The following is a 55,910-nucleotide window of genomic DNA, read 5'->3' as shown; positions in this document are numbered from 1 at the left end:
CCTGGTTGCCCAGCAGCCTTACCCGGCGGAACACGGCCTTTTCGGCATCCACATAGGCAGCAATGGCCTGCCCCACGGCACTGCCCGGACCGGCATCGTTGGCAATGGTCAGATCTTCTACCGTTACGCTGCCGCCGCCGAAAAAAGCGGTGTAGCTGCGGAAGGTGTGGGTGGGCCGCCCATCCGGGTGGGGCAGCTTGCCGCCGTCCCCAAAGATCAGGGTGGTGGCATCGGCTCCCGCGCCCCGCAGGGTGAGCGCCCGTTTTTCACAGACCAGCTTTTCCCGGTAGATGCCGGGCCCGATGCAGATCTCTGCTTCCAGCTCGTAGGGCACCGCCAGCACGGCCTCCGAGATGCTGGCAAAATCGCCGCTGCCATCCTGGGAAACGGTGAGTTTTAACATGGGCAGTCCTCCCTTATAAAAGATAAGGCTATTATATGCCCCTTTTGTGAAATTTTCAATGTCCGCAGGGCTCTAACCGGAGCACGGCGGCGGTGATATCATCGGGTCGGCCGGTCTGTTCGGCGCGGGCGCGGGCGGTCTCCACAAGGATCCGGGCCACCTTTTCGGGCGGGTCGCCTGCGGCGGCGGAGAGCTCCAGCTGCTTGGCCACCCAGCCGGGGCCGTCCACCAGCAGACCGTCCGAGACCAGTACGGCATAGTCTCCGGCGGCGAGATGCACCACCCGGCTCTGGCCGTTCACACCGCCCAGAATGCCGATGGGCAGGCTGATATCGCCCACCGGACGGGCGCGGCCCCCGTGCACCAGAAAGCCCGGGGCGGCCCCGGCCTTGAAGATCCGTGCCGTGCCAGTGTAAAGGTCCACGCTGATCAGGTCGAGGGTGGCCCCGCTCTCTTCATCGCTTTTCAGGGCCAGCGCCACATTGACCAGTCGCGCTGCCAGCTCAGCGGTGAAACCGGCTTTCAGCAGGCGGGCAGTGAGCTCGGCGGCAAGGCTGCCATCCACGGCGGCCGGGCGGCCTGTGCCCATGCCGTCACACAGGATCATCTGGGCAGCGGCCGGACTGCAGAACTGCTGGACCGCATCCCCGGAGACAGTGCCCTTTGCCGCCGTGCCTGCAGTTCCGAACACAGCCCGGAGGGCGGGCTTTTCGCAGAAGAGCAGGGTGGTCATCCCTTTGCAGGAGAGCACCTGCGGCGGGTCGAAGTCCCGGCGGCAGATGCGCCCGGTCTCCTGCGCCAGCGCGGCCAGCTCGGGGGAAGAGAAGCGGGTGCGGGGCAGAGTGACCGCCGCCCGTGCCCGGCCCAGGTCGTCCAGCGTGACAGCGCATTCCAGCGGCGGCGTGCCCAGGCTGGCAAAAAACGCCGCCACCCGCCCAGATTTGTAAGGTTCCGGGTTTCCGGGGCGGCCCAGCTGCTCACTGAGCACGCTCAGGGCATCGGCCATGGCGCTGTATTGTTCGGTCAGGGCGGTGCGCATGGCCTCGGCGTGGACATGGGCTTCCTTCCGGCTCCGGTAGAGCGCAAAGGAGCGGTTTGCCGCCGCGCAGAGCGCTGCCGGGTGGATGCATCTGGACAGCTGGCCGGGCAGATCGCTGGCCTGCAGGTGTCCCTGCTGTTCCAGAATGGGCCGCAGGGCGTTCATCCCCTCCAGCGTGGCGGTGTATTCCTGCTTCCAGCAGGTCTCCCGCCGCCCGCAGTTGAAGCACAGGCTGTCGTGGGTGTTGTCGATGACCCAGCGGAAGGTGTCGCACCGGCGGGGAAACGCATCGTACACAGCGTTCACTGTCTCGGCCAGCGAGGAAAGGCTCTCGGCCACTGCTTCCAGCCGGGTGGCGGCAGCAGAAAGCCGGGGCGGCTCCTCGGGCGGCGCGGGGGCTTCCGGCACCGGTGTCAGCCAATGTTTTGGGAAAAAGGCGGGGGCCGCAAAGCCCAGCCCGGCGCTGAGGAGCAGGGGCAGGGCCGTGCCGGAGGCGGGAACACAGAGCACCCCCAGCACACATCCGCCCGCACAGGCGGCAAGGGTCTCAGCCCGCCGCCCGGGGGCCAGCAGGACCGCGGCCGCCGTGCCGCAGCAGAGCCCCACCGCCGCCGGGGCAAGGGAAGGGTCTGCGGCGCAGAGCGCGGCCCCGGTGAAGGCAGCAAAGGCCAGCGCGGGCTTTTCCTGCCCGCGGCAGCAGAGGGCAGCATCCACCATGGCACAGGCCGCTACCCCAAGGCAGAGAGGGCCGAAGCGCAGCCCGCCCAGCGCCGCCGCCACGGCAGAAGCGGCCAGCAGGGTGCCAAAGCCGGGCTTTTCGGGTGGGAAGCGCTGCAGTGCATAGCCGAAGCCGCCCGCCAGCAGGGCATCTGCCCCGCAGAAGAACACCAGCGTGAAGCCTGCCCCGCCGGGCCCCAGCGCAAAGCAGACACCTCCCAGCACCAGCGCCCCGCACCCGGCCAGAAATGCCGGGCGGAGCCTGCCTGGCCAGAGCCATCGGGCGGCCACGGCCGCCCCCACGGCGCAGAGCAGGCAGAGGCTGTCCAGTGAAAACGCCCCGAACCCGTGGAACAGGATGCTCAGCGCAGCTCCGGCTGCGCAGGCGGCAAAGCAGTCCGCAGGCAGGCCCAATGTCAGCCCCAGCCCAAAGGGGAGCAAAGCCCCGTAGAGAACGGCCCAGCCCCCGGCAAGCCCCAGCGCAAAGGCCCCGCCCTGCCGCAGGGCCGGGCGTACCGCCGCCCGGGAGGCCAACGCGGCGGCAACAGGCTGCTTCGGGTGCAGTTTTGTGGTTTCCGGCATGAAAAAATCCCCGCTTTCGGGCGTGTGCCGATAAGACAGTAATTTGAGAAAATTACGAAATCGGCATCTGTCAGACAGGATTGGACAAAACAGGCGACATTCAACTTTGGTTGGATGCCGCCTGTTTTTGTACATCTAAGGGTTGAATTTCGCTTGTTTTCCCCTCTGTGTGGCATTGTTCAAATGCAGGCATATCAGACTTCACCTATCCGTGTGGTCTGGTGTAGAAGCGCAAAAATAGCTACTGTTCAGCGTATGGGATACACGGATTTAAGAAGCGCTACATGGTAAAATCTGTTTGCTCTATAATGAACTTCTTTTCTGAAATCACAACACTTGCTTTGCTGCTATGGAAATAGGTGCAGATATTCACCCTGCTTACTGCTGCCCACGCGAAAGCATATCTCGATATGCAATAATTTGTTGCGTTTTTGGGAATTCTGTGATAAGATTATAAAAGCAAAATGCAAAGAGAGGGCACCATGATGATTTACAGCTACGACAAGTTATGGAAATTGTTGATAGATAGAAAAATCACGAAAACCGAGATGCGGCAACAAACAGGCATTAGTACAAATATGCTCGCAAAAATGGGAAAGCAGATGCCAGTTTCCATGGAAGCCCTTGCAAAGATTTGCAACTATCTCGGATGTGGGCTTGATGATGTTGTGGAAATATTTTCTTCTACCGAAGAAGGTGGTGACAGATAATGGCTGGAAATAGCAATCTACATGATTCTGCAAGGAACAAACAGGATGAGTTCTACACGCAACTTTCGCTGATTGAAAAGGAACTCAAGCATTACCGGAGTTTCTTTGCTGGCAAAACAGTTTTGTGCAACTGCGATGATCCCTACGAGAGTAATTTCTTTAAGTACTTTGCCATGAATTTCAATGCTTTGGGGTTGAAGAAATTGGTAACAACTTGCTATGCAACATCACCCGTGGTTGGAGATGAATTTGAGTACTATGTTGACAATGCTGGACAGCTTGCATTTGTTCCAGACACTGACACAACTCCATTGGTTTGTAGCACTCGGAGACCCTATCGAGTAGAAATCACCGAGGTGACAGACGAAAACCACGATGGGCGGGCAGATCTTGCGGATGTCGAATATCTTATGCGAAACAGAAAAAATACTATGACACTTCTTAATGGTGACGGAGACTTCCGAAGCCCAGAGTGTGTAGAGCTGCTAAGAGAAGCTGACGTGGTGGTAACTAACCCGCCGTTCTCCCTGTTCCGCGAGTATATTGCGTTACTTGAAGAATACAGAAAATACTTTATAATCATTGGAAATATGAATGCTGTCACATATAAAGAGATTTTTCCGATGATTGCTGAAAACAGATTATGGTTGGGGTATAATAGCGGACATTTTTGGTTCAAAGTACCCGATTCTTACGAGATTAAGAAAACCGATTTTAAGATTGATGAGCATGGACAGAAATGGCGGCGAATGGGAAACATTTGCTGGTTCACAAATGTGGATATCGAAAAAAGGCACGAAAATATGCCCCTATTCAGGAGCTACTCGCCAGAATTATATCCTAAATACGATAACTACGACGCTATCAATGTCGACAGGACAGTAGATATTCCCTGTGATTATTATGGTGTCATGGGTGTTCCAATCACGTTCTTGTCGCAATATAACCCTGACCAATTTGAAATCGTGGCGTTCAGAAAAGGAACTGATGGCAAAGATCTTGTTTACTCTTTCCCTGATTGTTCACATTCTGTTAATGTAGAGAGAGAGAGAGAGAGAGAGAGAACGGGGCGGCGGACGGTGCAGCCGTACTTCCGTATCCTCGTCAGACGCAAGCCGACAACTCACACGACGACGTGATTCGTCCGGTTCTGCACGGCAGGAAATTATATCGACGGATCACAATTCGTATGCAACGGCAATCCCAGGGTTGATTAAAAATGCTGAGGGGAAGATCGACGGAAAAATCACTTATGTGCGATTGACTATTCGCAGAAAGTAGAGAGTATGTATGAAAATCAAACTACATGAGATTCCTGTGCGAGAAGTTGTTGCAGGATACAAGGATAGTGCTGAGAACGGTGTTGTGGGCTACGGTGGAAGGCTGAATATCCGCCCAGCTTTTCAGCGGGAATTTATCTACAAAGACAAACAACGTGACGAAGTTATCCGTACCATCACAAAGAATTTTCCTTTGAACGTAATGTACTGGGTCAAAAATGATGATGGCAATTTTGAAGTGCTTGATGGTCAGCAGAGAACAATAAGCATCTGTCAATATGTTCAAGGTGACTTCTCTATCAACCATCTTACATTTTCCAATCTGACGCATACGGAACAACAGCAGATTATGGACTATCCGCTGATGATTTATATTTGCGAGGGTACGGATAAGGAGAAGTTAGACTGGTTCAAAATCATCAACATTGCAGGAGAACAACTGACAACGCAGGAATTACGAAATGCGATTTATACGGGAGAATGGCTGACCGAAGCAAAAAAATATTTTAGCAAAACCATGTGCCCGGCTTATCAAATTGCCGGCGACTATTTGAATGGCTCCGCAATCCGTCAAGACTACCTTGAAACCGCCTTGAAGTGGATTTCTGCCCGTGAAGGTATTGAAATCGAAGATTATATGTCACAGCACCAGCATGACACGAACTGCAATGAACTGTGGCTGTATTTCCAGACTGTTATAAATTGGGTAAAAGCTACATTCCCCAAATATCGCAGCAAGCTGATGAAGGGACTCGAATGGGGTATCTTTTACAATAAATACGGCACAGGTAAATATGATCCCAAAGCACTTGAAGCTCGTATCATTGAACTGATCGAAGACTACCGCAATGGATATATCTCAAATCAAAAGGGCATTTATGAATATCTCTTTGATGGACAGGAACGGCACCTAAATATTCGTGCTTTCTCTCCTGAAATGGCACGGGCAGCTTATGAGCGGCAAAAAGGTATCTGCCCAAAATGCGGAAAGCATTTTGAAATTGAAGAAATGCAAGCTGACCATATCACGCCGTGGAGTAAGGGTGGAAAGACAACTGCGGAAAACTGTCAGATGCTTTGTGCAGACTGTAACCGCCGCAAGAGTAACATATAAAATTTCTCCGTTCAGCTCCGTAGGAGCGCAGCCGATTTCTCTGAAATCGTTCAGGGGTTTGGGGCAATTCCCCAACAAGATTGCACGGGTGTATAAACACGAGCATTGCTTGCCAAGTGCGTTTCGCAGTTGGCAGGTAATGAGAAGTGGGTACCGCCGTGCATTGCTTGCCAGAATGGCAAGCTCCGGTGTGGGTACTCACCGGATTTGCTTGCTATTCTGCAAGGAAATCCCGGTCGTACCACGCCGGATTTCGCAAGTGTACATACACTTGCTGTGCTTGCTATTCTCCGTTTCCCATGTTAGCAAGCGCCATTTTCCAAATGGAAATCGGCGGCAACCGCCGCCTTGTCTGCCAAAAAGCGAAACAGACGGACGGAAGTCAATGGCGGCGCAGCCGTTCATCTTGACCATTGACGGCGTTCGTCCGTTTTGCTACGCAGTAGCACTTGAACGAATATAATCGAAACAAATAAGCGTATTGATTGAGGTGTTAGGAGTATGGATTGTCTAATTCGGAAAGTACAGCAAGGTGATGAATTTGATTTAGCTTATATCCAAACAGAAAGTTGGAAGGCTGCGTTTAAGGATATCCTGTCTGCCGAGATACTGCAAATGTCCACCAACCTAAATCGTGCTACGGCAATGTATAAGCGATTGCTCGATGAGAATATTGGCAATGGATATATTTTAGAGGTGGACTCTCATCCTCATTGTATTGCATGGTGGGATACGGCGCGAGATAACGATATGCCTGATTATGCGGAACTCATCTGCATCCATAGCTTGCAAGACAACTGGAGAAAGGGTTTCGGAACTCAAATGATGAGCAGAGTCATGGGCGACATGAGAGCTGCTGGCTATGATAAGGTTATGCTTTGGGTGTTTGCGAACAACATTCGAGCAAGAAAATTCTATGAGTCGTTTGGTTTTTTCACACATGGAAAAGTTAAACCTTGTCTTGAAACAGAAGAAATTTGCTACGAGAGAAAATTATAACGAGTATTGTTTTAATCGTTATAACCATGAAAGCGAAGGAGGCTTGACGAAGTGAATCCGAAAGAAAAAGACAATGAGATCATCGAACTGACTGACGAAGAACTGGACGAGATTTTTGCCGACGATGATTTTGATAACGGCGAGGAGGACGGTGAAATCCGCTCGTTTTATTTCTCCAATCCTGACCCGTATGCCAAGGTCGAGCCTCGTCCCGATGATGCCCCCAAGCGAGAGTTTTCTTTCGATGAGAAGGGCAACATCGTAGTGAAAAATCCGTCCGCCTTTTGGCTGCCCGACGTCAAAATCGTGGAGGGACACGGCGGCACGGAATACACCGTAACCGGCAGCTACGAGGGTACGGAAACCCTCGACAAGAAGCTCAGACGCATCATGGAACAGAACGCTGCCGATGATAAAAACGGTATCACGGAGGACGCCGATGAGTAACGACGCTTCTCTTGATATAAACCAAAAATCCAATCCTGTTCAGACAGTTGCCCCACCGAAGGAGGACAACAATATGTTAAGGGCAACCGACAAAATCACAGCGCTTTATTGCAGACTGTCCGTAGAGGACACCAAGGAAAAAGGCGGCAAGGATGACCCGTCGAATTCCATTCAGCATCAGCAGATCATGTTAATGGAGTATGCAAAATCTCAGCATTTTCCGAACCCGACCTATTTTATTGACGATGGGTACAGCGGGGTTGAGTTCAACAACCGCCCCGGCTTTCAGCGAATGCTTGCGGAAATTGAAGCCGGTCATGTGGAAGTGGTGATTACGAAAGACCTTTCAAGACTCGGTCGTAATTCTTCGCTGACAGGGCTTTATATCAACTACACGTTTCCTCAGTACGGCGTGCGATATATTGCCATCAACGACCACTTCGACACCATTGACCCCAATAGCACCGACAACGACATTGCAGGCATCAAGAACTGGTTTAACGAGTTTTTTGCCAAAGACACCAGCCGCAAAATCCGTGCCGTCAACAAGGCAAAGGGTGAGCGTGGAGAACGATTGACTACCAACATTCCATACGGTTACAAGCGGAATCCCGATGATCCGAAAGCGTGGATTGTGGATGAAGAGGCGGCACAGGTCGTGAAGCGTATCTTTGCACTTTGCATGGAGGGCAAAGGTCCAAGCCAGATCGCCGCTTTGCTTGAAAAGGAAATGGTGCTGAATCCCACCGCCTACAAACAGCGGGAGGGCAGGAAAACACCGCATCAGGCTCCAGAGAATGAATATCGCTGGCACGAAAGCACCGTTGCTTATATTCTCGAATACATGGAGTACACAGGCTGCACGGTCAATTTCAAGACCTACACCAACTCCATCTGGGACAAAAAGCAGCGGGAAAATCCAATGGAGAATCGCAAGATTTTCTATAACACCCACCCGGCGATCATCTCTCTGGAAGTCTTTGATAAGGTGCAGGAGATCAGGCAGCAGCGGCACCGCAGAACAGCGACGGGAAAGAGCAATATGTTCTCCGGTTTGGTGTTCTGCAACGACTGCAAGCAGAAGCTCTACTACTCCACCACCAGCTATTTTGAAAAGCGGCAGGACTTCTTCATCTGCTCCACCCATCGTGCCAACAAGGACAAGTGCAGCGGACATTATATCCGTGCCGTTGTGCTGGAACAGATCGTCTGGAAGCACATTCAGGAGGTCGTATCGGTAGTCACTCGCTATGAGGCGTATTTCCGTTCTGAAATGGAGCAAAAGCTCCGTATGCAGAGTGAGGAATCGCTGCGGCTGTCTCAGAAGCGGCTGGCACAGGCTGAGAAGCGAATCGGAGAACTTGACCGTCTTTTCATCCGCATTTACGAGGACAATGTAGCCGGACGGCTGGACGATGAGCACTTTGCCATGATGAGCAAGAACTACACCGAGGAACAGAAAGACCTCAAAGCCGAGGTCAAAGGTCTGCAACAGCAAATCCATGAACAGGAACAACAGGCGGAGAATATAGAGCAGTTTGTTCAGCGGGTAAAGAGGAACAGCACCCTCACAGAGCTGACCCCCTATGCCCTCAGAGAGCTTGTCAAGGCGGTCTATGTAGATGCCCCTGACAAGTCCAGCGGCAAGCGCAGGCAGAAGGTACATATCGAGTACGACCTTGTGGGCTACATTCCCGTGGATGAACTGCTAAAAGCGGAACAGGCATGACCGAGATCATGCCTGTTCCACGAAATTTGATTTTACTGTCTTACCAGCAGGGAGCTTCCGGCGGGGATCTTTTGCAATGTTCTGTTTCCCGCGCCCTTTGCATATACTGTAGCGCGGGCGCGCGGCGTTTTATGCCGCAGGACAGTATTCTACTGAAAAACGACTTCAAAACACAGAAATACAGAGCTTTGTAGTATTCTGAAAGAATCTGTCATTTAACAGTGGAACTGTATGCTGTGAAATTTATCTTTCTACAATTTAATTACTGCACGACAATTATCTTCTTGAATGGCGTTAATGACTTTTTTTAAATCCTTTCGAGGAATTTGTGAATTATTATGGCATAAAACACAGCTTCCATTCTGAGCAATCTAAATTTTCGTTGCATTATTATTTGGAACACCCTCCTTCACATGCACGTGCACTGGTTCCAGTGGAGTTCCTTCATTCGCCTAAAAATATACACTATACGCACCAACTTGTAAAACCTTTGGCATAGAATCTCCTTTCATTGTTTCAATATGTTTTGGAACGAATAATTTTCTGGTAGCGGTCGATCTCAGCAGGGGTGAAGCCGCTGACATCCTCCCAGGTATAATCCGGCAGATAGCAGACCGCAGAGTGGAAACAATCCTTCTCGTCGGGCTTTTCGATGTAGACCTTTACACGGTGGTCTGGCTGCATCTCGGAATGCACGATCTCGGTGTTGTCGTCCAGTGTCATAAACGGGTACATCATAAAAACACCTCCGTGGATATGATTGCGAAAAGGGGAAGGAAGATCAGCCGTTCAGCTTCTCAATGGCAGCCTTGACACGGGCAAGGGTCGTCTCGCGGCCCATCATGCAGGCAAGGTCGGTGCCGCCGCCGGGGGTGCGCTGCTTGCCGGAAAGGGCAATGCCCAGCGGGTAGAGCAGCCAGCCGTTCTTTTTGCCCAGCTCTTCGGCCTTGGCCTTGCAGGCGTTGAACACGGTGTCGCGGTCAGAAAAGTCCAGGCTCTCGTCGCTCAGCAGGGGCAGCAGGGCTTCCAGTGCCTCCAGGGCGGTCTCCGGGGTGGTCTTCTGCTTCTTGTTGGCGTACAGGCTCACATCGTAGTCGGGCATTGCGTCAAAGAAGTCCAGCTGCTCGGGGATCTCGCCCAGCACCTCACAGCGGGGCTGCAGGTTGGCGCAGAGCAGCTTCTTGTCGATGGGGGTGTGCACGGCCTGATCGATCCAGGGCTCGGCCTTCTTCTGGAACTCCTCAGGGCTCAGGCGGCGGATATACTCCGCGTTGATGGCCCGCAGCTTGAGGGGGTCGAAGATGGCGGGGGACTTGGAGATGCCGTCCGGGCTCCAGATCTTGATGAGCTCTTCCAGGCTGAAGATCTCCTGCTCGGCGTACTCGCCCTTGGGGCTCCAGCCCAGCAGGCAGATGTAGTTCATCACGGCCTCGCTCAGGTAGCCCTTGGCCACCAGATCCTGATAGCTGGCATCACCGTTGCGCTTAGACAGCTTGTTCTGTGCGTCCTTCATCACGGGCGGGCAGTGGATATAGGTGGGGATCTCCCAGCCAAAGGCCTGATACAGCAGGTTGTACTTGGGGGTGGAGGACAGATACTCGCTGCCGCGGATGACATGGGTGATGCCCATCAGGTGGTCGTCCACAACGTTGGCAAAATTGTAGGTGGGCATTCCGTCGGTCTTGATGAGGATCTGGTCGTCCATCTCGCTGTTCTCGACCTCGATGTGGCCGTAGACCACATCGTCAAAGCCGGTCACGCCCTCCTTGGGGATCTTCTGGCGGATGACGTAGGGCTCACCTGCAGCCAGACGCTGCTTGACCTCCTCCTCGGGCAGGTCGCGGCAGCAGCCGTCGTAGTGGGTCATCTCACCGTTGGCGCGCTGTTCGGCGTGCAGTGCCTCCAGCCGCTCCTCGGTGCAGAAGCAGTAGTAGGCCTTGCCCTCTGCCACCAGCTGCTCAGCATACTGCTTGAACATGCCCATCCGCTCACTCTGAACGTAGGGGCCCACAGGGCCGCCGATGTCCGGGCCCTCGTCCCACAGCAGGCCGGTCTCCCGCAGGGTGTTGTAGATGACATCCACAGCGCCCTCAACGTAACGGCCCTGGTCGGTGTCCTCAATGCGCAGGATGAAGGTGCCGTCCTCGTGCTTGGCCATCAGGTAGGTGTACAGCGCGGTGCGCAGGTTGCCAACGTGCATGTAGCCGGTGGGCGAGGGGGCAAAACGGGTGCGGACTTTATTGCTCGGCATAGAAAAACGCTCCTTTTATATTTACAGGCAAAAAATTGCGGATAGCTACCTTTTAGTTTAATCGCTGTGCGCTGTTTTGTCAACGAATCGGCCGCAGATTTGGCAGAATGGGCGTTTGGAAGCAAAAGAAAAATATTTTTGTCGAAACTGCACGCAATCATTGACGAATGATTGGAAATTTTGTATACTGAGTGGGAGAGATGGCACAATTTTCCTTTAAAGGCTCTGAAGGAGAGATCAGGGCCGGGAGAAAATTGGGAAATGGCTGTCTGAGGTGTAAATGACAAAGGAGAAGAAAAAACTATGAAGAGTACCGGAATCGTCCGCGGTGTTGACGGCCTGGGCCGTATCGTCCTGCCCAAGGAGCTGCGCACCAGCATGAAGCTGGACAACGATGCCAAGCTGGAGATCTTTGTGGAGGGCGATGAGATCATCCTCAAAAAATACCGCCCCACCGGCAGCTGCGATTTTTGCGGCGAGGTGGACGACAACGCAATCCAGTATGCAGGCTACTGCATCTGCACCTCCTGCCGCAAGAAGATCGGCAACATGAAAAAATAAAACGGAGAAGGAGGGCAGCCCATGAGCCAGATGATCGACTTTACCCTGCCGTCCTGCCAGCCGGGGCGGACGCTCCATGCGTTCCGCTGTGTGCCGGAGGGAGAGGTGCGGGCTGTGCTGCAGCTCTCCCACGGGATGGTGGAGTTCATCGACCGCTATAAGCCGCTGGCCGAGAACTTGGCCGCCCGGGGCATCCTTGTCACCGGCAACGACCACCTGGGCCACGGCGGGTCCATCCGCACCAAAGAGGATTATGGCTACTTTGGCGAACCCGACGGAAACCGCGCCGTGCTGGAGGATCTGCACGCTGTGACGACCCTGACAAAGCAGCTGTATCCCGGCGTGCCCTATTTCCTGCTGGGCCACAGCATGGGCTCGTTTTACGCGCGGCAGTACCTCTGTGAGTGGGGCGATGAGCTGGACGGTGCCATCATCATGGGCACCGGCTACCAGCCCAAAGCGCTGGTGCAGCTGGCCAGGACCATCTGCCGGGTGCTGGCCGTGTTCCATGGCTGGCACTACCGCAGCAAACTGGTGGCCAGACTTTCGTTTCTGGGGTACAACAAGGGGTTGGAGGGCCGCACGGCCCACGACTGGCTCAACCGTGACCCGGTGGAGGTGGACCGCTACCGCGCCGACGAGCGCTGTACCTTTATCTTTACCCTGAACGCCTATTACAGCATGTTCAGCGGCATCCTGCGGCTGTACGACCCGGCTCTTCTGGCCCGGGTGCCCAAGGATCTGCCCATGCTGTTCCTGGCAGGCGATGCCGACCCGGTGGGCGAACAGGGCGCAGGTGTGAAGCGGGCGGTCAAGAGCCTGCTGGATGCCGGTGTGAAGAACATCGAGGTCAAGCTGTACCCCAGTGCCCGGCATGAGCTGCTGGTGGAGCTGAACCGCGAAGAGGTCTTTGCTGACATTGGTGACTGGCTGGAACGCCGACTGTAAAAACACGAACACACAAAAACAGAACCGCCGCCCGGAAATTTCGGGCGGCGGTTCTTTGCACACACGATCAAAAAGGAGAAGGGAGGAGAGTTTTTGTCAGAGCATGGGGGACAGGGGGATTACTCGCCGCGGACGGCTGCGAAGCCAGCTTCCAGATCGGCGATGATGTCATCGATGTGCTCGGTACCGATGGACAGGCGGATGGTGTTCTGATAGATCTGCTGCTCGGCCAGCTCCTGATCGTTCAGCTGGCTGTGGGTGGTGGAGGCCGGGTGGATGACCAGGCTCTTTACGTCTGCAACGTTTGCCAGCAGGGAGAAGATCTTCAGGTTGTCAATGAACTTGAAGGCTTCTTCGCGGCCGCCCTTGATGTTGAAGGTGAAGATGGATGCGCCGCCGTTGGGGAAATACTTCTCGTACAGGGCGTGATCCGGGTGATCGGGCAGAGAGGGGTGGTTGACCTTCTCCACCTGAGGATGGTTTGCCAGGAATTCGACCACCTTCTTGGTGTTCTCCACATGGCGCTCGATGCGCAGGCTCAGGGTCTCGGTGCCCTGCAGCAGCAGGAATGCATTGAACGGGGAGATGGTGGCACCGGTATCGCGCAGCAGGATGGCGCGGATGTAGGTGACGAAGGCAGCAGGGCCTGCGGCATCGGCGAAGGAAACACCGTGATAGCTGGGGTTGGGATCAGCGATATTGCCGAACTTGCCGCTGGCCTTCCAGTCAAACTTGCCGCTGTCCACGATGATGCCGCCCAGGGTGGTGCCGTGGCCGCCGATGAACTTGGTGGCGGAGTGGACCACGATGTCTGCGCCGTGCTCGATGGGGCGGATCAGGTACGGGGTGCCGAAGGTGTTGTCGATGACCAGCGGCAGACCGTGCTTGTGGGCAATGGCGGCGATGGCATCAATGTCGGGGATATCGCTGTTGGGGTTGCCCAGTGTCTCCAGATAGACGGCCTTGGTGTTGGGCTGAATGGCGTTCTCCACCTCGGCCAGATCGTGAGCATTGACAAAGGTGGTGGTCACGCCGAACTGGGTCAGGGTGTGCTCCAGCAGGTTGTAGCTGCCGCCGTAGATGGTCTTTTGTGCCACGATGTGGTCACCGGCCTGTGCCAGCGCCTCGATGGTGTAGGTGATGGCGGCAGCGCCGGAAGCGGTGGCCAGAGCAGCCACGCCGCCCTCCAGAGCAGCGATGCGCTTCTCGAACACATCCTGCGTGGAGTTGGTCAGGCGGCCGTAGATGTTGCCCGCATCGGCCAGACCGAAACGGTCAGCGGCGTGCTGGCTGTTGCGGAACACATAGGAAGTGGTCTGGTAGATGGGCACGGCGCGGGAATCGGTTGCGGGATCGGCCTGCTCCTGGCCAACGTGAAGCTGCAGGGTCTCAAATTTATAGTTAGACATGGTAATTAACCTCTCTATCTGTACTTAAAGTATAATTCTGACGCATAAAAAATCCCGGTCACTGACACCATTTCAGTGCACCGGGCAAAAATTCGGGTTTAGCGCTTTGGCAGCTTTACCATCACATTCGCACACACATTCGGTCTGCAGAGGGCAATGCACAGCGCTCGGTCCCATATTCTGCCCGGGTGGTGTACATTCGCCCACAACGGAAGTTTGCGTGGAGCAGGTTTTTCCAGATCAGCGTCATCTTGGTGCCCTCCTTTCAACGATTTTCCCAATCCTCTACGAACCCGGGAAACTTGACTTCAATTTCCCACTAGGTTGGTGGATTTGTTGTCTGGATTATATCCCCATTTACCCAGATTGTCAATAGGTTTATTGCAAAAAAGTCGGAAATTTTCCGCAGGGGTCTATTTTGCGAGGTTTTGAAGATTCCGCCCACCATAAACAATACGAACGAGAGTTACGGTACGGGTGCTTTGATCGATCAGGTAGAACAACAGAAAATTCTCCACGGTAAACCTGTGCATCCCCATGCTCTGCCACGGTTCCCAGTCCACAACAGGGTATCGCCCGGGCAGGGCATCCAGTGAGCGAGCAGCCTTGCGGATGCGGTTGACCAGTTTTTGGGCGGTAGCTGGCTCTTTGAGCGAAAATGCGACATAGGAGTAGAGATCCCGCAGGTCGTCCAACGCCTGCGGTGCGTAGCGGACCGTATAAACGCTACTCATATTCCAAACTCCTGATACAATGCGGCATCGACTTCATCGGCAGAAAAACTTTTGCCATTTTGCAGAGAGGCGACTCCCTTTTGCAGCTCGGTATCCAACTCGGTACGGCTCATGCCGCCCACAGCAGTGGGGGTGGCAGGGGGAAGATGCAGATCGAGCGGGAGCCCCCGGGTCAGGACGATCTGGCGGTAAAGCATCTGGATGGCGCTGGATGGGGTAATGCCCAGTTGAGCAAGGATATCCTCGGCGCTTTCTTTCAGGTTGGTATCAATGCGGGCATAGACGGCGGCGGTGTTAGCCATAACGATCACACTCCTTTTTTACAGTATAACGCAGATTGCTTGCGAATGCAATCAGTTGCAAGCAAAAATAAATGCGGTGTTTTGCGTTGACGGGAAAACGGGGATGCTGTATACTAAGTCTATTCTTTATTCTTGTAAAGGAGGGCGGGCAGATGAGCATTGGGCCAAGTATGCCGCTGCGGCTGGAAAAGCCGGAGGGCATCGACCTTGCACAGGCGGCGCGGTACTTCGGGGCCCGGGGCGGCGCGGACGCGGCCACCCAGGCATTGCTGGAAAAATGCGCCGTGCCGCTGCTGGCGGCAGCCACGCCCCGGGCAGTCTGGCTGGAGGCCGACCCCGACAGCCTGACAGCGGCGGGCATTCTGGCGGGGGAAGATGTGGCAAAGCATCTGGAAGGCTGCACCGCCGCCCTGCTGCTGGCTGTAACGCTTGGCCCCGGTGTGGATGTCCAGATCCGCCGGGCCGGTGTAGGCGATATCGCCGCCGGTGTGGCATCGGATGCGCTGGGCTCTGCGCTGGCCGAACAGGCTGCGGAGGCCGCTGAGGCTGAGCTGCGCCAGTGGGCCGCCCGGCAGGGCAAGTATCTGACGGGGCGCTATTCCCCGGGCTACGGGGACTGGCCCCTTGCCGTGCAGCCGCTGTTGGCGGCAGCGCTGGACACCGCCCGCCGCGCCGGGCTCTGTGTCACGGAAAACAACCTGATGACCCCCCGCAAGAGCATCACGGCCATTCTGGGGGTCAGCGATCACCCGGTCCGGGGTCATCTGGCGGGGTGCGGGCACTGCGTGCTCCGCACCCGGTGCGAATATAGAAAGAGGGGGATCACCTGTGCAAGCGAATGAACTGTTTGACCGGCCCAATACCATCCTGCTGGATGGCGGCATGGGCACCATGCTGCAGGCAGCGGGCCTGAAACTGGGGGCCCGCCCCGAGGAGCTGAATATCACCGACCCGGCGCTCATCGAGAGCATCCATGCCCGGTACGCCGCCGCAGGCAGCCGCATCATCAATGCCAATACCTTTGGCGCTTCCGCCCACAAGCTGGCAGGCAGCGAGTACACGCTGGAGGAGATCATTGCGGCGGGCATTGCCAACTGCAAGCGGGCCTGTGCCCCTTACGGCGCACTGGCCGCACTGGATGTGGGCCCCCTGGGGGAGCTGCTGGAACCCAACGGCACCCTTGCGTTTGAGGATGCCGTGGCAGAGTATGGCCGCATCGTCCGGGCAGGCGTGGCCGCCGGGGCTGACCTCGTGTTCCTTGAGACCTTTACCGATCTGTATGAGCTGAAGGCCGCCCTGCTGGCCGTCAAGGAGAACAGCAGCCTGCCCGTGCTGGCCAGCATGAGCTTTGAAGCAGGCGGCCGCACCTTTACCGGCTGCACGGTCGAGAGCTTTGCCGCCACCGCCCGTGGTTTGGGGGCCGATGCCGTGGGCATCAACTGCTCTCTTGGCCCCAAGGAGATCTTCCCCATGGCAAAGCGGCTGACCGAAGCCCTGCCCGGCAGCTTCCCGGTGTTCGTCAAGCCCAACGCGGGCCTGCCCCGTGCCGATGGCTCTGGCTACGATATCACCCCGCAGCTCTACGCCATGCAGATGAAGCCCTACCGGGAACTGGGCCTGTTTGCTGCAGGCGGCTGCTGCGGCACCACCCCGGAGTTCATCCAGCTGCTGAACGGCGTGTTTGCCGATTGCAGGCCGGGCCGCCCTGACCACCCCATGAAGTCGGTGGTGTGCAGCCCCATGGACTGCGTGGATGTGGACGGCATCACGGTGGTGGGTGAGCGCATCAATCCCACCGGCAAAAAGCGGTTCCAGCAGGCCCTGCGGGAAGGGGATATGAACTATGTGCTGGAACAGGCCGTGAGCCAGACCGAGGCCGGGGCCCAGATCCTGGATGTGAACGTGGGTGCGCCCGGTGTGGATGAGCCTGCCCTGATGGAGCAGGTGGTCAAGGCGCTGCAGAGCGTGGTCAGCCTGCCGTTGCAGCTGGATTCCTCCCATGCCGAGGCGCTGGAACGGGGCCTGCGGGTCTACAACGGCAAGCCCATCGTCAACTCGGTGAACGGCGAGGAGGAAAAGCTGAACACCATCCTGCCCCTGTGCAAAAAGTACGGCGCGGCGGTGGTCGGCCTTGCCATTGACGAGCGGGGCATCCTGCCCAAAGCCGAGGACCGCGTGGCCATTGCCCGCCGCATCCGGGACGCGGCACTGGCGGCAGGCATCCCGCAGGAGGACATCTATATCGACTGCCTGACCCTGACGGCCAGCGCCCAGCAGGAGGATGTGCTTGCCACGGTGCAGGCCCTTCACGCCTGCAAGGAGGAGCTGGGGGTGCGCACCATTCTGGGCGTGTCTAACATCAGCTTCGGCCTGCCCTGCCGCTCCTACCTGAACACCACCTTCCTCACCATGGCCATGTATGCCGGGCTTGACCTTGCCATTATGAACCCCTCCAGCGAGGAGATGATGGCGGCGGTCTATGCTTACAACGTTCTGACCAACCGGGACAAGCAGAGCACGAAGTACATTGAGCGGTATGCCAACCGGGTGCCCGCTTCTGCCGCACTGGTGCAGGCCGTGCAGAATGCCCAGACCGCCCCGGCAGCAGGCGAAACACCGGAGGCCGCCGGCCCCTATGCCCCCTTGATGAAGGCGGTGGAAAAGGGTCTGAAGGGCGAGGCAGCTGCCCGCACCCGGGCGCTGCTGGAGGAAAAGGAGCCGCTGGAGCTGGTGGACGAAGCCCTCATTCCGGCGCTGGATATCGTGGGCGCAAAGTATGAAAAGGGCACCCTCTTCCTGCCGCAGCTGCTGCAGGCGGCCACCGCCGCGCAGGGGGCTTTTGAGGAGATCAAGACCGCCATTGCCCAAAAGGGCGAGGGCAGCGCCAGCAAGGGACGCATCGTCATTGCCACCGTCAAGGGAGATGTCCACGACATCGGCAAGAACATCGTCCGGGTTATCCTGGAGAATTATGGCTTTGAGGTCATCGACCTGGGCCGTGACGTGCCGGTGGAAACGGTCGTGAATACCGTCCGGGAGAAGGATGTGCATCTGGTGGGGCTTTCCGCTCTGATGACCACCACCCTCAAGAGCATGGAGGAGACCATCCGGGCCCTGCACGATGCCAAGCTGGACTGTAAGATCATGGTGGGCGGCGCTGTGCTGACCCCCGAATATGCAAAAAAGATCGGTGCCGACTGGTACGCCAAGGATGCCAAGCAGAGTGCCGATATTGCCAAGGAGTTCTTTGGCGTATAAGTTGGGATATTAAGAGAAAACGACCCTCTCCGCATTGTAATTCCCGGAGAGGGTCGTTTTTTTGCTTACTTCTTGATCCAGTTGTCCACTGCGCTCACCAGAACCCTGCCCCGGCGGCCCAGGAGCTTGGGCAGGAGCATCCGGGCCATGGCCCAGACACCTGCAAAGTTGAACAGGATGATGGCGGCGGTCAGGAGGCCTGTCCACAGGCCGTAGAGCGGAGGCTCGGCCAGCAGGAGCAGGGCCTCGCCCGCCAGCACGCCGAAGTTCACCGCCACCCGGCCCGGGTGGATGGACATACCGATCATGTTGTGGGCATCCAGCGCGCGCAGCACGAACACGATGCCCAGACCGAAGAAGGAAGCCACCGTTGCGCCGATGGGCCCCCACCACTTGATGAAGAAGTAGTTCATAATGCAGTTGCTCACGGCACCGGCCAGCATGGTCCACAGGCTGTGGGTGGACTTTTTGTTGACAACGTATGCGCTGTTGAGGAACTGGTTGAAGCAGCTGCAGGTGGAAGCCAGCGTCAGGAAGGGCACAAAGTGCCAGGCGTAGTAGTAGTTGGACTTCATCACGTGCATGACCGGGCGGCAGAGCCAGATGATGCCCGCCGCACAGCAGAACAGCACCGAAGAATAGGTGCGGAAGATCTTGGTAAAGAACCGGGCGCGGCCCTCCTCCTCGGTCACGGCGGAGAGCTGCCAGGCATCGTAGAAGATCAGGCCCAGCGTGGTCAGGATGGTGGGCAGGAAGTAGCCGGTGGAAAGCAGGCCGCTCCAAGCGTCACCGCTGTGGCCGTCCAGCCCGCCGCACATCTCGCGCACGAAGAACAGGTCCGATGCGTTGATGACCCAGAAGCTGATCTGGGCTGGGATCATGGGCAGGGAAAAGCGGAGCATCTGCTGCCAGAGATCCCGGTTCAGGCCCTTGAGCTCCACATAGTTCCACAGCCTGCCGGTGATGCAGAGGAAGAGCACGCTGACCAGGTCACCGCTGATGATGGCCAGCAGGTAGCCGTTGGCCCCCCAGTGGAAGCCCACAAGGTAGAGCACATAGAACATCAAGGTGGCAAAGGTGCACAGGATGCCGTCCACGGCCACCAGCTTGTTCCACTGGCGGCTGCGCACGAACTGGGTGCAGAGGGTGCGCAGGCAGCTCATCAGGACGTAGATGTAGATGAGGAAGCCGTACTGCGCCATATCGGGCAGGAACTGCGCCACAGGCCAGCAGAGGATCAGGATGCCGAAGCCCCCCAGAATGGTCAGCAGGCCGTTGGTGAACACCTGCTTTTCGCTGTTGCCCTTGTCCAGGCCAAAGCGGATGATGGCGTTGGACATGCCCATCGAGACAAAGGGGATGAGCAGGTTTGCATACTGGCTCAGGATCTTCGCCAGACCCAGATCGGAGATCTCGGCCATGGCGTAGGTCAGGAACGGCTGCACCAAAAGGGTCAGCAGCTTAGACGAAAAGCTCGAAATGGCAAAGATAATGGTGTTTCCGGCCAGCTTTGAATATTTGTCGCCGCCGGAGGTTTTTTTTTCACTTTCCAAGGGTCGAACCCCTCCTGTTGATTTTTATCACAAGGTTTATTTCAATAAAGCCCGCCGTTCTTTCCAGTCCGGCAGCAGCTTTTCCACCTCGGCCCAGAAGGCCGGGCTGTGGTTGGGCTGCAGGAAGTGGCAGTACTCGTGCACCACCACATAGATCTGCGCGGCGGGCGGCATATTGTAGAGCTGCAATGAAAAGGTGATCTGCCGCCGTTTCATGTAGCACACGCCCCACCTGCTGGTCATGGCCCGCACCCTGATGGTGGGCTTCTGCCCGCCCAGCACCCCGGCAAAGGCAGGGTAGACCTTATCGCTCATGGCGGTAAAACAGGCCAGGGCCTCCGCCTGGGAAGGCAGGGGCTGGTCATTCCGGGCGTTTCGCCGCAGCTGGCGGGAGACCGCCTCCCGGATCCACTGGGCCTGCTCTGTCACAAAGGCATCGGCAAAGCCCACCGTGTAGGACCACGGGATGCTCACGGCCACAGTGCCGTCCCGCCGGATGTGCAGGTTGAGCCGCTTGACCTTTTTGCGGGTCAGCTCATAGGGAATGCCTGCGGCGGTGCGCTGGGTCACTTCCGGCTTGCGCTGCGGCATTTCAGCCAGTCCTCCACGGGCAGCTGGGCCAGAACCACCGCTGCAAAGATGAGGGTGCAGCCAAAGACCTCCCGCATGGAAAGGCTCTGGTGGAGCAGCAGCCAGCCGCCCAGCGCGCTGAATACGCTCTCCAGACACATGATGAGGCTTGCAATGGCGGGGTTTACGTCCCGCTGGCCCAGGATCTGCAGGGTGTAGGCCACGCCGCTGGACATCACGCCGCAGTAGGCCAGCGGGAGCCAGTTGGCCCCGAACTCGGCCAGGGTGGGATTCTCGAACAGCAAGGCGGCAGCAGTGCTCTCTACGGCCACCACAAAGAACTGCAGCAGGCTCAGGCGGACACCGTCCACCTGCGGGGCAAAGTGGTCCACCGTCATGATCTGAAAGCTGAACAGCACGGCGCAGGAAAGCAGGATCCAATCGCTGGCTTCAATGCCGCCAAAGCCGTTTTTCATGCAGAGCAGATAGAGCCCGCCCACGGCGATGACCATGCTCAGCCAGAGCCGGGCACTGCCCCGCCGCCCCAGAAACAGCCCGAATACCGGCACCAGCACCACATACATGGCGGTCAGGAAACCGGCCTTGGCCGTGGAAGGGTTGAGCGTGATGCCGATCTGCTGGGCAGCGGAGGCCGCAAACAGCAGGGTGCCGCAGCAAAACCCCGCCGCCAGCAGATGTCTGCGGTCGGCAGGGGCTTTGGGCCAGCCATAGGCTGCGCCGTGCCTGCGGTGGAGGGCATCAAAGGCGCGGACGGTGGGCAGCAGCACCAGCACCGCCAGCCAGCTGCGCCCGGCCAGAAAGGAATAAGCCCCCATGCCGGAGCCTGCGCTCTGGGCCACGAACGCCGTGCCCCAGATAAAGGCGCAGAGCATCAGCATGAGAGAGTGTTTTGTTTGTGTGTTCATCTTAGCCGATGCCCTCCACTTTCATCAGACCGTAGAGGTAGTAACGGCTGGAATCGTAGGAAATGGTAACGCGGTAGCTTGCGTTGGGGTCAAGGTTGCCGATGTCGCAGTGGTAGTTCTGGCCGTCGGCGGTGAAATAGAAGGTGGTGTTGTCCACATACTGCGCGCCGCCGTCCACCTTTTTCCAGAGGGAGACCTTGAACTTCTGGGCACCGCCGTCGGTGGTGCCGCAGCCGTAAATGCTCAGCAGGCCGCTGGGCACGGTGAAGTATTCGGTCTTGCGGCTCCAGATGCCGTTGAACACGATGTTCAGCGCCCCGTTGGCCCGGGCTGTGGCGTATTTGGCCGTGGTATCGGCAATGCCATCGAGCATCAGCGGGTCAGAGCTGAGCACGGCCCACTGGGTGGTGTCATCCTCCTGTACCTCGTTGGAAGACCCGAACACCTTTTGGGCAATGCTCTTGCAGCCGCTCAGGACGACAACGGCCAGCACAGCTGCCAGCGCAAAGGCAAGGATTCGTTTTGTTTTACTCATGTTTTTCTATCCTCAAAAACAGCAGGTGAAAAATGCGATATTTTTGCATGATACCATAGTATACCGCATTTTTTTCCTGCTTACAAGGGATTTTCTGTGTCTTAGCCGTCCAATGCCGTCAGAGCGGCACGTTCGGCGGCGGCAAGGCCGCTTTCGTCGGAGCGGAACAGGGAGCCATAGCGGTAGAGCGCCCAGCCCCCGGCACCGGCGCTGCGCAGGTCGGTCACCTGCCGGGCCAGCGCGCTGCCGGTGCACCACTGACTGACGCTGTCGGCGTTGGCTCCACCGTCTCCCACACCGACCCGGTAGGCTCCCAGCCCGAAATAGAGGGCCGTGCTCTCTGCCCGGGGCAGGGCCAGCCACTCGGCAGTGATGTTCTCAAAGGAAAAGCGGGTGCTGCCGGAGGAGAGGGTATAGCCGTAGCCCCAGTAGATCTGGGGGCAGAGGTAATCCACAACGGCATCCGCACCGGAGGCCGTCAGCCAGACGGAGAGATCGGTGTACTGCTCGTTCCGGTCGTTGTCCGGATTGCCCTGGGGACTGACCCCGAACCGCAGGGTCGGGTCGGCGGCCTTGACGGCATCGTGGGCAGCCTTGACCAGCCGGGTCACGTTGGCCCGCCGCCATGCGGTCAGGTCGGTTTCTCCGCTGGCTGCAAACTGCGCCGCATCAATGGAAGGATCGGTGGTGGGGTAGAAGTAGTCGTCAAAGTGGATGCCGTCCACGGCGTAATTCTGCACCAGCTCTGCCACGCCCTGCACCACATAGTCGGCAGCCTCCGGAATGGCGGGGTTCAGGTAGGCCCCCTCGTTCACGGTGCAGATCCACTCCGGGTGGGTGTTCAGCAGGCTGCTCTCTGCAATAGCAGGGGGCATGGAAGCCGAGCTCCTGAACCGGTAGGGGTTGACCCAGGCCTCCAGCGAAAGCCCCCGGGCGTGGGCCTCGGTCAGCAGCACGTCCAGCGGGTCAAAGCCCGGGTCCTGCCCCTGCACGCCGGTGCACAGGTGGCTCCACGGGAAGAGGCTGCTCCGGTAAAGCGCATCTCCGAAGGGCCGCACCTGCGCAATGACGGTGTTCAGCCCAAGGGACAGGCAGTTGTCCATCAGCGCGGCGGCATCGGCCCGGAACGCGCTTTCTGAGGAAAAGTCCATCTCTGCAAATTCGAGATAGCTCACCCACACCGCCCGCCACTCGCCGCTGGGCAGGGCGGGGTTGGGGGCAGCCTGTGGCGATGGCGCAGGCTCCGCGTTGTTTCCTGCCGGGATAGAACGCAGCAGATAATACGTCAGGGCGGCAGATACAGAGCCGCCCAGTCCGATCAGGAAGGCGCGGCGGCCAACCCGGCGCTTGCGGTGCCGGTTCCGCCGCCGCTGGGTCATGCGTCTTCCTCCTGCATCTTGTACAGGCTCAGTGCCGCCCAGCCCCGGGCGCAGGCCAGCAGCACCCAGAGCAGATTGGCCCAGAAGCTCAGGCCTGCCATGCCGCCGTAGACCGTGAGCAGGACAAAGAGCAGGTGGAACGCCTCAGCGGCACCCACCAGCTGCAGCTGGCGCTGGATGGGCCTGCCCTTTTGGTACTCCAGTGCCAGCAGAGCGGGCCAGACCAGTGCGGAGAATAAGTAGGCTGCCCAGCCGTTCAGCACATAGCTGAGCATGAGCAGGACAAAAATCAGGAAATAGCTGCGCTTGTCCTTGGGGTCAGAGCCCTTTTCAGCGGCCAGAAACAGGATGGTGATGCCGGTGATGCAGAACGCGACCATCTCCAGAAACGAAAAATCCATGCCGCCCAGCACGGCAAAGCCGTTGAGCATGGATGCCGCTGCCGCGCACAGCAGGAAGAAATACCAGGTCTTATGGGTGAATTTGAGCTTCATAGGGGGAAGTCCTCCAGCAAAAATTTGGATTGTTTCAAATATTATAACACAATTTTCCGCAGGTTGTGTTACAATAAGGAAAACATGATTCAAAATCTGCGGAGGAACCCATGAACGTTGTATTCTCACTCATCCTGCTGGCGGCCGCCCTGGGCTGCATCGTTTTTCTGCTCACCCGGCGGGAAAACGCCCGCCGCAGCCAGTATGGCCCCAGCGGCCTTTCCGAATTCCGCACCGACCTGCCGCTGGACGACTGCTTCGACCGGCTGGACCAGCACAGCCCGGACGATGAATTCGCCTACGAGTGCCGCCGTGAGAACGATGGCGGCTTCCTGCTCCATCTGACCCTGCACCAGCCTACCCAGCAGCCGCTGGACACCCTGTATACCCTCCGGCTTGACCCCGGGCGGCAGACCATCGCCACCCTGATCTTCATCCGGGAGGCCTTTGGCTACAAGGAGCCGCTTTTTCCGCAGGAAATGCTGGACAAGTTCATGCAGCAGAAGCTGGAAGCCCACCGCACAAAATAATTTTGCCCGAAACGCTTTTCATTTCGCACGTTTTTTGTTATACTTACTTGTGCGCCCGGCAAACCGGGCAATGGGGGCTAGTAGCTCAGTTGGTCAGAGCTGGCGGCTCATAACCGCCAGACCTTACCGTTTTCACCTTTTTCAAACAGCGATTTTCCGTTGTTTTTTGAAGTTTCAACCTTCAAAAAAACGGTTTCACCTACTTTTCACCTACGAAGGGTCATTTGAAAGTCCCTCACAGGTACGTCCAAATTTCATACGGGCCATTAGCTTAACGGTTAAAGCCGGCGGCTCATAACCGCTCCAGTGGGGGTTCGAATCCCTCATGGCCCACCATACAGTTCGTACTCGAACCCGATTCTTTACGAAAAAGGGTTCGGGTACGTTTTTTGTTTACAGGAGGTTCTGCGAAAGGACTACTCGGAACAGTAAACGAGCAAAGGCAGGGTATCACCATGACGGTGGTATCCTGCCTTTTTCTTTGAAATCAAGTTATCATTGTGCGAACTTGATTGCCCTTATGGAGAAAATCATTTTACTGGTCTGCGCTTTCGTACATCTGGGTCGTTGTGCCGACCTGCTCCGTACCAGCGTTCTCGTCAATGGTCACATCGGCAGTGCAGCTTTCAATGGTGCTGCCCTCGGCGCGGCCTGCAACGGTACCGGGTGTAACGGCACCGTCAATGCTGCCCTTTACCGAGCAGTTGGTGATTTTGAAAACCGTCTCCTCACCGTAGTAGTACAGACCGGTACCCACAAGGCCGCCCACATGGGTGGCACCGTTTGCCTTGATGTTCACGGTCACATTGCAGTTGTCAATGACAGAGGGATAGTTTTTAGTGGAGAAGCCTTCCGTCTCAAGGCAGATATCCGGGTTGGAATGAGTGCCCGCATAGCCGCATAAACCGCCAATGGCGTGACCGCCGTTTTCGCTCTCGATGGTCACATCAGCGGTGCAGTTGGTGATGGTGTCCATCATTTCCAGACAGCCACCGATGCCGCCCAGACCCACCGGCTCATTGCCGGTGGCTTTTACGGTGCCGGATGCGGTGCAGCTGTCGATGCTGCCGCCAAAGCTGCCGCCGACTACCAGACCGCCGCACTCGGCAACGTCTGCCTGGATGATCTGATCGTTAAAGTGATTGTCACCGATGACGACCACGGTAGCGCCCTCCACCGTGCAGTTGGTGATGGAGTTGTTGTTGCCGCCCACGATGCCGCCGACACAGTTGTTGCCGGTAATGGTGGAATCACCTTTCAGTGTGACGTTGTCTACAGAGCCCATGTTGTAGCCCACAACACCGCCAATGGCCATGGAAGTGCCTTCCGTTACTGTGACCGTGGCATTTTCCAGTGTCAGATTTTTCACCTCACCGCAGCTTACGCCGAACAGACCGGCACCGCAGTTGTAAACATCCGAAGTATAGTTCAGGTTGGAAATGGTATGGCCGTCGCCATCAAAGGAGCCGAGGAACAGGGTGGAGTGTGTTTCCATGTCGTTCATGTTGCCGATGGGAGCCCACTCGACGCCAGACAGGTCCAGATCACTGGTCAGCTTGAAGGAAACACCGGCATAGCCGCCCTGCGAGCCATCGTTGACGTTGGAAGCAAAGGTCAGCAGGGAATCTACGCTGTTGATCTGGTAGGGGTCTTCCTGCGTGCCGGAACCACCGTCATAGTTGGCGGAAACAGCAGTGGTGCTGATGGAAGAAGCTGCCGCAGAACTTGCGGCAGTGCTGCTTGCGGTACTCTGGGCGGAAGAACCTGCACAGCCTGACAGGAGAGCGGCGGCGAGGCATACGGCAATCACGCCGGTTTGAATTCGTCTCATAATGGAATATCCTTTCTTTGTTAGTTTCTTCTAACCAGAAAGTATAACAAAACAAAGACGGTCTGCCACTCCGAACCGTCAGGAAACATCCAATTCGGACGGCGAGTTTCGGAACAGAGTGGGGCTTATGCCGTATTCCTTTTTGAACGCTTCCGAAAATTTGCTAGGGTTATCATAGCCGAGTGTAGCTGCGATCTCGGTCACACTGCGGCTTGTATCCTGCAAAAGGACGCGGGCGGTCTGCATCCGGTAGGTTTTCATGTATTGATAAATGGAGCTGCCATAAACGGCTTTGAAGCAGAGCTTCATGGAAGTTTGCGCAATGCCGAACTGCCGGGAAAGCTCAGCCAATGTGTAATGGTGACTGAGATCCTGTATCATTGCATCGTGCATCGCCCGAACAGTTATGACTTGACTGCGGGAGAAAAACTGTCGCTTTTCGGAGAAGGACTCCTGCGGCAGGTCGTTTAGGAGCATGAGCAACTCCAGCACCTTGGCTTTCAGGTAGTGGGCCATCCTTTCCGGTGGGGCAGCGTACAGCTCCGAAAAAATGTGCGCGACTTCCCGGTTGCTGCGCAGCACATAGCAGCTCTCTTCTCGGCAGAAACGCTCGGCGATGGTTTCCAAATGGATGTCAAGATCGCCCATGATGGCTTCCAGAGAAGAAAGCGTCTGCTGCGCCTGCGGCAAGTCGATGGTGATGGAAATGCCGTGATAGTGTGCCAATGGAAAACAGGTCTGCCGGGTGGTGTGGCTCAGCCGGTGAATGGACAGGTCGCCCGCACCGATATACTGATAATCGCCGTTCTGAAACTCGCACTCAAACCGCCCTTCCCAGCAGTGATTGATTTCGATGGTATCCGGCATGGGGCGTTTGTTCTGATTCTGCCCGTCCTTCATGTGAAAGTCGTTGTAGAAAAGATCAATCCCCGGCAGGATCGGATATTCAGAGATGAGCCCTTCGCCGGTGTCGTTCTGCATCCGGTAAAGTCTGCACCCGGCGGATGCGGCTAAATGCTGCACCTCCGGGTCAAAGAAATCAATGGGACACTGCTTCATTCCAGCACCTCCTCACAGCCCTATTATAATAAATTCATGGGTTTGGAACAAGCCACACCTTTATCGATTGAATCTATAAATTCCAGCTTATAGCACGTGTTCCTAGCAGGGTTTGGGGCAGGCACGCCCCAACAAGAAGCAGTCCCGAAGTGGCGAGAATTTTCAAGAATTGAAAATTTGTGGCCACGGGACGATTCTTGCTCTCAGCTAATTCGCTCAAAACAGCTTTTGCGCAATTGTTTCCAAATTGTTAAGACGCATAAAGCAAGCAAAGAACCTTTTTCTTCTGAAGTGGTGGTGTTCACGGTGAGCACCACCACTTTTCTGTTTTGTTTTTCTTGCAAACGGGTGCGAAATATGGTATATAGGTTATACGAAACATTGCTTCGATTGAATAACCTGACATTCAATGATGTGTAAAGAGAGGTGCAGCCATGACCGCCGTAATCTACGCCCGCTATTCATCCGATAGCCAGCGCGAAGCGTCCATTGAGGGACAGCTGCGCGACTGCAAGGACTACGCCGAGAAAAACGGCATCACCGTGGTCGGCACCTACATTGACCGTGCCTACTCTGCCAAGACGGATGACCGCCCGGAGTTCCAGCACATGATAAAGGACAGCGCGAAGAAAATCTTCGATGTGGTTCTGGTCTGGAAGCTCGACCGCTTTGCCCGGAACCGCTACGATGCTGTGAACTACAAGCACCAGCTGGAAAAGAACGGTGTTCATCTGGTGTCTGCCATGGAACCCATTTCGCAAGGGCCTGAAGGCATTATGGTGGAGAGTATGCTTATTGGCATGGCGGAATACTATTCCGCCGAACTGGCCCTGAAAGTGGCGCGCGGTGAGCGCGAAAATGCCCTCCAGTGCAAGTACAACGGCGGTGTGGTGCCGCTGGGCTTCACCATTGGCAAGGAGGACAGGCTGTACCATATCGACCCGGAGACGGCTCCCATCGTGCAGGAGATCTTCACCCGGTATGCCGACGGCGAACCGGCTGAGAAGATTGCCGCCTCCCTGAACGAGCGCGGCCTGCGTACCCGCACCGGGAAGCCGTTCGTGAAGAACAGCTTCTTCCAGATCTTCCGCAACCGCCGCTACATCGGCGAATACCGCTACAAGGACATCGTGACGCCGGGCGGCATTCCGGCCATTGTTGACAAAGACTTGTTCGACCGGGTGCAGCAGCGTTTCGAGCAAAACAAGATCGCCCATGGTCGGCCTGCAAAAGAGGATGTGAGCTATCTGCTGACGACCAAGCTGTTCTGTGGCAAGTGCGGCACCCTGATGGGCGGCGAAAGCGGCACCAGCCACATGGGAAACACCTACTATTACTACAAGTGCGGCAACGCCAAACGCCACGGCAAAGCGCACTGCGACCTGAAAGCCATCCGCAAAGAGTCGCTGGAACGGTTCGTGGTGGAGACCGCTATTAAAGTGATTTTTAGCGATGAAATCATCGAACGGCTGATAGATTTGATCATGGAAGCCCAGCAGCAGGAGAACACCCGGCTGCCTGTCCTGAAAGACCAGTTGCGGGATACAGAGAAGCGGCTGGCAAACCTTCTGGAAGCCATTGAACAGGGCATCCTGACCCCGACCACCAAGCAGCGGCTGGACGAGCTGGAAGCCCGGAAAGAAGCCCTGAACACCAGCATTTTGGAAGAAGAACTGAAAAAGCCCGTCCTGACCCGCGAATGGATGCGGTTCTGGTTTGAAAAATTCCGCAAGGGTGACGTGGGCAGTACAGAACACCAGCGGCAGATCATTGATACCTTTGTCAACTCGGTCTACGTCTTTGACGACCGGGTCGTGCTCAATTTCAACTTCACGGACGATTCCAAAACGGTCACCCGTGAGGAAGTGTTGGGTTCGAGTGCTGTGGAGAATGCTCCACCAAACAAGAAAAATCCGAACCTATTTCCGATTGGAGAAGGGTTCGGATTTTTCGTTTTCTTCGGGTACAACAACGAAGGTTCCTGTGGACGGCGCAAAACTCCGATACCTTGTCATAGACCGTAAGCCAATAACAAGATTTGGAGGGTATGATTATGAAGTACGATGAAAGAGCCTGCAAGTTTAATATGGACACTGGCTGCGTGGAACTGCTGCTCCGGGATGGGAGAAAAATTTCCATTGACTGCACCGGGGTCGAGGATGAATTGGACGTGACCATGGCGCAGAGGTCGGAGTTGGATTATCTCATCTACAATGACCCGCTTGGCTATGCGGATTTGATTCTGAACGGTGACCCGGAGAAATATTTGAAGAATGTGGCTGGAAGCCATGGGCTAGAAGATTAAGAGAAAAGTGCAGAGCACCTTATTCAGGGTGCTCTGCGCTTTTCTGTATCTTGCGCCATTGTTGCGGGGTCATGCCGTACTTTTGCCGGAACAGTTCGTAGAAGTGGGTGCGGTTGGTAAATTTGAGTTGTAGGGCGATCTCACTGACGGAAAGTGTTGTTTCCCGCAGCAGCCGTTCAGCCTTCTGGAAACAGAAGGTCATGCCGTAATCGAAAAGACACAGACCGGTGCGGCGCTGGACGATGGAATTGAGGTAGCTGCCATTGTAATTCAAAAGCCGTGCTAGTTCGCTGCGAGGCAACCGACCATCTGTATCTTCCAGCAAACGGCTGATACGCAGAAAGAGCAGGCTTTCAGGGCTGCTGCTCAGGTGCACCGGGGTGACATAGAACCCGGACGACAGAAAATCGAACAGTTCGCAAAGTGCGCCCTTCAAATAATAGGTGGCGGCGGCACTGGGTTCGTGCAGGATGTGGGTCATGCGGGCGATGAGCGTTGCCAGGGTTTGAACACTATCGGTGTTTTCCGGTGTGGGGAAAAGGTCCTGATATTCCTTTCGGAGGTCTTGTCCCAGATTTGCCAGCATGAACTGCAAAACGGGATTTTCCGGCAGATGGCGCTCGGCTTCAAATAATTGCAGGGATGCAGATTCCGTCAGGCTGCGGACAAAATCCACAGACAGACCAATAAAACAGAGCTTGGCGGGGCCAATGAAGCGTTCGTTATGGAGGATGCTGCGGTTTACCAGACAACAGGTTCCGGCACGGTAGGGGTATTCTTTTTCCTCGATCTGTTGGATGACCTCCCCTTCCAACACCAGCATCAGTTCAAAATAATCGTGGCGGTGCAGCGGACGGGAGCTGAGGGCACGGAATAAAGCATCCATAGAGTTTTCATGCAGCCAGCAGCCATTCGGTGAGAACATCTGAATGCTGTATTGGTCGGTTTCTCCCAGACCGGTACAGGACTCCAGTGTGATCTGTACCGGGGACATGATCTTGTAGAAGGTAGAGAGCTGACTGCCCCAGTTTTCAACCTCCAAAATATTCTCATAGCTGGTGGAATCCGGTTTCATGAAAGAGTCTCCTTTTTTCGCAATGTGCGAATATGATACAATCTGATGGATGCGGCACACGATGCTGTCATTGTGGAATGTGAACGGAATTGCTAAAATATAGGCACAATACAAAAACATTCTGTAAAAGCTGTGCGGCCGATGGCTTTATTATAGAGTGCTTTTGAAAAAATGTAAAGCGACAGACGCATTCTGTCGCCGTGAATGATACAGCACATCTTGAAAGGAGAATCCCCATGTCTGCTACTGCAACGACAGAGAAAAAATATCTGAAATGGTATCAGAAGCTGGCCTACGGTTCCGGCGATCTGGCCTCTAACTGCTCCTATGGTCTGGTTTCCAGCTTTGTACTGCTTTATCTGACCGGAACACTGGGTCTGGACAGCGCCATCATTGGCTCTTTGATGCTGGCTTCCAAGGTTCTGGACGGCATCAGCGATGTGATCTTTGGCACCCTGATCGACCGCACCCACTCCAAGCTGGGCAAGGCACGTCCGTGGATGCTGTTTGGTCAGGTAGGTGTTTCCCTCTGCCTGTTTTTGCTGTTTGCCATCCCGGCTGGCAGCACCACCATGCAGTATATCTACTTCTTCATCGTGTACACGGCACTGAACGCAGTGTTCTATACTGCCAACGGCATTGCATATTCCTCTCTGGTGGCACTGATCACCAAGAACAACAATGAGCGTGTGCAGCTGGGCTCCTTCCGTTTTATGTTTGCGGTCGTCACCAACATCTTTATGGGCTTTGCCGTTACCGGCATGGTGGAGAAGTTCGGCAGCGGTGCCGCAGGCTGGCGTACCACGGCTCTGATCTTCGCGATCGTTGGTCTGGTGGTCAACACCATCAGCTGCCTTGCAGTTAAAGAGCTGCCGGAGGAAGAACTGAGCGGCAACACCAGCGAAGCCGCAGAGGAAGGCAAAGCAGTTGCCGAGGAGAAAAAGCATGGCTTTGCCGAGACTGCTAAGATCCTCGTCCACAACAAGTATTACCTGATGATCCTTGCCATCTACATCGTGTACTATATCATGAGCAACCTGACCACCGGTGCCGGTGTGTTCTGCGCCACCTATTACTGGGGCGATGGCAGCCTGCTGGGTCAGTTCTCCATGATGAAGATGTTCCCTGTTATCATCGCACTGGCCTTTGCGCCTGTCCTCATCAAAAAGACCGGCAGTATGCAGAAGGTCAACTTCTGGGGCTACGCCATCAGCAGCGTGCTGGGCATTCCCATGATCTACTTTGCCATGCAGAAGAATCTCTCCATGTTCCTGCTGTTCATGTTCATCAAGGGCGTCTTTGCAGGTACCCTCAGCGGCTCTTTGAACGCTCTTATTGCTGAGGCCAGCGGCTACACCACACGCACCACCGGCGTCCACATGGACGGTATGATGTACAGCTGCTCCTCTCTGGGCGTGAAGGTCGGCGGCGGCATCGGTACTGCGGCTGTGGGTTGGCTGTTGAAGCTGGGCGGCTTTGTGGGCACCGCAACGGTCCAGAGCGAAAGCGCCATTCGGATGATCTTCAACCTGTACATCACCTTCCCCTTTGTGATTGGCATCATTATTACAGTGCTGCTGGCTTTCCTTGATGTGGAAAAGGCCAATAAGAAGTGGGATGCTGAACACAAGAAAGAGGCACAGGCATGATTCGACAGAATTTCAACGCAGATTGGACGGTAGAAAAGGGCGATGGCAATTCCCGGATGAATTCCTTTCTGGGAAATACCCAGACCAAAACCGTGCATCTGCCCTACGATGCCATGATCCATGAAGCCCGCACCCCGGACACAAAAAACGGTGCACAGACCGGCTTCTACCCCGGCGGCGAGTACATTTTTCAGAAGCATTTCACCGCACCGCAGGCGTGGCAAGGCAAGCCGGTGTCCCTCGTGTTTGAGGGCGTGTACCAGACGGCGCTGGTCTACCTGAACGGCTGGCTGCTGACCCGGAACGTGAACGGCTATGCGGAGTTTACCGTGGAGGCAGGTCCCTACCTGAAATATGGTGCCGACAACCTGCTGAAGGTCATTGCAGATAACAGTCTGGAACCCAACAGCCGCTGGTATACCGGCAGCGGCATCTACCGCCCGGTGCGGCTGCTGGTGGGCAACAAGGTCTATCTGCCGCAGGATACCGTGCGTATCACCACCCGGGAGGCGGACGAGGGCTTTGCCCTGCTGGATGTGACGGCGCAGGTGCAGTCTGCCAGCACTGTTACAGAACGGGTGACCCTGCAGCAGACCATCTGCCGGGAGGGCACGGCAGTGCTCACCGACCGGCAAAACCTCCTGCTCCAACCCGGCGAAAGCAGAACCGTCTCCTTCCGGTACTGCGTGGACAGCCCGGCTCTGTGGAGCCCGGAGAACCCCAACCTCTACACCAGCACCATGCAGGTGCTGGAGGGCGAGGAAGAACTGGACCGGGAAGAGACCGGCTTCGGCATCCGTACCCTGAGCATCGATGCAGCGCATGGGGTACGCATCAACGGGCAGACCGTCAAGCTACGGGGTGCCTGCATCCACCACGACAACGGCATTCTTGGTGCAGCTACCCTGCCCGATGCCGAGGAGCGCCGCATCCGTCAACTGAAGGAAGCGGGCTTCAACGCCATCCGCTCCTCCCATCACCCGGCAGGGCGGGCGCTGCTGGATGCCTGCGACCGGTACGGTGTGCTGGTAATGGACGAGCTGAGCGACGTATGGAACGTGCGGAAAAACCCCTACGACTATGCTCTGTACTTTGAGCAGGACTGGAAGCCCACCATTCAAAAGATGGTGGCCAAGGATTACAACCATCCCAGTGTTATTTTGTACTGTGTGGGCAACGAGATCTCCGAGGCTGGCTCGGAAAGCGGAGCAGAGACCAACCGGCGGCTCTGCAACACCTTCCGGGAGCTGGACCCCACCCGCTACACCACCAACGCCCTTAACGGCCTTATGGCAGCCGGTTACCGCCTGCGGGAGATCATGGGGGATGTGATGCGAAAATTCCCGGCGCAGCCCGGTCCCTCCGGCGGCGATGGCGGCGGCAGCAATGCCCTGAACAGCTTTATGAGCCTGATGTCCGGGGAAAAGGGCGACTACTTTGCCACCCATCCGCTGCTGACCGAGGCGCTGTCCGGTTGCGAGGATTCCTGCGATGTCATTGGTCTGAACTACCTTACCGGACGCCATGTGCTGGAGCATGAACTGCACCCCCACAAGGCAGTGCTGGGCACCGAGACTTACCCGGCAGATATCGTGCGGCTGTGGCACATCGTGGAGGAGAATCCTCACATGATCGGCGACTTCACATGGGCTGGCTACGATTATCTGGGCGAGGCCGGCTGCGGCATCTTCCATTACGATGGCGGTGCCAACTTCAGCAGCATCTACCCGGAACGCACCGCCTACATTGGAGATCTGGATCTGCTGGGCAACCGCCGCCCCATCAGCTATCTGCGGGAGATCGTTTACGGTCTGCGGAAGGCACCTTATCTGGCAGTGCTGCGGATGGAACACAACGGTCAGACCTCCAGCAAAACGCCTTGGATGTTCAAGGATAACCTTGCCAGCTGGACATGGCCCGGTTTTGAGGGACAGACGGCTTCGGTGGATGTGTACTCCGCCTCAGAGGAAGTGGAACTGTTCCTGAACGATGCTTCTCTGGGCCGCCGTACCGTGGTGGATTTTACCGCCACCTACAGTGTGCCCTACACTCCCGGCGAGCTGAAGGCTGTGGGCTATACCGGCGGTGTGTGTGACGGCGAGTTCACGCTGCGCACCGCACAGGATGCACAGATGACCCTTACAGCAGATCGTAAGACCCTGCAAGCTAACGGCGAGGATGCCGCCTTTGTGATGATCCAATTCGTGGATGCAAATGGCACCGCAGATCTGCACACCAAGCACACCCTGAAGGTGGAGTTGGAGGGTGCAGGCATTCTGGAAGCCGTAGGCAGCGCAAATCCCTGCTCCGAGGAGCGTTACGACACCCCGGAAAGCGAGACCTTTGACGGCTGCTGTATGGCGGTGATCCGTGCAGGAGAAGCTGCGGGCGAAATTCATCTGACCGTCACAGCTGATGACAGCGTTCAGAAGCAGCTGACGATTCTGGTTCAGAAAGCAGAGGGCTGAATCTCAAAAAGCCGGTGAAGGCTCAAAACAAAAACAGGGTGCGCCCCTGAATAGGACGCACCCTGCCAAAGACCACAGACGATAACGATATGTACAACAGGGCGTTCCCCGTCGGGAACGCTCTGTTTCTCTTTGTTGGCGGTGTGATGAGCCTGTTCCGCCTGCCACGCGGCAAACTCCCGCTGGCCTTCCTCGCTGTTCCAGCAGGCAAGAATGGCCGGGTAGAATGCCCGTGCCAGACGGTCAATGACTTCATCGGGATAAGGGGAAGTGTTTGTGGACTTTTTCTTTTTGTTCAAACGCACGCTCCTTTGGACATCGGTAAACAGCATACCATGTGCCTGTTGTTATGCTGTCTGGTCTTTAACATCTGCGAGTGCGGCTTCCAGAGAAGTAAGATAGTCCTTATGCTTGTGAATGATCTCCAGAATCACATCACGCTGTGCATTATCGGGCATCTGCTCCAACTGGTAGTTGAACGAAATACGGAAACGAGTAGTGAGTTCTTCCAACGCCACATATTCGTACCGTACATCCTCCGGGTAAGCATCGCTGTCATAGACCGATTCGATTTTCTGCATCGGCATATAGGGCGCTTTCCCCGGCTCTGGGGGTGCTCCATTTGTATTCGGTTTCGGCTCGACCTTCCGTTCCGGGTACAGAATCTCATCCACGATTTTCTGCCGGTCGATATAGTCTGCCTTGGCAAGACGGTGCAAATCGGCATCACGGATTTTCGTCTGCCCGGACAGAATTTTCTCCTGCATACCGGGTACCAGTTCTTCCATGATCTCCACGCCCTTCATAAACTTTTCGGAGCGGGAAACGTAGGATTCGCTGACATTGTTCCGCTCTGCGATCTGCCTACGAACGCTTGCTTCTGAGGCAGTGGGAGGAATTGTGTCAAATTGACACAATTCCTCCGGGACGGTTTTCTTGGCAGCAGCCGTGTGCTGGTTGTTGCCGTTTCCACCGGGCTTCCGATGCTCCACACTGTACTGTTTTCCAATGAGGAACTTCTTCTGCTCCGGGGTCAGATTACGCCGCCCCAACTGATTCTTGCAGATCCATGCGAGGACTTCTTCTCTGCTTTCAAATCGGAGCGGCATCGTGGAGAAAGAGATTTCGGGATGTTCCTGAACGATCTCATAACGGTTGTGGCCATCAACAAGGGTGTTACCCCAGACAATCAAAGGAGAAATCAGCTTGCCTTCCTTGAGGATATTTTCTTCGAGCTGCTTAAATTCATCATCGGTCAGAGGGGGAATCTGAGACTGGAACTCCGGGTCGATTTTCAGGTTGATCATACGCACACTCCTTTATCTCTCCTGCTGCGCCGGTTCTTCCTCCCGGAAAAAGGACGCAACATTCTGCTTTGCGGTTTTCAGTTTGAGCAGTTCTTCCTTAGCTTCCTTGTACTGCTCGTAGAACTTTGCCTTTTCGGATGCCAACTGCGCATACTCGGCTTCCAGTTTTTTCGGGCTGGGCAGCTTGGTGATGTTGTTTGCCTTAAAATAGGCTACTGCCGCCCGGTATGCTGTCAGCTCTGCACGGTGCTGCTCCTCAAAGGCTGCGGGTCGGTTGGCAGTCTTTAACTGCTGTGCGATGTTCTTGGTGCTGGTGTAGGCAGCAGCATGACGGCGCAGCGTCTTGTTGTCTGCCATGCGAGTTTCGAGGTCTTTCACTACGGCCAGCGATTCATGGAACTTGGTGTCAAGCTCTGTGATTCTCTGGTCGAGTGCGACCTCATCGGTCAAGCCCTTTTCTTCTAGGAAAATCAAGGTCTGTGCCATGGCTTTGAGGTTGTGTTTCGTGATCCAACGCTTATAGCCGATGCCCTTGTCCTCGGTCATCCTCGACTGGATGTCGATCAGTTTCCCGATGGTATCCTGCTTGGACTGCACCTTGGTTTTGTGCTCTGCGTTTGCGGTCAGGGTGGCAAGCACTGCTTCCTTGTCGTAGTTGTCACCGAGATGTTTCGCCCGGATAAACTTCGTTCTGCCAGCAGGCAGATAGCTAAGCTGCCCACGGCTTTCCTTGACGGCAATGCCGTACTGCTGCATGAGCTTGTCAGAGAAATCTTCAAAGCTGGTGGCACGGTGCAGCACCGAAGAAATCTGTTTCCGTAAAGTGTCTTTCACGGTTTCAAACTTCTTCTGCCGGGGCTGCTGTCCAGCTGCGGTGAGGGCTGCGTTTTCACGGTCAAGTTTCAATTGGCCGCGTCTGCGCACCCAATACTCAGCTTCACTCACGCGCTCTTTCGAGCCGTTGAGCAGGTCGATCTGGTACAGTCCGGCACCCTCGCACATCTCCATGACCTCAACACGCAAGTGCCGCATGGTCTGGGCTGTGCTGGAGTGCTTCATGCCCTCACGCCAGTCACGGGGCTTTTGCATATAGGGCTTGCGCTCCACTTCTCGTGTCCGGACGCTGCCGATCACGATGTGGACATGGATATTTCCCGAATGGTTGTGTCCGTCCGGGTGGGTGCAGACGATAGCAGGATGACCGGGAAAGTTCTCTTTGCAGAAGTTCAGGCCGAGGGCCTGTGCCTTTTCCATCGTCAGCCCATTTTCGGCTGCATCCCGCGGGTCGAAGCTGATGATATACTGGTGACTCTTGATGTCATCCGGGTGGTTGTTCTTGTCGTACTTCCGGTTTGCCAGCAGGCAGGCCATTGCAAACGAGGCTTCGCCGCATTCAAGGGTGTCCAGAATGTACGATTCCCGCAGCTTGGGTCTGCTCTGTTCATCCAGAATTTTCTTGCCGGAAAATTCATCGTGCTGGTAAACCAGATAGGTCTCAGCGGCAGAGTAGTCCGAATTTTTAGAGGCGATATGCTTCAGCGTTGCCATACAGTTTACCCAGAACTTTCTCGGCGTTGAGCCGGAAGGCAGTCAGGTCTGCAAGTTCGTCCAGAAGTTTCGCCCGGAGCTGTTCGGTGTCTGCTCCGCCGGAGTTGAAGTGTCGTGCGAGTTGGTTCAGGTTGCCGCCCACCCTGCTGCACTGGGCAAGCAGAGTGGAAACGGCAGTCAGGGTTTCTTCTCCGCCGCCGGCAACGACAACGGTGCGCTCGATCTTCGCATTGTGCAGCGCACGGCGGATGAGGGTGGACAGGGAGAGATGAAGGAGTTTTGCTGTGCATTGGAGTTCCATCTTTTCAGTTTCCGTCACACGGAACTTGATGATGTGCGTTTTGTTGTTCGGCGTGTCGTGGCGGTGGGTCGTGCTGGGTTTCGTTTTGACATTCGTTTTGTTCATTGAACCTCCTGTCGTTTCGCTAGCTCCTCGGTGGAGCTATGTAAGCACGACACGCCGTTCTTTCGCACCGCAAGGTGCGAATATGAGCAGGGTTTGGGGCAGGTACGCCCCAACAAGATCACATCAAAACTCGCAAGAGTTGCAGATGTGAAGTCCCGGTGGAGCACAACATTTTCAAGAATTGAAAATTTGTGGCCACGGGACGGTTCTTGCTCTCCACCGCTGCGCTCAAAACGCATTTCCGAAAGTTGTTTCCGAATTGTTAAGACGCAAAAATAAGTAGAGAGTTCCGCTGCTCGTGTATGTTGATCGCCGTTTGCTCCGAACGAAGTTCCTGCCCCTGTTTTGCAGCGGCGTTGGCCGAAAAGCCGGTATCACGCTCGGACGGCTCATGAAATTCTCAAGGTACGGCTTCCCCAAAAAGAAAATACCGCCCACGCAGTACAGGCGAAGGATTTTGTCGGGTGAAACAGACGGCAAAATGATCGGGTGTGTTGCGGGGCGGTAAATCTTCGCAGGAAATAAAACCGCACAGAATCGTTTCTTTACAGAAATCGCTGTGGATTTGTTGGGAATGATAACATAAGTATTGATGTGTGTCAACACTTCAGGATAATGAATACATCAGATGAATGAAACACACAAAGTACAAGCAAAAGCAAAGCAATGTTTTAGGAGAATGTTTTAATTTTCGCAGTTCAGGCGGACTTGGACGGTAAACACACCGTCTTTCTTTTTCGTATAGAAGTCACCATGGTTCTCCTGAACGATACGATTTATATTTTTTAGTCCGTAACCGTGATACTCTCCGATGCGGATTCCGCGAGAAGTATCACTGTATGGGTTTTCCAGCCGATAGAAGAGGCTTCGATACTGCTTGCGCAGCTGTAGATGAATGATTCTCTGTTCCGCTGGCAGGTCGCAACAGGCTTCGATGGCATTGTCAAATGTGTTTCCGATAATGATGCTCAAAGACAACGATGAGATCGTCAGGACTTCAGGAATCGTCACATCCAGTTTGACGTTGATGTTATTCCTTTCCGCAATTCGTAAGTAATAATTCAAAAGAGCATCAACAACAGGATTTCCGACCGCAGAAATATTTGTGGAACGCTCGAAAACATCCGTGGCAGCCTGCGCAATCTTGTGAAGTTCTTCGGTATCACCGTGTTCTGCAACTGCCTGCATCGCCAGAATGTATTTCTTCACATCATGCTGTAGAGAACGGACTTCTTCCTGACGTTCTTTGAGCTGCTGGTAGTATTCCATTTGAAGGTTGTACTGCTGCTCATTGAACTTGACTTTGAATTTTTCTAGCTCATTTTCCCGGAGAGCTTCCACATAGAACACGATCAGGATGTTTATAAGGAGAAGTACAGCCATAAGGCCGACCATATAATCAGGGAAATAATCATCCGCAGCATGATACTGTGCCACATAACAGACCGCGATACTTGCGATTTGAATCGCAATGATCGGCAACAGCCATAGGATGCGCAGAGCATTTCCCTTTCGGCTGAAAAAATGTGAGATCAGGACTACGAGTGGAATTTGAATCAGGTTTGAAAAAACAACATAGACCAACCGTGCTGCCCCAGCCTGCATTAGAATGTCGGTATCCGGGATACGCAGCCCAATCAGAAGCATTGCAAGCACTTCCACCAAAGCAATCAGTGTGAAGAAAGCTCCGCTTGCAAAAACCGCCTGCCACGGTCGAACCTCATAGAACAGCAATGCAAGGAAAAATCCGCCAACTAAAAGATAGATCGTGCGCTGCGTCACCCAATCCGGGAATAAACTCAAAGCACACTGCCCAGCAATCAAGAGTGCAACATAGGCATAGAACCACCTTGAGACGGGCTCCTTTTTGGGAAACAGCCGACCGATAAAAAGCAGCAACAGGGCAATGTTGGCAAAGCTCCCTGCAAACTCAACGAAATAATAAAGCATCATCTTCCCAAATAAGCGTTGAAGATCTGATTGAACTCCTGACGCTTCCTCCTGCTGATCGGCAGCTGATGTCCGCTGGAAAGAAAAACAGCGGTTCCCGTAGCGTAAACAATGTGTTCCATGTTGACGAGATAACTTTTGTGTGGTGACACAAAGCACCGTTTGGGAAGCTGCTCCAAGGCTTCAGGAATGCTCATTCGCAATGTAAGGTCTTGCTCCTTGCAGTGAATCAGAACTTTATGTCCGTGGCTTTCCAGAAAGTAAATGTCCGATGTTTCCAAGGACATGGTAACACCATCGTATTCGATCGTGAAATGTTTGGAGTTCAGTTCCTGAAGGACGGCATCCATTGCCGCAGCGAACAGCGTCTGATCCAAAGGTTTGACAAGGTAGCGGAATGCAATGCCATATCCCTGCACAGCGTACTCATGCCGCTTCGTGACAAATACCACCAAAGGATGCTTCTCCATCTGAATCAAAGACTGCGCCAGCTGAAAACCGTTGGATGGCATCTCGATATCGAGAAGAAGCAGATCAAAGGATTTCTTCTGCATTTGCAATTCGCTCAGAAGTTCGTTTCCATCCATGTAAGTTTCAATGTCAAAGCAGCCTTGCACATCGTACTGCTGGACGCTTTGAACAATGCCATCAAGGTCTGATTTCTCATCATCGCAGACTGCAACGTGGTACTTCAGCATTTCGACAACCTCCACAAAATAATGTCCTGCTACTATTATAGACTGTGCAAAGGCTCCTTACAAGTAGCCTGACCTACCACTTTTGTCACCAGAACGACCAGTTTTGCCAAACCTCTTGATTTTGCTGAAATTTATGATACAGTGAAGCAAAAATCAGAAGATAAGGTGGCGCAACTGCAATGTGGGAACGCACGCTGTCTCAAAAATCAGTCCGTCTTTTCTGCGAGCAAAAAGTGATAGATGAAGCAAAGGCGGATGCGTATGTCTATGGGTACGAGTTGCTCATATCATCTGTTGTGAGCGTTCTGCTTGTTGTTTTAATCGCTGTTGTGTGTGGTGATGTGCGGTACGCACTTTCATTTTTGATTGGGTTTATCCCACAGCGAATCTACATTGGCGGATACCATGCAACATCGCACACCAGATGCTATTTGGCATTCTCCGGACTGGCACTTATCTGCATTTTGCTAAGTAAGGCAATCGCAGCAAATCACCTTTTCCGTATCCTGACAACAGTAGCTCTTTTGGGCATCTCTATCTTTCTCTCACCTATCGAAGCAAAGAATAAGCCTTTAAGTGAAAAGAAGCGGTCAAGTTACAAGATGGTCGCATCTGTTCTTTCGTCAATAGATTTCCTGCTTGCCATTTTTAATGTGCTTCCGTATACACGTCATGTAGTTTGCTACTATCTCTCCAAATGGGTATTGATTGTATTCTCAACAATTCCTTTGGTTCAACAAAAATTTAATGCCAACTTTTGTAGATAGGGAGGTGATAACATGAAAAAAAACAAATGGGTGCTGCTTCTTATCGCTTTTGTTGCATTTTTGGTATTGGTTTATTTTATTGGTGCTTGCCTTAATGCAACGGCAGAGGCATTGACAATTATTTCGCTCTGCATCGGCATACTGGTCATTTATTTAGTCGTAAAAGCAATCAAATCAAAATAAGGAAAGGAAAATGTGATCATGAGTACAAGAAAATTCATCAAAAAACTTACGGCGAGTCTGCTTTTTATTGCGGTTGTAATGTCGTTTGGCGTTCAGTCTGCCTTCGCTGAATCGAATTCACCGAAAGCTACCGTTAAGAACAATGTTGTTACTTTTAGCAATCTCGATCAACTGAAGGCAAACGAGAAGCTCGCAATTGCGGTAGTTGACAGTAATGGTGATCCAGCAACTATTACTATCGAGTCAGTGGACAATTCAATTTCTCGTGTAGCGAAATCGTCGAATTCTTGGAAGGTTTCGTATAAGGGAGTGGTGATTCATGCATATTTTTATATGACAGTGACGAATAACAAAGTCACAAATGCATGGGACTATTCGATTACAACTTTGGGTTCCACATATAGTGATGCAAGTTTGACGTATAACTCCAGTTCGGCAAAACTCACCTTTACCAGTAACGCTTATAATGGTATTGCTTCTCATACTTGCTGGCTGAAGGGAACTCCTCGCGGAACAAACAATGAAGTCGATGTAACGTATTCTATGTAATGTGGAGGACAATATGAAACAGAATTCACAAAAACTGATTTTTTTCCTGAGTAAAATTACATGTGCTTTTGCAATGGCGATTGCAGTCTTAAGTGTGAATAGCACCTGCTGCTTTACAGCGTATCAGCCGGATGTCCCTGAATCGCTTGATCGCAACTAAACTCATATGATAGACATTATATCAAAAACGATGTGAGGTGATAGAATATGAAAGATGTATCTCGAAGAGAATTCTTGAAAACTTTATGTTTAGGCATAACAGTAGCCGCTTTACAAAATTTGCCAATGACAACGGCTTTTGCAGACAGTGCAATCAGTAAAACAAAAATTATTTCTAAAAGCGACCGTGAAAATTTGGTGGCTACTGTTGCAAGAACTGTGCAAGTGTCCTACAAAATAGATAAAAATACGATCATTGAAGTAACTCGCTTTACTGATATTGATGGACAAAATGTTACCTTGAACCGGAGCGTTAAAGAAGATGGTACAGGTGAACTTGTCTATACGAAAGCCCAAAAAACGAAAAAAAGCAAATTGACCAATCAAAGCTATGATGTCTTTTTGAAATTAGCAACTTCAAAATCTATGCCTCAAACAAGGGGAGCCACTGTTGGAAGTGATGTTACAGGATCACAGTATAAGCATATATTTGTATCAAATCTCAGCTATACAATTGACAATACGGCGATTGCGCAAATTGAGATTGGTGGAGTTGAAACTGCAGCAAGCCTTTTAATTACTGGGTTGCACTTGCCGGGAAGCACTGCTGTTACGGTTGGATCCTTTTTGGTTAGTGTGGTTCTAGCTACTTCTCCATCGAAAGTTGTTATAAATCAATCGCTGTATGAAGTCCATTTCGCATATGATAATAGCTACTATACCCATTGCTATCATGATATTTTGTATTCGTATGATTCCGGTGGACACCTTATGGATACTACAAAATCGTACCATCAAGCTGTGGGAGGCTAAGAATGAAAAAAGGCAAAAGCAACTTTTTTCTTATTGCTCCTTTTGCCCTTTGGGGCTGCATTTCAGTATGGACTAGTAATCTTGTCCGATTGACAGATAAAAGCGCAGTACCTTATGCTTGGGCTTCTTTGTTTTTCTCATATGGAATCGTAGCAGTGCATTATATCCAAGTGGCAGTATCCTCCAAAGGCTGTAACAATGCCGAAAACGAAAAAATTGCATGGGTTCAGCTTGGGCTTTCAACTTTGTTCTTGATAGTAGCTGTTGTTCTAGCTATTCAATGAAGGAAAGCAAAGTAATCACCCAAAGCAGTGTAAGGTCACAATATTTTCTATTCCAGCAGTATTCTAGTAGTTTCAGCATTTGTATGGTTCACATTTATTTGCCGAGGAGTATACACCTGAAGGGGAAAATTTAATGAAGGTGATTCCAATGGAGCTTTAGTGTATTGAGTGAAGAAAAAAAATAAATTAGGAGGCAGTATACTATGACTAACAAAATCAAACGGCTGATTTCCATTCTATTGGTCACGGTTTTATTTCTCCTGACCATTCAGCCAGCATTTGCAACTGGAAATAAGAGAAAGATCGATGATTATTCGATAGAAGAACTTCTCAATCTTTCTGTGCAAGAACAAGAGAATCTCGGATTTTATGTTTTGGCCGAGGTTCCAATGCGCATTCCTGTTTCTAATACAGACGGCTCAAGAGTTGTATCGTATATTGATGGAACATGGAGAGTTCTTTATACAAAGGCCAATGGATTGGGCTTTTATATGAGTGGAACTACCGTCGGTATTGGCCCGGATTTAATAAAAAATGTTTCAGGAACGGATTACTACACGAGCTATTCCGATAACATCGAACGAAGCTGCCCATTTTCAACGACAGCACTAGTTCCAGAACAAAGTATATATAATACAACCTATACATATGACTTCTATGATGTTGGAACTTATCTTGATTGCAGCGTTGGGTGTTATTTTGGAGTGGTTGGCTCAAGCAAACCAATCTATTGGAGTGCAACTACACAAGTTACCATCCCGAAATTATGATTTTGACCAGCTATGGATGAAATTGTTTTTGAACCCAGTGATGTCAATATGTTAGCAGCTTTAGGCATCGTCGAAAGTGTAAAGTTGTTTCCGTTTATGTTATCAATGGGAGAACTTCAATATGCTTGCGATTCAGAATATCGTTGCAAACAATTCGTGAATTGCCTTTCAGAATATTATCCTGACAGCCAAATTGAAGCTAGACAACTGTGGTCGAAATATCATGGTACAGCGAATGCGGTTCAATGTGATATGATAAATCATAAGCCACTGCGTGTTTGGGTCAGGAGTTCTGCCGATTGTTGGTGCGGCATTTATTATATTTGTTACTATGCAGCAAAGTATGGTACAAATAGAATTTTGCTTGCATCCAGAGAAGGTCTGAAAGAATTTATGGAAGGGAAAACCGATAAGATCTCACAAAAGTATTTGACGGAAGAAACTATTACTGAGTATGCCAAAAGATGGGGAAAGCTATTAAACGAAAACACCTCCATGCGTATTTGGCATGCGAACGATGTTAAAAGCGTTAACATAGATTATTTCGACCAGAGAATTATTAGTTTAGTATCGAGAATTCCTATTTCGGTTGGTGAACTTACCGCAGACGTATTAAAAGCGATTTCTGCTCCGGTAAGTGACTGGTATGTCATGAAACGCATAGAAGCACTTTTGAAAAAGGGTGTTCTTCAAGTCGTTATTCCAAACAAAATCTTTTATAATACCATCGTCCAGCTAAACGAAGAATAAAGGAATCCGAGCAAGTCGGCCCAACAGTCACCTCATTTCAACGAGAGGGGTGGCTGTTGGGTCAATTGTTCAAAAAGAAAAACTGAAGATAATAAAAAGTCTTGATTTCTCCATCAAAACATGGTATATACATTATACGAAACAGTGTTTTGAAAGAACGCTCCACCGTTCAATGATGTAGAATGAGAGGTGTCCGTCATGACCGCTGTAATCTACGCCCGCTATTCATCCGACAGCCAGCGTGAAGCGTCCATTGAGGGACAGCTGCGCGACTGCAAGGACTACGCCGAGAAGAACGGCATCACCGTGGTCGGCACCTACATTGACCGTGCCTACTCTGCCAAAACGGATGACCGCCCAGACTTTCAGCGGATGATCAAGGACAGCGGAAAGAAAATCTTCGACGTAGTTCTGGTCTGGAAGCTGGACCGCTTTGCCCGGAATCGGTTCGATGCCGTGAACTACAAGTACCAGCTGGAAAAGAACGGTGTCCATCTGGTGTCTGCCATGGAACCCATCTCGCAGGGGCCTGAAGGCATTATGGTGGAGAGTATGCTGATTGGCATGGCGGAATACTATTCCGCCGAGCTCGCCCTGAAAGTGGCGCGCGGTGAGCGCGAAAACGCCCTCCAGTGCAAGTACAACGGTGGTGTGGTGCCGCTGGGTTTCACCATCGGCAAAGAGGACAGGCTGTACCATATCGACCCGGAAACGGCTCCTATTGTGCAGGAGATCTTCAGCCGGTACGCCAACGGCGAACCGGCTGAGAAGATTGCCGCATCCCTGAACGAGCGCGGCCTGCGTACCCGTACCGGGAAGCCGTTCGTGAAGAACAGCTTCTTCCAGATCTTCCGCAACCGCCGCTACATCGGCGAATACCGCTACAAGGACATTGTGACGCCGGGCGGCATTCCGGCCATTGTTGACCAGGACCTGTTTGACCGGGTGCAGCAGCGTTTTGAGCAGAACAGGATTGCCCATGGTCGGCCCGCAAAAGAGGATGTGAGCTATCTGCTGACCACCAAGCTGTTCTGCGGCAAGTGCGGTACGCTCATGGGCGGCGAAAGCGGCACAAGCCACATGGGAAACACCTACTATTACTACAAGTGTGGCAAAGCCAAACGCCACGGCAAGGCGCACTGCGATCTGAAAGCCATCCGCAAAGAGCCGTTGGAACGGTTCGTGGTGGAGACTGCCATCAAGGTGATTTTCAGCGATGAAATCATCGAACGGCTGATAGATTTGATTATGGAAGCCCAGCAGCAGGAGAACACCCGGCTGCCTGTCCTGAAAGAGCAGCTCCGGGATACGGAGAAGCGGTTGGCAAACCTTCTGGAAGCCATTGAACAGGGCATCCTGACCCCGACCACCAAGCAGCGGTTGGACGAGCTGGAAGCCCAGAAGGAAGCTCTGAACACCAGTATTCTGGAAGAAGAACTGAAAAAGCCCGTCCTGACCCGTGAATGGATTCGGTTCTGGCTTGAGAAATTCCGCAAGGGTGACGTGGGCAGCACGGAACACCAGCGGCAGATCATTGATACCTTTGTCAACTCGGTCTACGTCTTTGATGACCGGGTCGTACTCAATTTCAACTTCACGGACGATGCCAAAATGGTCACTCGTGAAGAGGTTTTAGGTTCGAGTGCTGTGGAGAATGCTCCACCAAAAAAGCACGAGATTTCGGTCTCGTGCTTTTCTTTTGCGGCAGATCCTGCTTTCTGCCGCAAATTGCATCAGATCCCGCCGTTTGCTCAATGAGTATTTCCCGCCGTCCCGTTATACTGGGAGGGAAATGGAATGAAACGATGGAGGAACAGACCATGAAATACGGTGTCATCGATGTGGGTGGCGGCCTGCGGGGCATTTACGGCGCTGGCGTGCTGGACCGCTGCCTGGAGGAGGACCTCCGCTTCGATCTCTGCATCGGCGTTTCGGCGGGCAGCGCCAATATGACGTCCTATCTGGCAGGCCAGCATGGGCGGAACAAGCCCTTTTACGATGAATACTCCTTCCGCAGGGAGTACATGAGCGTGCACAACCTCATCCGCAAGCACTCCTATCTCGATCTGGGCTATGTCTACGGCACCCTCAGCAATGCAGGCGGCGAGAATCCGCTGGATTACGCGGCGCTTGCCCGCAGCCCGGCAGAGCTCTGCGTGGTGGCCGCCAATGCACAGAACGGCGAGGCGCAGTATTTCACCAAGGCAGACCTCCACCCGGACGACTACCGCATCCTCATGGCATCCTGCTGCATCCCGGTCATCGACCAGCCCTGCATCATCGACGGCGTGCCTTATTTTGATGGCGGCCTGGCCGACCCCGTCCCGCTGGAATGGGCCTTTGCCCACGGCTGCGACCGGGTGGCTCTCATCCTGACCAAGCCCATGGGGCTGGTGAGGAGTGATGCCCTGGACGAGCATCTGGCACACCTGCTGCAGTCGCATTACCCCGCTGCAGCCGAGGGGCTGCGCCGCCGGGCATGGCGGTACAACACGGCTGTCCAGCGGGCGCGGGAGCTGGAGCGGCAGGGCCTTGTCTGCATCATCGCCCCGGACAGCACCGAGGGAATGTCCACCCTGACCAAGAACCGCGCCGGCCTTGAAAAAATGTACGCCAAAGGCAAACAGGACGCCGAAGCGCTGGTGCGGTGGATGCAAAACACCAAACAAGATGAATCGGTGGGCACCTGGAGATGAAACCCGTTCACTTCCTATGACAATATCCACCCCGGACATAATATCCGCCCCGGACATTATAATATGATATGTACATACAGACAAAGGAGCCTGGAGCGGTATCGCTCTGGGCTTTTTTGCTTTGGAACAGAAAAATCGGATTTTTTGCAAAAAACACTTGCAAAGCAGTCTTTCTTGTGGTAAAATAATTGAGCTGTGATTGTGCTGCTATAGCTCAGTTGGTAGAGCGCATCCTTGGTAAGGATGAGGTCTCCAGTTCGAATCTGGATAGCAGCTCCAGCTCAAACCGCCTTGATGGGAAACCGTCAGGGCGGTTTTTTGCATCCATCGCTCTGCCGTCTGCAGCGGCGCGAGCCTGGCAGCCCCAGTCAGGGGAGCTGGCGCGGAGCGCCTGAGAGGCCCATCAAACAACAAAGCCGCAGGCCTGTTGAGGGCTTGCGGCTTTGTTGTTATGGGAAAGAGGTAAAAGTGTCTGTAAAATGTCGGTTTAAATCAGAAGTCTACCTCAGTGTCGTAGTAGCAGCACTTGAGCAGCTTCTCCATCTCCTCCTGGCTGGGCTGGCGGGGATTGGAGCCGGTGCAGGCATCGCCGATGGCGTTCTTTGCAATCTCGGGCAGGCGCTCCAGGAACACTTCCTCGGGAACAAAGCCCTGCTCGGTGGGGTAGGAATCGGGGCCGTAGTTCTTGATGCAGTGGGGGATGTTCAGCGCATCGTTCATGCCGCGCAGGTACTTGATGAGCAGCTTGACCTTCTCGTCGTCGTTGGAACCGCCCAGCTTCATCTCGTCAGCGATGACACCATAGCGCTTCTTGGCCTCGGGGTCCTTGGCGTTGAAGGCGATGACCTTGGGCAGATACATGGCGTTGGCAGCACCGTGGATGATGTGTGCGCCGTAGTCGGCAAAGGCAGCACCGGTCTTGTGTGCCATGGAGTGGACGATGCCCAGCAGAGCATTGGAGAATGCCATACCGGCCAGGCACTGTGCGTTGTGCATGGAATCACGCTTGGACATATCGCCGTTGTAGCTGTCCACCAGATCGCCCTGGATCATCCGGATGGCGAAGATGGCCAGCGGGTCGGTGTAGTCGCAGTGGGCGGTGGAAACATAAGCCTCGATGGCGTGGGTCATTGCATCCATACCGGTGTGGGCAACCAGCTTCTTGGGCATGGTCTCGGCCAGATCAGGATCGACGATGGCGACATCGGGGGTGATCTCAAAGTCAGCGATGGGGTACTTGATGCCCTTCTGATAATCGGTGATGATGGAGAAGGCGGTCACCTCAGTGGCGGTGCCGGAGGTGGAAGAGATGGCGCAGAAGTGGGCCTTGCGGCGGAGCGGCGGAATGCCGAACACCTTGCACATCTCCTCAAAGGTGATCTCAGGGTACTCGTACTTGATCCACATGGCCTTTGCGGCATCAATGGGGGAGCCGCCGCCCATGGCAATGATCCAGTCGGGCTCAAACTTCAGCATGGCCTCTGCGCCGCGCATGACGGTCTCAACAGAGGGATCGGGCTCGATGCCCTCAAACAGCTCCACTTCCATGCCGGCTTCCTTCAGGTAGCCAACAGCGCGGTCAAGGAAGCCGAACCGCTTCATGGAGCCGCCGCCGACACAGATCATGGCCTTTTTGCCGGTAAAGGACTTCAGGGCTTCCAGAGCACCCTTGCCGTGGTACAGATCGCGGGGAAGAGTAAAACGAGCCATAGGAAATACCTCCGATTCAATCAAAACTCTCTGGTCTGTGGATGTTTGACACAAAAATAACCAACTCTCTTACACAAAGTGTACTGCAAACCATCCAAAAGTTCAATTGCCGGAATGTGGAAAAATCAGGCCCAATTTTGGGCATTTCGCTGGAAAGGGAGGGCTTCCCGGCCGGAGAAACCGGGAAAATGGCAAACAAAAAACCACCTGAAGCTCTAAGACTTCAAGTGGTTTTTCAATGGAGCTGCTATCCAGATTCGAACTGGAGACCTCATCCTTACCAAGGATGCGCTCTACCAACTGAGCTATAGCAGCAAATGGCGACCCGGATCGGGCTCGAACCGACGACCCCCAGCGTGACAGGCTGGTGCTCTAACCAACTGAGCTACCGGGCCATGATCGCTCAAGTTCGTGCGGCGTTTACCGCCGGAACGTGCCTTATTATACCGGAAGATGGGCGGCTTGTCAAGCGGAAAAAACAAAAAAGCCGCAAAAAAGATGAAAAAGGCGGACTTCCTCAGTCTGCTCACTGCATTCGCAGCCAGCTCCTTCCATGAGGGAGCCTCTTTGCAGGGGCACAAAGGCCCCATCCCAGAGGGGGCTGGCATCGCGCAGCGATGACTGGGGGAGTATGTTTGCGCAAAAACAAAACCTCCGGAACGGCTGCTCCGGAGGTTTGTGGCAGGGGTAGTAAGTCTCGAACTCACGGCACGCGGTTTTGGAGACCGCTGCTCTACCAACTGAGCTATACCCCTAAATCTATGCTGCATTCGCTGAATGCCTGCTTATTATATAAGATTCGGCGCAAAATGTCAAGCATAAATTTTCAGGTCTTGGTGTTGCAGCCGCAGCAGCCGTCCTTGGCGGCGGGCAGGCTCTGGGCCAGCTGCTCCAGAGTGACGCTGTCGATGTACTGGTTGATGACCTCGTCCAGCCCGGCCCAGAACGGCAGGGTGAAGCACTGCTCGGACATGGGGCACTCGTTGGTCTCGCTGCCAAGACAGGGGATGGGGGCCACGCTGCCCTCAATGGCGCGCAGGATCTCACCGGCGGTGTAGTCGGCGGGGGCCTTGGTCAGCCGGTAGCCGCCCTGGCTGCCGCGCTCGCTTTTCACAAGCCCCACCCGGGCCAGCGGGGTGACGATCTGTTCCAGATATTTCAGGCTCAGGTTCTGCCGCTCGCTGATCTCTTTCAGGGAGACGGTGGTGCCCGGTGCGTAGCGGGCCAGCTCGGCCATCAGCCGCAGGGCGTAGCGGCTCTTTGTGGAAAATTTCATGGTCTACTCTCCTTGTTTCTCCCCTTAGTATACCACGCGGTGCAGGTTTTGCAAAGCGAAAACGCCGGTTTCTCTTGCCGAAACAAAAAACGTCTGTTATCATATAATAGAGAAAATATCGGAACTTGGAGATGAGACAATGGTAGAGAAGATCACTCCGGCCGAAGCCATCCGCCTGCTGGATGCAGGCAAGGCGCAGGCCGTGGATGTCCGGGAGCCGGACGAATTTGCCGTGGGGCATATCCCCGGCGCAAAGCTGCTGCCCCTGGGTGACGTGCTGACCCGCGCGGAGGAGGTCATGCCGGACAAAAATGCCCAGTGGCTGATCTACTGCCGCACCGGCCGCCGCAGTGCCGATGCCGCACAGAAGCTGGAAGCGCAGGGCTACACCGGCCTGCGTGATCTCGGCGGCATCCTGAGCTGGCCGTATGAGATCGAGGGCGATTTTGAGGGGCATTTTTAAAGGAAGCTCCCCCAGTCTGCTTCGCAGACAGCCCCCTCTGAGATGGGGCCTGTCCGTGCGGTAAGCCTCCCTCCTAGAGGGAGGCGGCATCGCACAGCGATGACGGAGGGAGTTTTGTGCAAAAGAAAGGATGTGCACTTATGGCGTTCGACTCGAAAAAGTTTGCCGGAGCCCATTGCGGCTGCCGGTATCAGCAGGACTACCGCCCCACGCTGGGCCGGGACGGCAAAAAGGAATCCGGTACGCTGGAGGTCATCAAATTCTATTATGATGGTGCCATCCGCTTTGAGCAGCACTGCTACGGCGAGGCGGCGACCTTTGTGTTCGGCGTGTGGGCTTCCGGCATGGATGCCGACGGCACCCTGCACTGGGCCCTGCCGGATAAGCGCAAGAGCTATTATGATGAGGAGTACCTGCCCAAAAAGCTGGACCGGGTGGACGAAGCGGGCAATCTGTACTTCGATGGCAGCACCTTCCCCTGGAAGCTGGCCGATGATTTTGCCGAAGATCGGCGCTGGGGCTACCCCAAATGGAAGGTGGTTCTGGGAAAGCTGGCCGGAAAAGGCCGCTGAATCTGCCCGGATTGTTACGGATTGATGAATTTCCAGTATTCCTATTGACATGCTAGGGAATGATATGGTATAACATTCCCGTTAAAAGGTATCATAGGCCCGGACGTTCGGTCCGGAAATGCAAAAACGATTTGTCGTTTGCCAGAAAGGATCAATCCCATGGAAACTATGGAGAAAGTGGTTTATCTCGACAATGCCGCCACGACTGCCTGTGCCCCGGAGGTGCTGGCAGTGATGACCCAGGCCCTGAGCGGTGCCTGCGGCAACCCCAGCAGCCATTACAGCGTTGGCTATGAGGCCAAAGAATTTGTGGACACCGGCCGCGCCCAGGTGGCAAAGGCCATCAATGCTTCCCCGGCAGAGATCTTCTTCACCGGCTGCGGCTCTGAGGCCGACAACTGGGCCGTGAAGGGCACTGCCTTCACCAAGGCCCGCCAGAACAAGAAGCACCTCATCACCAGCGCCTTTGAGCACCACGCCATCATGCACAGCATGGCGGCTCTGGAGCGCATGGGCTTTGAGGTCACTTATATCAAGCCCACCCCGGAAGGTTATATCCGCCCGGAGGATGTGGAGGCGGCCATCCGTCCCGATACCGCGCTGGTCAGCATTATGATGGCCAACAACGAGATCGGCACCATCCAGCCCATCAAGGAAATTACAGAGATCGCCCACAAGCACGGCGTGTGGATGCACACCGATGCGGTGCAGGCCGTTGGCACCATTCCCGTGGATGTCAAGGAGCTGGGCGTGGATATGCTGTCCATGAGCGCCCACAAGTTCAATGGCCCCAAGGGCATGGGCGCACTGTACTGCCGCAAGGGCATCTGGCCCCAGAACCTGATCGACGGCGGCAGCCAGGAGGCCCGCCACCGCGCCGGCACCGAGAACGTGGCCGGTATCGCCGGTATGGGCAAGGCACTGGAGATGGCCGTCGCCCACCTGGACGAGCGGATGGCCCACGAGAAAGAGCTGCGTGATTACGTCATTGACCGCGTGCTCAAGAACATCCCGGAGGCCCGCCTGAACGGCGGCCTGGAGCACCGCCTGCCTGGCAATGCGAACATCAGCTTCCCCGGCCTGGAGGGCGAGACCATCCTGCTGGATCTGGATATGCACAACATCTGCGCATCCACCGGCTCTGCCTGCAACTCCGACAGCCTGGACCCCAGCCATGTTCTGCTGAGCATCGGCGTGCCGGAGGAGATCGGCCACGGTTCCATGCGGTTCACCTTTGGCCCGCAGAATACCATGGAGGAAGCAAAATATCTGTGCGACGTGCTGGAGGAGGTCATTCCCCGCCGCCGTGCTATGAGTTGTATGTGGCTGCAGGGCCAGAACACCGCCCGTCATTTCAGCCTGAAGGGAGAAAACTAAGATGGCAAGTATGTATAGCGCAAAGGTCATGGAGCATTTCGCAAACCCGCACAACGTGGGTGAGATCCCCGATGCAAACGGCGTGGGTGAAGTGGGTAACCCCAAGTGCGGCGATATCATGCGCATGTACCTGAAGATCGAGAACAACGTGATCGTTGATGTCAAGTTCCTGACCTTTGGCTGCGGTGCCGCCATTGCCACCAGCAGCATGGCCACCGACCTCATCAAGGGCAAGACCATTGACGAGGCCCTGAAGCTGACCAACAAGGCCGTTGTGGAAGCTCTGGAAGGTCTGCCCCCCATCAAGGTGCACTGCTCCGTTCTGGCAGAGCAGGCCGTGAAGGCTGCCCTGTCTGACTACTACCGCCGTCAGGGCATCGATCCGGAACCCATTGTGGGCAAGCTGGAAGAAGACTGTGACCATTGCAGCGGTGAGAGCTGCAAGGTCTGAGCAGGATCCGCAGAATCATAAAAAGGGGTGGTTCCCGGTCGGGAACCACCCCTTTTTTGGTATCATACGGAACTGCGGTGAAAGTTCAGCGCAGATTTGCCTTTTGGATCAGGCTGCGGATATGGTGGGCCAGCATCTCGATGGCGGGGCCGTTTTCACCGCCATTGGGGATGATGATATCGGCGTTGCGCTTGCTGGGCTCCACAAAAGCCTCGTGCATGGGCTTGACGGTGGCGCGGTACTGGGCGATGACGCTGTCCAGAGAGCGGCCCCGCTCCTTGACATCCCGCAGGATGCGGCGGAGGATCCGCTCGTCCGCGTCGGTGTCCACGTAGATCTTGTAATCGAACAGGCTGCACAGCTCCGGCTCAGCCAGGGGCAGAATGCCCTCCACGATGAGGACGGGGGCAGGCTCAATGTGCTGCACCTCGCTGCTGCGGTTGTGGTTGGCGTAATCGTACACGGGGCAGTCGATGGCGCGGCCCGCTTTCAGCTCCTTCAGGTGCTGGATGAGCAGGTCGTTGTCGAACGCGTCCGGGTGGTCATAGTTCAGCTTGCAGCGCTCTGCAAAAGGCAGTTCATCGTGGCGCTTGTAGTAGCTGTCGTGGGAGATCAGACGCACCTCGTCCTCCCCGAACCGCTCCTTGAGCCGGTAAGCCAGCGTGGTCTTGCCGCTGCCCGAGCCGCCTGCGATGCCGATGATCAGATTGTTCATGTCCCAAAATCCTCCCGCCTGCCGATTCCGGTAGAAAAACCGGTCAGAATAAGCTATAATAGGTATATTGTTGGGGAACACCCCTGTTTCTCACTGCTTATGATATCACAAATCCACTGTTTTTGACAGAGTAAGAGGAAAATTGATGAAAAAGATCGTTTCGGCCCCGTATATCGACCAGACTGCCCGCTGGGTGAACGGCTGCGAGAGCATCAGCAGCGTGATGCTGCTGCAGGCTGTGGGCATCCCCATTGACCCGGACGTGTTCATTGAGCGCGACCTGCCCCACGCCCCCTACTGGGAACAGGAGGGCAGGCTCTACGGGCCTGACCCGATGTTCGTCTACCCCGGCGACCCCCACGACCACACCGGGTACGGCTGCTATGCCCCCTGCATCGTGCAGGCCTTGCAGAGTGCGCTGGCGCACGAGGGCGCGGCGGACCGGTTCGAGGTACTGGACGTGAGCGGCGAGACCGCAGCGCAGCTGTGCCGGTTCATTGACGAGGGAATGCCAGTGGTGTTCTGGGCAACGCTGGATTTTACCCCGGTGCCCGAGGAGCGGGACCACTGGCTGCTGGCCGATGGCACCGACTTTGCCTGGAAGTGCCACGAGCACTGCCTGCTGCTGGTGGGCTACGATGAGGAAAACTACTGGTTCAATGACCCGTGGCATGACCACGGGGTCTGCGCCCAGCCCAAGGAGCTGGTGGAGCGCTGCCACGCGGCACAGGACTCCTATGCGGTGACCCTGCGGCGGAAATAAGAAAGGCGGAACATGAAAACAGAGAAACTGAAACAGAACGTCAAGGGCTATGTTCATCAGTTTGAGGACGGCGGCCTGCGGCTGTTGAGAAAGGGGCAGAAGGGTGTGATCCACGCCATCTTCAGCCGCTTTGGCCTGGTGCTGATCCTCCTGCTGCTGCAGATAGGGCTGTTGTTCAGCATCTTCCGGTGGTTCGGCAACCTGTGGCCTCATTACTTTGGCGGCAGCGTGGTCGTTACATCGGCCATGGTCATCTACCTGCTCAACAGCAAGATGGACAACAGCGCCAAGATCACCTGGATGGTGGTGGTTGCCATTGCGCCGGTGGTGGGCATTCCGATGTTCTTCTATGTCAAGAGCAATTTCGGGCACAACATCCTGCGCAAACGGCTGCTGGAGCTGGAGGATCAGCTGCGCGGCTGGCTGCCGCAGAGCCAAAAGGCAGTGGAGCAGCTGAAAGCGCTTGAACCCGGTGCGGCCTCGCTGGCAAAGTACCTGTACGGGCGGGGCGGCGGCTTTCCGGTGTACCAGAACACCGCCATGACCTATTTCCCCGGCGGCGAGGCAAAGTTTGAGGAACTGCTGCGCCAGCTGGAAACGGCAGAAGAATATATCTTTGTGGAGTATTTCATCATCGACGAGGGCCTGATGTGGGGCAAGATCCTGGAAGTGCTGGCCCGCAAGGCGCTGCAGGGCGTGGATGTCCGGGTGATGTACGACGGCACCTGTGAGTTCTCCACCCTGCCCCGCAATTACCCCCGACTGCTGGAAAAGCTGAACATCCAGTGCAAGGTGTTCAGCCCGGTGCAGCCGTTCGTCTCCACCCATTACAATTACCGCGACCAC

Annotated in this window: 57 protein-coding genes and 5 tRNA genes (2 of these 62 running past the window's edge); 33 read left to right on the top strand and 29 right to left on the bottom strand. The window is 54.6% G+C overall.

Annotated elements, in window-relative coordinates:
• Positions 1–403 carry the 5' portion of a pectinesterase family protein gene (locus GXM22_RS13840; RefSeq protein ID WP_005934605.1) on the bottom strand. 539 nt of this gene lie to the left of the window's left edge, so only the first 403 of its 942 coding nucleotides appear in the window; it begins with the start codon at positions 401–403; its stop codon lies off the left edge, out of view.
• Positions 404–458: 55 nt separating this feature from the next.
• Positions 459–2,741 carry a SpoIIE family protein phosphatase gene (locus GXM22_RS13835; protein WP_099357277.1) on the bottom strand — a complete coding sequence of 761 codons (2,283 nt, stop codon included), beginning with the start codon at positions 2,739–2,741 and terminating at the stop codon, positions 459–461.
• A gap of 482 nt (positions 2,742–3,223) precedes the next feature.
• Between GXM22_RS13835 and GXM22_RS13830 the strand changes: the two genes are divergently transcribed.
• The 6 genes from GXM22_RS13830 (at position 3,224) to GXM22_RS13805 (ending at position 9,020) form a co-directional block, all read left to right on the top strand.
• Positions 3,224–3,451, top strand: a complete 228-nt coding sequence (locus tag GXM22_RS13830) for a helix-turn-helix domain-containing protein (RefSeq protein ID WP_226928518.1) — start codon at positions 3,224–3,226, stop codon at positions 3,449–3,451.
• Positions 3,451–4,590 carry an adenine-specific methyltransferase EcoRI family protein gene (locus tag GXM22_RS13825; protein ID WP_005934595.1) on the top strand — a complete coding sequence of 380 codons (1,140 nt, stop codon included), beginning with the start codon at positions 3,451–3,453 and terminating at the stop codon, positions 4,588–4,590. The genes GXM22_RS13830 and GXM22_RS13825 overlap by 1 nt, the downstream gene beginning before the upstream one ends.
• A gap of 151 nt (positions 4,591–4,741) precedes the next feature.
• Positions 4,742–5,845 (top strand): HNH endonuclease family protein, encoded by a 1,104-nt coding sequence (locus GXM22_RS13820; protein ID WP_005934594.1) that lies wholly within the window; start codon positions 4,742–4,744, stop codon positions 5,843–5,845.
• Between the two features lie 501 nt (positions 5,846–6,346).
• The gene (locus GXM22_RS13815; RefSeq protein WP_005934593.1) at positions 6,347–6,844 is read left to right on the top strand and encodes a GNAT family N-acetyltransferase; all 498 of its coding nucleotides are present in this window, start codon (positions 6,347–6,349) and stop codon (positions 6,842–6,844) included.
• A 51-nt stretch (positions 6,845–6,895) separates the two neighbouring features.
• Positions 6,896–7,291 (top strand): hypothetical protein, encoded by a 396-nt coding sequence (locus GXM22_RS13810; protein WP_005934592.1) that lies wholly within the window; start codon positions 6,896–6,898, stop codon positions 7,289–7,291.
• Positions 7,292–7,364: 73 nt separating this feature from the next.
• Positions 7,365–9,020, top strand: coding sequence for a recombinase family protein (locus GXM22_RS13805; protein ID WP_035394611.1), 1,656 nt, complete (start codon positions 7,365–7,367; stop codon positions 9,018–9,020).
• Positions 9,021–9,536: 516 nt separating this feature from the next.
• Here GXM22_RS13805 and GXM22_RS13800 read toward each other — a convergent pair.
• Positions 9,537–9,758, bottom strand: coding sequence for a hypothetical protein (locus GXM22_RS13800; protein ID WP_005934589.1), 222 nt, complete (start codon positions 9,756–9,758; stop codon positions 9,537–9,539).
• 43 nt (positions 9,759–9,801) lie between these two features.
• Positions 9,802–11,271 carry a glutamate--tRNA ligase gene (gltX, locus tag GXM22_RS13795; protein ID WP_035394610.1) on the bottom strand — a complete coding sequence of 490 codons (1,470 nt, stop codon included), beginning with the start codon at positions 11,269–11,271 and terminating at the stop codon, positions 9,802–9,804.
• Positions 11,272–11,574: 303 nt separating this feature from the next.
• Between gltX and GXM22_RS13790 the strand changes: the two genes are divergently transcribed.
• Positions 11,575–11,832: an AbrB/MazE/SpoVT family DNA-binding domain-containing protein gene (locus GXM22_RS13790; RefSeq protein WP_005934583.1), complete on the top strand. Its 258-nt coding sequence runs from the start codon at positions 11,575–11,577 to the stop codon at positions 11,830–11,832.
• A 21-nt stretch (positions 11,833–11,853) separates the two neighbouring features.
• On the top strand, positions 11,854–12,780 hold the full coding sequence (locus GXM22_RS13785) for an alpha/beta fold hydrolase (protein ID WP_005934582.1): 927 nt from the start codon (positions 11,854–11,856) through the stop codon (positions 12,778–12,780).
• Positions 12,781–12,899: 119 nt separating this feature from the next.
• On the opposite strand, the gene GXM22_RS13780 is transcribed toward GXM22_RS13785, so the two are convergent.
• The 4 genes from GXM22_RS13780 to GXM22_RS13770 form a co-directional block, all read right to left on the bottom strand.
• Positions 12,900–14,189 carry an O-acetylhomoserine aminocarboxypropyltransferase/cysteine synthase family protein gene (locus GXM22_RS13780; protein WP_005934580.1) on the bottom strand — a complete coding sequence of 430 codons (1,290 nt, stop codon included), beginning with the start codon at positions 14,187–14,189 and terminating at the stop codon, positions 12,900–12,902.
• A gap of 121 nt (positions 14,190–14,310) precedes the next feature.
• Entirely contained in the window at positions 14,311–14,439 is a 129-nt protein-coding gene (locus GXM22_RS15380; protein ID WP_255536615.1) for a hypothetical protein, read from the bottom strand.
• A gap of 163 nt (positions 14,440–14,602) precedes the next feature.
• Positions 14,603–14,923 carry a type II toxin-antitoxin system RelE/ParE family toxin gene (locus GXM22_RS13775; protein ID WP_005934578.1) on the bottom strand — a complete coding sequence of 107 codons (321 nt, stop codon included), beginning with the start codon at positions 14,921–14,923 and terminating at the stop codon, positions 14,603–14,605.
• Positions 14,920–15,225, bottom strand: a complete 306-nt coding sequence (locus GXM22_RS13770) for a type II toxin-antitoxin system RelB/DinJ family antitoxin (RefSeq protein ID WP_005934577.1) — start codon at positions 15,223–15,225, stop codon at positions 14,920–14,922. Before GXM22_RS13770 ends, GXM22_RS13775 begins: the two co-directional genes overlap by 4 nt.
• Positions 15,226–15,377: 152 nt before the next feature.
• On the opposite strand from GXM22_RS13770, the gene GXM22_RS13765 reads away from it, so the two are divergent.
• Positions 15,378–16,067: a vitamin B12 dependent-methionine synthase activation domain-containing protein gene (locus GXM22_RS13765; RefSeq protein WP_035394607.1), complete on the top strand. Its 690-nt coding sequence runs from the start codon at positions 15,378–15,380 to the stop codon at positions 16,065–16,067.
• A complete protein-coding gene (locus GXM22_RS13760; RefSeq protein WP_005934574.1) occupies positions 16,054–18,483 on the top strand; it encodes a homocysteine S-methyltransferase family protein in 2,430 nt (809 codons plus the stop codon). The genes GXM22_RS13765 and GXM22_RS13760 overlap by 14 nt, the downstream gene beginning before the upstream one ends.
• A 65-nt stretch (positions 18,484–18,548) precedes the next feature.
• On the opposite strand, the gene GXM22_RS13755 is transcribed toward GXM22_RS13760, so the two are convergent.
• The 6 genes from GXM22_RS13755 to GXM22_RS13730 form a co-directional block, all read right to left on the bottom strand.
• Positions 18,549–20,036: a lipopolysaccharide biosynthesis protein gene (locus GXM22_RS13755; protein ID WP_005934572.1), complete on the bottom strand. Its 1,488-nt coding sequence runs from the start codon at positions 20,034–20,036 to the stop codon at positions 18,549–18,551.
• A 36-nt stretch (positions 20,037–20,072) separates the two neighbouring features.
• A complete protein-coding gene (locus GXM22_RS13750; RefSeq protein ID WP_005934569.1) occupies positions 20,073–20,627 on the bottom strand; it encodes a M48 family metallopeptidase in 555 nt (184 codons plus the stop codon).
• Positions 20,603–21,532 (bottom strand): DMT family transporter, encoded by a 930-nt coding sequence (locus GXM22_RS13745; protein ID WP_035394604.1) that lies wholly within the window; start codon positions 21,530–21,532, stop codon positions 20,603–20,605. The genes GXM22_RS13750 and GXM22_RS13745 overlap by 25 nt, the downstream gene beginning before the upstream one ends.
• Position 21,533: 1 nt before the next feature.
• Positions 21,534–22,067 (bottom strand): hypothetical protein, encoded by a 534-nt coding sequence (locus GXM22_RS13740; protein ID WP_005934566.1) that lies wholly within the window; start codon positions 22,065–22,067, stop codon positions 21,534–21,536.
• Positions 22,068–22,168: 101 nt separating this feature from the next.
• A complete protein-coding gene (locus GXM22_RS13735; protein WP_005934564.1) occupies positions 22,169–23,446 on the bottom strand; it encodes a glycoside hydrolase family 10-like protein in 1,278 nt (425 codons plus the stop codon).
• On the bottom strand, positions 23,443–23,940 hold the full coding sequence (locus tag GXM22_RS13730; RefSeq protein ID WP_005934562.1) for a hypothetical protein: 498 nt from the start codon (positions 23,938–23,940) through the stop codon (positions 23,443–23,445). The genes GXM22_RS13735 and GXM22_RS13730 overlap by 4 nt, the downstream gene beginning before the upstream one ends.
• 110 nt (positions 23,941–24,050) lie before the next feature.
• Here GXM22_RS13730 and GXM22_RS13725 point away from each other — a divergent pair, with 110 nt between their 5' ends.
• Both GXM22_RS13725 and GXM22_RS13720 read left to right on the top strand, forming a co-directional pair.
• Positions 24,051–24,470: a hypothetical protein gene (locus GXM22_RS13725; RefSeq protein WP_005934560.1), complete on the top strand. Its 420-nt coding sequence runs from the start codon at positions 24,051–24,053 to the stop codon at positions 24,468–24,470.
• A 260-nt stretch (positions 24,471–24,730) separates the two neighbouring features.
• A tRNA-Ile gene (locus tag GXM22_RS13720) sits at positions 24,731–24,806 on the top strand.
• 199 nt (positions 24,807–25,005) lie between these two features.
• On the opposite strand, the gene GXM22_RS13715 is transcribed toward GXM22_RS13720, so the two are convergent.
• Positions 25,006–26,301: a GLUG motif-containing protein gene (locus GXM22_RS13715; RefSeq protein WP_005934557.1), complete on the bottom strand. Its 1,296-nt coding sequence runs from the start codon at positions 26,299–26,301 to the stop codon at positions 25,006–25,008.
• Between the two features lie 78 nt (positions 26,302–26,379).
• A complete protein-coding gene (locus GXM22_RS13710; RefSeq protein ID WP_005934555.1) occupies positions 26,380–27,360 on the bottom strand; it encodes a helix-turn-helix transcriptional regulator in 981 nt (326 codons plus the stop codon).
• Between the two features lie 434 nt (positions 27,361–27,794).
• Here GXM22_RS13710 and GXM22_RS13705 point away from each other — a divergent pair, with 434 nt between their 5' ends.
• Both GXM22_RS13705 and GXM22_RS13700 read left to right on the top strand, forming a co-directional pair.
• Complete coding sequence (locus tag GXM22_RS13705; protein ID WP_005934549.1) at positions 27,795–29,384, top strand: recombinase family protein; 1,590 nt, start codon at positions 27,795–27,797, stop codon at positions 29,382–29,384.
• Between the two features lie 29 nt (positions 29,385–29,413).
• Positions 29,414–29,665 (top strand): DUF6061 family protein, encoded by a 252-nt coding sequence (locus GXM22_RS13700; protein ID WP_035394602.1) that lies wholly within the window; start codon positions 29,414–29,416, stop codon positions 29,663–29,665.
• Positions 29,666–29,684: 19 nt separating this feature from the next.
• Here the strand turns inward: GXM22_RS13700 and GXM22_RS13695 are convergent, their stop codons facing one another.
• Entirely contained in the window at positions 29,685–30,740 is a 1,056-nt protein-coding gene (locus tag GXM22_RS13695) for a helix-turn-helix domain-containing protein (protein WP_035394599.1), read from the bottom strand.
• 236 nt (positions 30,741–30,976) lie between these two features.
• Here GXM22_RS13695 and GXM22_RS13690 point away from each other — a divergent pair, with 236 nt between their 5' ends.
• Both GXM22_RS13690 and GXM22_RS13685 read left to right on the top strand, forming a co-directional pair.
• The gene (locus tag GXM22_RS13690; protein WP_005934545.1) at positions 30,977–32,389 is read left to right on the top strand and encodes an MFS transporter; all 1,413 of its coding nucleotides are present in this window, start codon (positions 30,977–30,979) and stop codon (positions 32,387–32,389) included.
• Complete coding sequence (locus GXM22_RS13685) at positions 32,386–34,857, top strand: glycoside hydrolase family 2 protein (RefSeq protein WP_005934543.1); 2,472 nt, start codon at positions 32,386–32,388, stop codon at positions 34,855–34,857. Before GXM22_RS13690 ends, GXM22_RS13685 begins: the two co-directional genes overlap by 4 nt.
• On the opposite strand, the gene GXM22_RS13680 is transcribed toward GXM22_RS13685, so the two are convergent.
• The 6 genes from GXM22_RS13680 to GXM22_RS13650 form a co-directional block, all read right to left on the bottom strand.
• Positions 34,839–35,162 carry a transposase gene (locus GXM22_RS13680; protein WP_097778885.1) on the bottom strand — a complete coding sequence of 108 codons (324 nt, stop codon included), beginning with the start codon at positions 35,160–35,162 and terminating at the stop codon, positions 34,839–34,841. The genes GXM22_RS13685 and GXM22_RS13680 overlap by 19 nt on opposite strands.
• Positions 35,163–35,204: 42 nt before the next feature.
• Positions 35,205–36,164, bottom strand: coding sequence for a ParB N-terminal domain-containing protein (locus tag GXM22_RS13675; protein ID WP_005934540.1), 960 nt, complete (start codon positions 36,162–36,164; stop codon positions 35,205–35,207).
• Positions 36,165–36,176: 12 nt separating this feature from the next.
• Entirely contained in the window at positions 36,177–37,712 is a 1,536-nt protein-coding gene (locus GXM22_RS13670; RefSeq protein WP_005934539.1) for a relaxase/mobilization nuclease domain-containing protein, read from the bottom strand.
• The gene (locus GXM22_RS13665) at positions 37,684–38,118 is read right to left on the bottom strand and encodes a plasmid mobilization protein (RefSeq protein WP_005934538.1); all 435 of its coding nucleotides are present in this window, start codon (positions 38,116–38,118) and stop codon (positions 37,684–37,686) included. Before GXM22_RS13665 ends, GXM22_RS13670 begins: the two co-directional genes overlap by 29 nt.
• Positions 38,119–38,802: 684 nt before the next feature.
• Complete coding sequence (locus GXM22_RS13655; protein ID WP_005934535.1) at positions 38,803–40,071, bottom strand: GHKL domain-containing protein; 1,269 nt, start codon at positions 40,069–40,071, stop codon at positions 38,803–38,805.
• A complete protein-coding gene (locus tag GXM22_RS13650; RefSeq protein ID WP_005924492.1) occupies positions 40,068–40,766 on the bottom strand; it encodes a LytR/AlgR family response regulator transcription factor in 699 nt (232 codons plus the stop codon). The genes GXM22_RS13655 and GXM22_RS13650 overlap by 4 nt, the downstream gene beginning before the upstream one ends.
• Before the next feature lie 179 nt (positions 40,767–40,945).
• Here GXM22_RS13650 and GXM22_RS13645 point away from each other — a divergent pair, with 179 nt between their 5' ends.
• The 11 genes from GXM22_RS13645 (at position 40,946) to GXM22_RS13600 (ending at position 48,016) form a co-directional block, all read left to right on the top strand.
• Entirely contained in the window at positions 40,946–41,533 is a 588-nt protein-coding gene (locus GXM22_RS13645) for an accessory gene regulator B family protein (protein WP_005924490.1), read from the top strand.
• A gap of 12 nt (positions 41,534–41,545) precedes the next feature.
• The gene (locus GXM22_RS15090; protein WP_005924488.1) at positions 41,546–41,716 is read left to right on the top strand and encodes a hypothetical protein; all 171 of its coding nucleotides are present in this window, start codon (positions 41,546–41,548) and stop codon (positions 41,714–41,716) included.
• An 18-nt stretch (positions 41,717–41,734) separates the two neighbouring features.
• Positions 41,735–42,265 (top strand): DUF5626 family protein, encoded by a 531-nt coding sequence (locus GXM22_RS13640; RefSeq protein WP_005934533.1) that lies wholly within the window; start codon positions 41,735–41,737, stop codon positions 42,263–42,265.
• A gap of 13 nt (positions 42,266–42,278) precedes the next feature.
• Complete coding sequence (locus tag GXM22_RS13635; protein WP_081027705.1) at positions 42,279–42,425, top strand: cyclic lactone autoinducer peptide; 147 nt, start codon at positions 42,279–42,281, stop codon at positions 42,423–42,425.
• Positions 42,426–42,472: 47 nt separating this feature from the next.
• Positions 42,473–43,237, top strand: a complete 765-nt coding sequence (locus GXM22_RS13630; RefSeq protein ID WP_005934532.1) for a hypothetical protein — start codon at positions 42,473–42,475, stop codon at positions 43,235–43,237.
• Positions 43,238–43,239: 2 nt separating this feature from the next.
• On the top strand, positions 43,240–43,521 hold the full coding sequence (locus GXM22_RS13625; protein ID WP_005943373.1) for a hypothetical protein: 282 nt from the start codon (positions 43,240–43,242) through the stop codon (positions 43,519–43,521).
• A gap of 203 nt (positions 43,522–43,724) precedes the next feature.
• The gene (locus GXM22_RS13620) at positions 43,725–44,291 is read left to right on the top strand and encodes a hypothetical protein (protein ID WP_005934531.1); all 567 of its coding nucleotides are present in this window, start codon (positions 43,725–43,727) and stop codon (positions 44,289–44,291) included.
• A 12-nt stretch (positions 44,292–44,303) separates the two neighbouring features.
• Positions 44,304–45,041, top strand: coding sequence for a DUF3658 domain-containing protein (locus GXM22_RS15315; protein ID WP_223387800.1), 738 nt, complete (start codon positions 44,304–44,306; stop codon positions 45,039–45,041).
• A 198-nt stretch (positions 45,042–45,239) separates the two neighbouring features.
• A complete protein-coding gene (locus tag GXM22_RS13610; protein WP_005934529.1) occupies positions 45,240–46,799 on the top strand; it encodes a recombinase family protein in 1,560 nt (519 codons plus the stop codon).
• Positions 46,800–46,861: 62 nt separating this feature from the next.
• A complete protein-coding gene (locus GXM22_RS13605) occupies positions 46,862–47,737 on the top strand; it encodes a patatin family protein (RefSeq protein WP_242651686.1) in 876 nt (291 codons plus the stop codon).
• Positions 47,738–47,940: 203 nt separating this feature from the next.
• Positions 47,941–48,016: transfer RNA gene (locus tag GXM22_RS13600), tRNA-Thr, on the top strand.
• A 213-nt stretch (positions 48,017–48,229) separates the two neighbouring features.
• On the opposite strand, the gene GXM22_RS13595 is transcribed toward GXM22_RS13600, so the two are convergent.
• The 5 genes from GXM22_RS13595 to GXM22_RS13575 all read right to left on the bottom strand — a co-directional run bounded on the left by GXM22_RS13595 (position 48,230) and on the right by GXM22_RS13575 (position 50,723).
• On the bottom strand, positions 48,230–49,447 hold the full coding sequence (locus GXM22_RS13595; RefSeq protein ID WP_005934526.1) for an iron-containing alcohol dehydrogenase: 1,218 nt from the start codon (positions 49,445–49,447) through the stop codon (positions 48,230–48,232).
• 239 nt (positions 49,448–49,686) lie between these two features.
• Positions 49,687–49,762: transfer RNA gene (locus tag GXM22_RS13590), tRNA-Thr, on the bottom strand.
• A gap of 3 nt (positions 49,763–49,765) precedes the next feature.
• Positions 49,766–49,842: transfer RNA gene (locus GXM22_RS13585), tRNA-Asp, on the bottom strand.
• Positions 49,843–50,126: 284 nt separating this feature from the next.
• Positions 50,127–50,202 (bottom strand) — tRNA-Trp (locus tag GXM22_RS13580).
• A 71-nt stretch (positions 50,203–50,273) separates the two neighbouring features.
• Positions 50,274–50,723 carry an RrF2 family transcriptional regulator gene (locus GXM22_RS13575; protein WP_005934524.1) on the bottom strand — a complete coding sequence of 150 codons (450 nt, stop codon included), beginning with the start codon at positions 50,721–50,723 and terminating at the stop codon, positions 50,274–50,276.
• Between the two features lie 139 nt (positions 50,724–50,862).
• Between GXM22_RS13575 and GXM22_RS13570 the strand changes: the two genes are divergently transcribed.
• The 4 genes from GXM22_RS13570 (at position 50,863) to nifU (ending at position 53,586) form a co-directional block, all read left to right on the top strand.
• Positions 50,863–51,186: a rhodanese-like domain-containing protein gene (locus GXM22_RS13570; RefSeq protein ID WP_005934523.1), complete on the top strand. Its 324-nt coding sequence runs from the start codon at positions 50,863–50,865 to the stop codon at positions 51,184–51,186.
• Positions 51,187–51,326: 140 nt separating this feature from the next.
• Positions 51,327–51,758 (top strand): hypothetical protein, encoded by a 432-nt coding sequence (locus GXM22_RS13565; protein ID WP_005934522.1) that lies wholly within the window; start codon positions 51,327–51,329, stop codon positions 51,756–51,758.
• 159 nt (positions 51,759–51,917) lie between these two features.
• The gene (locus tag GXM22_RS13560; RefSeq protein ID WP_005934521.1) at positions 51,918–53,135 is read left to right on the top strand and encodes a cysteine desulfurase family protein; all 1,218 of its coding nucleotides are present in this window, start codon (positions 51,918–51,920) and stop codon (positions 53,133–53,135) included.
• 1 nt (position 53,136) lies between these two features.
• Positions 53,137–53,586, top strand: coding sequence for a Fe-S cluster assembly scaffold protein NifU (gene nifU / locus GXM22_RS13555; RefSeq protein WP_005934520.1), 450 nt, complete (start codon positions 53,137–53,139; stop codon positions 53,584–53,586).
• A gap of 85 nt (positions 53,587–53,671) precedes the next feature.
• Here nifU and udk read toward each other — a convergent pair whose 3' ends face one another.
• Complete coding sequence (gene udk / locus GXM22_RS13550; protein ID WP_005934518.1) at positions 53,672–54,301, bottom strand: uridine kinase; 630 nt, start codon at positions 54,299–54,301, stop codon at positions 53,672–53,674.
• Between the two features lie 145 nt (positions 54,302–54,446).
• On the opposite strand from udk, the gene GXM22_RS13545 reads away from it, so the two are divergent.
• Together GXM22_RS13545 and GXM22_RS13540 are read left to right on the top strand one after the other, a co-directional pair.
• Positions 54,447–55,064 carry a C39 family peptidase gene (locus tag GXM22_RS13545; protein WP_005934516.1) on the top strand — a complete coding sequence of 206 codons (618 nt, stop codon included), beginning with the start codon at positions 54,447–54,449 and terminating at the stop codon, positions 55,062–55,064.
• 12 nt (positions 55,065–55,076) lie between these two features.
• Positions 55,077–55,910 carry the 5' portion of a phospholipase D-like domain-containing protein gene (locus GXM22_RS13540; protein WP_005934515.1) on the top strand. 786 nt of this gene lie beyond the right edge of the window, so 834 of the gene's 1,620 nt are visible here — the first part of the coding sequence; the start codon lies at positions 55,077–55,079; its stop codon lies beyond the right edge, outside the window.

The organism is Faecalibacterium duncaniae (genome assembly GCF_010509575.1).
GTDB lineage: Bacteria > Bacillota > Clostridia > Oscillospirales > Ruminococcaceae > Faecalibacterium > Faecalibacterium duncaniae.
Note: the sequence above shows the minus strand (reverse complement) of the source record. Positions and strands in the feature narration are given on the sequence as shown.

Coding starts and splice junctions, on each gene's coding strand:
- GXM22_RS13690 (WP_005934545.1), top strand. CDS start 30,977: ATGTCTGCTACTGCAACGACAGAGAAAAAATATCTGAAATGGTATCAG.
- GXM22_RS13595 (WP_005934526.1), bottom strand. CDS start 49,447: ATGGCTCGTTTTACTCTTCCCCGCGATCTGTACCACGGCAAGGGTGCT.
- GXM22_RS13545 (WP_005934516.1), top strand. CDS start 54,447: ATGAAAAAGATCGTTTCGGCCCCGTATATCGACCAGACTGCCCGCTGG.
- GXM22_RS13570 (WP_005934523.1), top strand. CDS start 50,863: ATGGTAGAGAAGATCACTCCGGCCGAAGCCATCCGCCTGCTGGATGCA.
- GXM22_RS13645 (WP_005924490.1), top strand. CDS start 40,946: ATGTGGGAACGCACGCTGTCTCAAAAATCAGTCCGTCTTTTCTGCGAG.
- GXM22_RS15380 (WP_255536615.1), bottom strand. CDS start 14,439: ATGACGCTGATCTGGAAAAACCTGCTCCACGCAAACTTCCGTTGTGGG.
- GXM22_RS13790 (WP_005934583.1), top strand. CDS start 11,575: ATGAAGAGTACCGGAATCGTCCGCGGTGTTGACGGCCTGGGCCGTATC.
- gltX (WP_035394610.1), bottom strand. CDS start 11,271: ATGCCGAGCAATAAAGTCCGCACCCGTTTTGCCCCCTCGCCCACCGGC.
- GXM22_RS13655 (WP_005934535.1), bottom strand. CDS start 40,071: ATGATGCTTTATTATTTCGTTGAGTTTGCAGGGAGCTTTGCCAACATT.
- GXM22_RS13825 (WP_005934595.1), top strand. CDS start 3,451: ATGGCTGGAAATAGCAATCTACATGATTCTGCAAGGAACAAACAGGAT.
- GXM22_RS13605 (WP_242651686.1), top strand. CDS start 46,862: ATGAAATACGGTGTCATCGATGTGGGTGGCGGCCTGCGGGGCATTTAC.
- GXM22_RS13565 (WP_005934522.1), top strand. CDS start 51,327: ATGGCGTTCGACTCGAAAAAGTTTGCCGGAGCCCATTGCGGCTGCCGG.
- GXM22_RS13830 (WP_226928518.1), top strand. CDS start 3,224: ATGATGATTTACAGCTACGACAAGTTATGGAAATTGTTGATAGATAGA.
- GXM22_RS13700 (WP_035394602.1), top strand. CDS start 29,414: ATGAAGTACGATGAAAGAGCCTGCAAGTTTAATATGGACACTGGCTGC.
- udk (WP_005934518.1), bottom strand. CDS start 54,301: ATGAACAATCTGATCATCGGCATCGCAGGCGGCTCGGGCAGCGGCAAG.
- GXM22_RS13620 (WP_005934531.1), top strand. CDS start 43,725: ATGACTAACAAAATCAAACGGCTGATTTCCATTCTATTGGTCACGGTT.
- GXM22_RS13765 (WP_035394607.1), top strand. CDS start 15,378: ATGAGCATTGGGCCAAGTATGCCGCTGCGGCTGGAAAAGCCGGAGGGC.
- GXM22_RS13715 (WP_005934557.1), bottom strand. CDS start 26,301: ATGAGACGAATTCAAACCGGCGTGATTGCCGTATGCCTCGCCGCCGCT.
- GXM22_RS13610 (WP_005934529.1), top strand. CDS start 45,240: ATGACCGCTGTAATCTACGCCCGCTATTCATCCGACAGCCAGCGTGAA.
- GXM22_RS13675 (WP_005934540.1), bottom strand. CDS start 36,164: ATGATCAACCTGAAAATCGACCCGGAGTTCCAGTCTCAGATTCCCCCT.
- GXM22_RS13560 (WP_005934521.1), top strand. CDS start 51,918: ATGGAAACTATGGAGAAAGTGGTTTATCTCGACAATGCCGCCACGACT.
- GXM22_RS13730 (WP_005934562.1), bottom strand. CDS start 23,940: ATGAAGCTCAAATTCACCCATAAGACCTGGTATTTCTTCCTGCTGTGC.
- GXM22_RS13670 (WP_005934539.1), bottom strand. CDS start 37,712: ATGGCAACGCTGAAGCATATCGCCTCTAAAAATTCGGACTACTCTGCC.
- GXM22_RS13635 (WP_081027705.1), top strand. CDS start 42,279: ATGAAACAGAATTCACAAAAACTGATTTTTTTCCTGAGTAAAATTACA.
- GXM22_RS13725 (WP_005934560.1), top strand. CDS start 24,051: ATGAACGTTGTATTCTCACTCATCCTGCTGGCGGCCGCCCTGGGCTGC.
- GXM22_RS13750 (WP_005934569.1), bottom strand. CDS start 20,627: ATGCCGCAGCGCAAGCCGGAAGTGACCCAGCGCACCGCCGCAGGCATT.
- GXM22_RS13685 (WP_005934543.1), top strand. CDS start 32,386: ATGATTCGACAGAATTTCAACGCAGATTGGACGGTAGAAAAGGGCGAT.
- GXM22_RS13780 (WP_005934580.1), bottom strand. CDS start 14,189: ATGTCTAACTATAAATTTGAGACCCTGCAGCTTCACGTTGGCCAGGAG.
- GXM22_RS13630 (WP_005934532.1), top strand. CDS start 42,473: ATGAAAGATGTATCTCGAAGAGAATTCTTGAAAACTTTATGTTTAGGC.
- nifU (WP_005934520.1), top strand. CDS start 53,137: ATGGCAAGTATGTATAGCGCAAAGGTCATGGAGCATTTCGCAAACCCG.
- GXM22_RS15090 (WP_005924488.1), top strand. CDS start 41,546: ATGAAAAAAAACAAATGGGTGCTGCTTCTTATCGCTTTTGTTGCATTT.
- GXM22_RS13805 (WP_035394611.1), top strand. CDS start 7,365: ATGTTAAGGGCAACCGACAAAATCACAGCGCTTTATTGCAGACTGTCC.
- GXM22_RS13800 (WP_005934589.1), bottom strand. CDS start 9,758: ATGATGTACCCGTTTATGACACTGGACGACAACACCGAGATCGTGCAT.
- GXM22_RS13770 (WP_005934577.1), bottom strand. CDS start 15,225: ATGGCTAACACCGCCGCCGTCTATGCCCGCATTGATACCAACCTGAAA.
- GXM22_RS13745 (WP_035394604.1), bottom strand. CDS start 21,532: ATGAACACACAAACAAAACACTCTCTCATGCTGATGCTCTGCGCCTTT.
- GXM22_RS13835 (WP_099357277.1), bottom strand. CDS start 2,741: ATGCCGGAAACCACAAAACTGCACCCGAAGCAGCCTGTTGCCGCCGCG.
- GXM22_RS13775 (WP_005934578.1), bottom strand. CDS start 14,923: ATGAGTAGCGTTTATACGGTCCGCTACGCACCGCAGGCGTTGGACGAC.
- GXM22_RS13710 (WP_005934555.1), bottom strand. CDS start 27,360: ATGAAGCAGTGTCCCATTGATTTCTTTGACCCGGAGGTGCAGCATTTA.
- GXM22_RS13735 (WP_005934564.1), bottom strand. CDS start 23,446: ATGACCCAGCGGCGGCGGAACCGGCACCGCAAGCGCCGGGTTGGCCGC.
- GXM22_RS13575 (WP_005934524.1), bottom strand. CDS start 50,723: ATGAAATTTTCCACAAAGAGCCGCTACGCCCTGCGGCTGATGGCCGAG.
- GXM22_RS13665 (WP_005934538.1), bottom strand. CDS start 38,118: ATGAACAAAACGAATGTCAAAACGAAACCCAGCACGACCCACCGCCAC.
- GXM22_RS13640 (WP_005934533.1), top strand. CDS start 41,735: ATGAGTACAAGAAAATTCATCAAAAAACTTACGGCGAGTCTGCTTTTT.
- GXM22_RS13705 (WP_005934549.1), top strand. CDS start 27,795: ATGACCGCCGTAATCTACGCCCGCTATTCATCCGATAGCCAGCGCGAA.
- GXM22_RS13740 (WP_005934566.1), bottom strand. CDS start 22,067: ATGAGTAAAACAAAACGAATCCTTGCCTTTGCGCTGGCAGCTGTGCTG.
- GXM22_RS13650 (WP_005924492.1), bottom strand. CDS start 40,766: ATGCTGAAGTACCACGTTGCAGTCTGCGATGATGAGAAATCAGACCTT.
- GXM22_RS13820 (WP_005934594.1), top strand. CDS start 4,742: ATGAAAATCAAACTACATGAGATTCCTGTGCGAGAAGTTGTTGCAGGA.
- GXM22_RS15315 (WP_223387800.1), top strand. CDS start 44,304: ATGGATGAAATTGTTTTTGAACCCAGTGATGTCAATATGTTAGCAGCT.
- GXM22_RS13815 (WP_005934593.1), top strand. CDS start 6,347: ATGGATTGTCTAATTCGGAAAGTACAGCAAGGTGATGAATTTGATTTA.
- GXM22_RS13625 (WP_005943373.1), top strand. CDS start 43,240: ATGAAAAAAGGCAAAAGCAACTTTTTTCTTATTGCTCCTTTTGCCCTT.
- GXM22_RS13785 (WP_005934582.1), top strand. CDS start 11,854: ATGAGCCAGATGATCGACTTTACCCTGCCGTCCTGCCAGCCGGGGCGG.
- GXM22_RS13695 (WP_035394599.1), bottom strand. CDS start 30,740: ATGAAACCGGATTCCACCAGCTATGAGAATATTTTGGAGGTTGAAAAC.